The organism is Acinetobacter sp. LF10, assembly GCF_048585715.1.
Classification (GTDB): Bacteria; Pseudomonadota; Gammaproteobacteria; order Pseudomonadales; family Moraxellaceae; genus Acinetobacter.
On record NZ_CP184160.1, the window covers coordinates 3,169,927 to 3,227,597 of the forward strand.

51 protein-coding genes, 2 tRNA genes, 3 rRNA genes and 1 pseudogene (1 of these 57 running past the window's edge) are annotated in these 57,671 nt (G+C 38.1%); 25 read left to right on the forward strand and 32 right to left on the reverse strand.

Features of this window, described 5'->3' with window-relative positions; genetic code table 11:
* From ACN19N_RS15240 to tviB, 11 genes are all read right to left on the reverse strand, one after another.
* A protein-coding gene (locus ACN19N_RS15240) for a glycosyltransferase family 4 protein (RefSeq protein WP_420001690.1) crosses the window boundary here: on the reverse strand, nt 1-1,034 show its 5' portion. 184 nt of this gene lie to the left of the window's left edge; the window shows 1,034 of its 1,218 coding nt (coding positions 1-1,034); it begins with the start codon at nt 1,032-1,034; its stop codon lies beyond the left edge, outside the window.
* A 3-nt stretch (nt 1,035-1,037) separates the two neighbouring features.
* Nucleotides 1,038-2,168, reverse strand: coding sequence for a non-hydrolyzing UDP-N-acetylglucosamine 2-epimerase (gene wecB, locus ACN19N_RS15245; RefSeq protein WP_420001691.1), 1,131 nt, complete (start codon nt 2,166-2,168; stop codon nt 1,038-1,040).
* Nucleotides 2,169-2,181: 13 nt separating this feature from the next.
* On the reverse strand, nt 2,182-3,294 hold the full coding sequence (gene wbjC / locus ACN19N_RS15250; protein ID WP_420001692.1) for a UDP-2-acetamido-2,6-beta-L-arabino-hexul-4-ose reductase: 1,113 nt from the start codon (nt 3,292-3,294) through the stop codon (nt 2,182-2,184).
* Nucleotide 3,295: 1 nt separating this feature from the next.
* Nucleotides 3,296-4,333, reverse strand: coding sequence for a polysaccharide biosynthesis protein (locus tag ACN19N_RS15255; RefSeq protein ID WP_420001693.1), 1,038 nt, complete (start codon nt 4,331-4,333; stop codon nt 3,296-3,298).
* 3 nt (nt 4,334-4,336) lie between these two features.
* Nucleotides 4,337-5,467, reverse strand: coding sequence for a glycosyltransferase (locus ACN19N_RS15260; RefSeq protein WP_420001694.1), 1,131 nt, complete (start codon nt 5,465-5,467; stop codon nt 4,337-4,339).
* 74 nt (nt 5,468-5,541) lie between these two features.
* Complete coding sequence (locus tag ACN19N_RS15265; protein WP_420001695.1) at nt 5,542-6,621, reverse strand: glycosyltransferase family 4 protein; 1,080 nt, start codon at nt 6,619-6,621, stop codon at nt 5,542-5,544.
* Nucleotides 6,621-7,952: an O-antigen polymerase gene (locus tag ACN19N_RS15270; protein WP_420001696.1), complete on the reverse strand. Its 1,332-nt coding sequence runs from the start codon at nt 7,950-7,952 to the stop codon at nt 6,621-6,623. Before ACN19N_RS15270 ends, ACN19N_RS15265 begins: the two co-directional genes overlap by 1 nt.
* A complete protein-coding gene (locus ACN19N_RS15275) occupies nt 7,952-8,467 on the reverse strand; it encodes an acyltransferase (RefSeq protein ID WP_420001697.1) in 516 nt (171 codons plus the stop codon). Before ACN19N_RS15275 ends, ACN19N_RS15270 begins: the two co-directional genes overlap by 1 nt.
* Nucleotides 8,468-8,480: 13 nt before the next feature.
* Nucleotides 8,481-9,920: a lipopolysaccharide biosynthesis protein gene (locus ACN19N_RS15280; protein WP_420001698.1), complete on the reverse strand. Its 1,440-nt coding sequence runs from the start codon at nt 9,918-9,920 to the stop codon at nt 8,481-8,483.
* 16 nt (nt 9,921-9,936) lie between these two features.
* Nucleotides 9,937-10,962 (reverse strand): NAD-dependent epimerase/dehydratase family protein, encoded by a 1,026-nt coding sequence (locus tag ACN19N_RS15285; RefSeq protein WP_420001699.1) that lies wholly within the window; start codon nt 10,960-10,962, stop codon nt 9,937-9,939.
* Between the two features lie 20 nt (nt 10,963-10,982).
* Nucleotides 10,983-12,260 carry a Vi polysaccharide biosynthesis UDP-N-acetylglucosamine C-6 dehydrogenase TviB gene (gene tviB / locus ACN19N_RS15290; protein ID WP_420001700.1) on the reverse strand — a complete coding sequence of 426 codons (1,278 nt, stop codon included), beginning with the start codon at nt 12,258-12,260 and terminating at the stop codon, nt 10,983-10,985.
* A 345-nt stretch (nt 12,261-12,605) separates the two neighbouring features.
* Between tviB and ACN19N_RS15295 the strand changes: the two genes are divergently transcribed.
* The 5 genes from ACN19N_RS15295 (at nt 12,606) to ACN19N_RS15315 (ending at nt 17,958) form a co-directional block, all read left to right on the forward strand.
* The gene (locus tag ACN19N_RS15295; protein WP_420001701.1) at nt 12,606-13,706 is read left to right on the forward strand and encodes a polysaccharide biosynthesis/export family protein; all 1,101 of its coding nucleotides are present in this window, start codon (nt 12,606-12,608) and stop codon (nt 13,704-13,706) included.
* 2 nt (nt 13,707-13,708) lie between these two features.
* Complete coding sequence (locus ACN19N_RS15300) at nt 13,709-14,137, forward strand: low molecular weight protein-tyrosine-phosphatase (protein WP_005163585.1); 429 nt, start codon at nt 13,709-13,711, stop codon at nt 14,135-14,137.
* Nucleotides 14,138-14,153: 16 nt separating this feature from the next.
* Nucleotides 14,154-16,343: a polysaccharide biosynthesis tyrosine autokinase gene (locus ACN19N_RS15305; RefSeq protein ID WP_420001702.1), complete on the forward strand. Its 2,190-nt coding sequence runs from the start codon at nt 14,154-14,156 to the stop codon at nt 16,341-16,343.
* Between the two features lie 177 nt (nt 16,344-16,520).
* Nucleotides 16,521-17,228: an FKBP-type peptidyl-prolyl cis-trans isomerase gene (locus ACN19N_RS15310; protein WP_420001703.1), complete on the forward strand. Its 708-nt coding sequence runs from the start codon at nt 16,521-16,523 to the stop codon at nt 17,226-17,228.
* Nucleotides 17,229-17,274: 46 nt separating this feature from the next.
* Nucleotides 17,275-17,958, forward strand: coding sequence for an FKBP-type peptidyl-prolyl cis-trans isomerase (locus tag ACN19N_RS15315; protein ID WP_420001704.1), 684 nt, complete (start codon nt 17,275-17,277; stop codon nt 17,956-17,958).
* A gap of 33 nt (nt 17,959-17,991) precedes the next feature.
* Here ACN19N_RS15315 and murJ read toward each other — a convergent pair whose 3' ends face one another.
* Both murJ and ampD read right to left on the reverse strand, forming a co-directional pair.
* Complete coding sequence (gene murJ, locus ACN19N_RS15320; RefSeq protein WP_420001705.1) at nt 17,992-19,542, reverse strand: murein biosynthesis integral membrane protein MurJ; 1,551 nt, start codon at nt 19,540-19,542, stop codon at nt 17,992-17,994.
* A 62-nt stretch (nt 19,543-19,604) separates the two neighbouring features.
* Nucleotides 19,605-20,183 carry a 1,6-anhydro-N-acetylmuramyl-L-alanine amidase AmpD gene (gene ampD / locus ACN19N_RS15325; RefSeq protein ID WP_420001706.1) on the reverse strand — a complete coding sequence of 193 codons (579 nt, stop codon included), beginning with the start codon at nt 20,181-20,183 and terminating at the stop codon, nt 19,605-19,607.
* A gap of 145 nt (nt 20,184-20,328) precedes the next feature.
* Here ampD and nadC point away from each other — a divergent pair, with 145 nt between their 5' ends.
* Entirely contained in the window at nt 20,329-21,174 is an 846-nt protein-coding gene (nadC, locus tag ACN19N_RS15330) for a carboxylating nicotinate-nucleotide diphosphorylase (protein ID WP_269229173.1), read from the forward strand.
* A gap of 5 nt (nt 21,175-21,179) precedes the next feature.
* Here the strand turns inward: nadC and ACN19N_RS15335 are convergent, their stop codons facing one another.
* From ACN19N_RS15335 to ACN19N_RS15350, 4 genes are all read right to left on the reverse strand, one after another.
* Nucleotides 21,180-21,353 carry a hypothetical protein gene (locus ACN19N_RS15335; RefSeq protein ID WP_269229174.1) on the reverse strand — a complete coding sequence of 58 codons (174 nt, stop codon included), beginning with the start codon at nt 21,351-21,353 and terminating at the stop codon, nt 21,180-21,182.
* Nucleotides 21,354-21,663: 310 nt separating this feature from the next.
* Nucleotides 21,664-22,380: a ribonuclease PH gene (gene rph / locus ACN19N_RS15340; RefSeq protein WP_269229175.1), complete on the reverse strand. Its 717-nt coding sequence runs from the start codon at nt 22,378-22,380 to the stop codon at nt 21,664-21,666.
* A 124-nt stretch (nt 22,381-22,504) separates the two neighbouring features.
* Entirely contained in the window at nt 22,505-23,695 is a 1,191-nt protein-coding gene (locus tag ACN19N_RS15345) for a fatty acid desaturase family protein (protein ID WP_269229176.1), read from the reverse strand.
* 29 nt (nt 23,696-23,724) lie between these two features.
* Nucleotides 23,725-24,765: a ferredoxin reductase gene (locus ACN19N_RS15350; protein WP_269238811.1), complete on the reverse strand. Its 1,041-nt coding sequence runs from the start codon at nt 24,763-24,765 to the stop codon at nt 23,725-23,727.
* 311 nt (nt 24,766-25,076) lie between these two features.
* Between ACN19N_RS15350 and ACN19N_RS15355 the strand changes: the two genes are divergently transcribed.
* Nucleotides 25,077-25,727, forward strand: a complete 651-nt coding sequence (locus ACN19N_RS15355; RefSeq protein ID WP_018678343.1) for a TetR family transcriptional regulator — start codon at nt 25,077-25,079, stop codon at nt 25,725-25,727.
* Between the two features lie 107 nt (nt 25,728-25,834).
* A complete protein-coding gene (locus ACN19N_RS15360; protein WP_004665358.1) occupies nt 25,835-26,470 on the forward strand; it encodes a TetR/AcrR family transcriptional regulator in 636 nt (211 codons plus the stop codon).
* A gap of 48 nt (nt 26,471-26,518) precedes the next feature.
* Here ACN19N_RS15360 and ACN19N_RS15365 read toward each other — a convergent pair whose 3' ends face one another.
* A complete protein-coding gene (locus ACN19N_RS15365; RefSeq protein ID WP_005218967.1) occupies nt 26,519-27,139 on the reverse strand; it encodes a thiol:disulfide interchange protein DsbA/DsbL in 621 nt (206 codons plus the stop codon).
* A 178-nt stretch (nt 27,140-27,317) separates the two neighbouring features.
* Between ACN19N_RS15365 and ubiG the strand changes: the two genes are divergently transcribed.
* The 10 genes from ubiG to ACN19N_RS15415 all read left to right on the forward strand — a co-directional run bounded on the left by ubiG (nt 27,318) and on the right by ACN19N_RS15415 (nt 36,631).
* Nucleotides 27,318-28,031: a bifunctional 2-polyprenyl-6-hydroxyphenol methylase/3-demethylubiquinol 3-O-methyltransferase UbiG gene (gene ubiG, locus ACN19N_RS15370; RefSeq protein WP_004665360.1), complete on the forward strand. Its 714-nt coding sequence runs from the start codon at nt 27,318-27,320 to the stop codon at nt 28,029-28,031.
* On the forward strand, nt 28,031-28,729 hold the full coding sequence (locus ACN19N_RS15375) for an HAD family hydrolase (protein WP_420001707.1): 699 nt from the start codon (nt 28,031-28,033) through the stop codon (nt 28,727-28,729). Before ubiG ends, ACN19N_RS15375 begins: the two co-directional genes overlap by 1 nt.
* Before the next feature lie 31 nt (nt 28,730-28,760).
* Nucleotides 28,761-29,507 carry a YciK family oxidoreductase gene (locus ACN19N_RS15380; protein WP_269229182.1) on the forward strand — a complete coding sequence of 249 codons (747 nt, stop codon included), beginning with the start codon at nt 28,761-28,763 and terminating at the stop codon, nt 29,505-29,507.
* A 179-nt stretch (nt 29,508-29,686) separates the two neighbouring features.
* The gene (locus tag ACN19N_RS15385) at nt 29,687-30,070 is read left to right on the forward strand and encodes an RcnB family protein (RefSeq protein ID WP_250753703.1); all 384 of its coding nucleotides are present in this window, start codon (nt 29,687-29,689) and stop codon (nt 30,068-30,070) included.
* Nucleotides 30,071-30,181: 111 nt separating this feature from the next.
* Entirely contained in the window at nt 30,182-31,537 is a 1,356-nt protein-coding gene (gene argA, locus ACN19N_RS15390) for an amino-acid N-acetyltransferase (protein ID WP_420001708.1), read from the forward strand.
* A 310-nt stretch (nt 31,538-31,847) separates the two neighbouring features.
* On the forward strand, nt 31,848-32,840 hold the full coding sequence (locus ACN19N_RS15395) for a sulfonate ABC transporter substrate-binding protein (RefSeq protein WP_420001709.1): 993 nt from the start codon (nt 31,848-31,850) through the stop codon (nt 32,838-32,840).
* Nucleotides 32,841-32,981: 141 nt separating this feature from the next.
* A complete protein-coding gene (gene ssuD / locus ACN19N_RS15400; protein ID WP_420001710.1) occupies nt 32,982-34,157 on the forward strand; it encodes an FMNH2-dependent alkanesulfonate monooxygenase in 1,176 nt (391 codons plus the stop codon).
* Nucleotides 34,154-34,957: an aliphatic sulfonate ABC transporter permease SsuC gene (ssuC, locus tag ACN19N_RS15405; RefSeq protein ID WP_420001711.1), complete on the forward strand. Its 804-nt coding sequence runs from the start codon at nt 34,154-34,156 to the stop codon at nt 34,955-34,957. The genes ssuD and ssuC overlap by 4 nt, the downstream gene beginning before the upstream one ends.
* Before the next feature lie 13 nt (nt 34,958-34,970).
* Entirely contained in the window at nt 34,971-35,777 is an 807-nt protein-coding gene (locus ACN19N_RS15410; RefSeq protein ID WP_420001712.1) for an ATP-binding cassette domain-containing protein, read from the forward strand.
* A 242-nt stretch (nt 35,778-36,019) separates the two neighbouring features.
* Nucleotides 36,020-36,631 carry a TetR/AcrR family transcriptional regulator gene (locus ACN19N_RS15415; protein ID WP_420001713.1) on the forward strand — a complete coding sequence of 204 codons (612 nt, stop codon included), beginning with the start codon at nt 36,020-36,022 and terminating at the stop codon, nt 36,629-36,631.
* Between the two features lie 278 nt (nt 36,632-36,909).
* On the opposite strand, the gene ACN19N_RS15420 is transcribed toward ACN19N_RS15415, so the two are convergent.
* Entirely contained in the window at nt 36,910-37,443 is a 534-nt protein-coding gene (locus ACN19N_RS15420; RefSeq protein ID WP_269229190.1) for an SMI1/KNR4 family protein, read from the reverse strand.
* 169 nt (nt 37,444-37,612) lie between these two features.
* Here ACN19N_RS15420 and ACN19N_RS15425 point away from each other — a divergent pair, with 169 nt between their 5' ends.
* Nucleotides 37,613-37,996 (forward strand): hypothetical protein, encoded by a 384-nt coding sequence (locus ACN19N_RS15425; protein ID WP_420001714.1) that lies wholly within the window; start codon nt 37,613-37,615, stop codon nt 37,994-37,996.
* A 103-nt stretch (nt 37,997-38,099) separates the two neighbouring features.
* Here ACN19N_RS15425 and ACN19N_RS15430 read toward each other — a convergent pair whose 3' ends face one another.
* Both ACN19N_RS15430 and ACN19N_RS15435 read right to left on the reverse strand, forming a co-directional pair.
* Nucleotides 38,100-38,666, reverse strand: a complete 567-nt coding sequence (locus ACN19N_RS15430) for a 5'-nucleosidase (protein WP_293738117.1) — start codon at nt 38,664-38,666, stop codon at nt 38,100-38,102.
* Between the two features lie 62 nt (nt 38,667-38,728).
* Entirely contained in the window at nt 38,729-39,862 is a 1,134-nt protein-coding gene (locus tag ACN19N_RS15435; protein ID WP_420001715.1) for a TDT family transporter, read from the reverse strand.
* A gap of 207 nt (nt 39,863-40,069) precedes the next feature.
* Here ACN19N_RS15435 and ribF point away from each other — a divergent pair, with 207 nt between their 5' ends.
* The 5 genes from ribF to ACN19N_RS15460 all read left to right on the forward strand — a co-directional run bounded on the left by ribF (nt 40,070) and on the right by ACN19N_RS15460 (nt 45,762).
* Entirely contained in the window at nt 40,070-41,071 is a 1,002-nt protein-coding gene (ribF, locus tag ACN19N_RS15440) for a riboflavin biosynthesis protein RibF (protein ID WP_420001716.1), read from the forward strand.
* 60 nt (nt 41,072-41,131) lie between these two features.
* Nucleotides 41,132-44,104, forward strand: a complete 2,973-nt coding sequence (ileS, locus tag ACN19N_RS15445; RefSeq protein WP_420001717.1) for an isoleucine--tRNA ligase — start codon at nt 41,132-41,134, stop codon at nt 44,102-44,104.
* On the forward strand, nt 44,097-44,627 hold the full coding sequence (gene lspA, locus ACN19N_RS15450; RefSeq protein WP_004665388.1) for a signal peptidase II: 531 nt from the start codon (nt 44,097-44,099) through the stop codon (nt 44,625-44,627). Before ileS ends, lspA begins: the two co-directional genes overlap by 8 nt.
* A 1-nt stretch (nt 44,628) precedes the next feature.
* Nucleotides 44,629-45,111 carry an FKBP-type peptidyl-prolyl cis-trans isomerase gene (locus tag ACN19N_RS15455; protein ID WP_420001718.1) on the forward strand — a complete coding sequence of 161 codons (483 nt, stop codon included), beginning with the start codon at nt 44,629-44,631 and terminating at the stop codon, nt 45,109-45,111.
* Between the two features lie 108 nt (nt 45,112-45,219).
* Nucleotides 45,220-45,762, forward strand: a complete 543-nt coding sequence (locus tag ACN19N_RS15460) for an NADPH-dependent FMN reductase (RefSeq protein WP_420001719.1) — start codon at nt 45,220-45,222, stop codon at nt 45,760-45,762.
* A gap of 303 nt (nt 45,763-46,065) precedes the next feature.
* On the opposite strand, the gene ACN19N_RS15465 is transcribed toward ACN19N_RS15460, so the two are convergent.
* From ACN19N_RS15465 to ACN19N_RS15515, 11 genes are all read right to left on the reverse strand, one after another.
* Nucleotides 46,066-46,416, reverse strand: coding sequence for a HEPN domain-containing protein (locus tag ACN19N_RS15465; RefSeq protein WP_420001720.1), 351 nt, complete (start codon nt 46,414-46,416; stop codon nt 46,066-46,068).
* Nucleotides 46,417-46,488: 72 nt separating this feature from the next.
* The gene (locus ACN19N_RS15470; protein WP_420001721.1) at nt 46,489-46,713 is read right to left on the reverse strand and encodes a hypothetical protein; all 225 of its coding nucleotides are present in this window, start codon (nt 46,711-46,713) and stop codon (nt 46,489-46,491) included.
* A gap of 122 nt (nt 46,714-46,835) precedes the next feature.
* A 5S ribosomal RNA gene (rrf, locus tag ACN19N_RS15475) occupies nt 46,836-46,950 on the reverse strand.
* Between the two features lie 174 nt (nt 46,951-47,124).
* A 23S ribosomal RNA gene (locus tag ACN19N_RS15480) occupies nt 47,125-50,015 on the reverse strand.
* Nucleotides 50,016-50,382: 367 nt separating this feature from the next.
* A tRNA-Ala gene (locus tag ACN19N_RS15485) sits at nt 50,383-50,458 on the reverse strand.
* 36 nt (nt 50,459-50,494) lie between these two features.
* Nucleotides 50,495-50,571: transfer RNA gene (locus ACN19N_RS15490), tRNA-Ile, on the reverse strand.
* Between the two features lie 59 nt (nt 50,572-50,630).
* Nucleotides 50,631-52,168, reverse strand: a 16S ribosomal RNA gene (locus ACN19N_RS15495).
* The 16S, 23S and 5S rRNA genes sit together here with 2 tRNA genes alongside, the layout of an rRNA operon.
* 597 nt (nt 52,169-52,765) lie before the next feature.
* Nucleotides 52,766-53,320: a peptidylprolyl isomerase gene (locus tag ACN19N_RS15500; RefSeq protein WP_269229202.1), complete on the reverse strand. Its 555-nt coding sequence runs from the start codon at nt 53,318-53,320 to the stop codon at nt 52,766-52,768.
* Between the two features lie 135 nt (nt 53,321-53,455).
* Nucleotides 53,456-54,526, reverse strand: a complete 1,071-nt coding sequence (locus tag ACN19N_RS15505; RefSeq protein WP_269229203.1) for an alpha/beta hydrolase — start codon at nt 54,524-54,526, stop codon at nt 53,456-53,458.
* Between the two features lie 556 nt (nt 54,527-55,082).
* A complete protein-coding gene (locus tag ACN19N_RS15510) occupies nt 55,083-55,325 on the reverse strand; it encodes a hypothetical protein (protein WP_004660486.1) in 243 nt (80 codons plus the stop codon).
* Nucleotides 55,326-55,715: 390 nt separating this feature from the next.
* Complete coding sequence (locus tag ACN19N_RS15515; RefSeq protein WP_269229204.1) at nt 55,716-56,570, reverse strand: MBL fold metallo-hydrolase; 855 nt, start codon at nt 56,568-56,570, stop codon at nt 55,716-55,718.
* A gap of 108 nt (nt 56,571-56,678) precedes the next feature.
* Between ACN19N_RS15515 and ACN19N_RS15520 the strand changes: the two are divergent.
* A pseudogene (locus ACN19N_RS15520) lies at nt 56,679-57,637 on the forward strand (LysR family transcriptional regulator).
* The last annotated feature ends 34 nt before the right edge of the window (nt 57,638-57,671 follow it).

The window sequence follows — 57,671 nt, forward strand, 5'->3', positions numbered from 1 at the left end:
CCACATTGAGCTTCTTGTACAAGATCTGCTGCATCTCCAGATACAGCCATTAATAGTGGCTTGCCTATTGCCATATAGGCTTGCGTTTTAGATGGTACTGTAATTTCAAAAAGTGGATCGCGCTTAAGATGAACCAATAGCACATCTGCATAATCCAAGACGCCACCAACTTCAGACATTGGCAATCGAGGAATGAAAACTATATTTTCAATACTTTCATGAATTACCCTTTGTTTAAGTCGATCGGTTTCAGTTCCCGCACCCACAAAAACAAATTGTATTTTTGATTCTAATTTTAATTCTTTTGCAACATCCAAAATCGTATCTAATGATTGGGCTTTACCCATATTGCCAGCGAATATAATATTGAAACGATCCTTCAATAAATTCTGATAATCAACTTTGATTGGTTCTGCTTGTGTCAAACTGTTTTCATCACACCAATTGTAAATTACACTGACTTTATCTTCTGATACGCCTCTTTCAATTAATAACTTTTTAAATCCGGGGCATAAAACCACGATATGGTCAACATAAGAGTAAACTAAATGGCATACGCGGCCCACAATATTCAATATTTTCTGATTGTTGAGCATTCCCGTTGCTTTAAGCGTATCAGGCCACATATCCTGAATATCATATACAATAGGGATTCTTCTAAATAATTTAATGAAAATTGCAGCTAAGCCAACTGTTAACGGCGGATGATAAGCATAAATAACATCCGCTTTTTTAGTTGCAAAAATACCGAAAAGCAATGCCATAAAAGCAAAACTAATATAATTTAAAATCCTTTTTAACGCAGAGCTACCATGATCAGGAAATAATGCAACTCGTAAAACCGCAATTCCATCAATTTGTTCACGTTGGTACAATTTCAATTTATAACCATCATAAATTTTTCCTCCAGGATAGTTTGGAAACCCTGTTAGAACTTGTACTTGATGACCTTGTCGTTGTAGCTCCCTAGCAAATGCTAAACCTTTAAAAGTAGGTTCAGGATCAAACCATTGCGTTAAAAGAAGAATTTTCATTACTTAATATTTTTTCCATACCACGCGATTAACATAATCGGTATAGCTAATGATGATACGAACGACCTTATCACTTACATTTGGCATACTATAGTCTGCAACCAAGCGTAATAAACGCTCATCTCCACGTGCTTGAGATTCTAAAATCTCTAAACCTTGTAGAATCCGTTCATCTTTTAATCCCACCATCATCACAGCGGCTTCTTCCATGCCTTCTGGACGCTCATGTGCTTGACGTAAATTCAATGCAGGGAAATTCAAAATCGAAGATTCTTCATTGATTGTACCACTATCAGATAAAGCTGCTTTAGCTGAAAGCTGAAGTTTATTATAGTCACTGAAACCAAGCGGCTTTAATAATTGAACCAATGGATGAAACTCAATATTAAGTTGTTCAATACGCTTACGTGTTCTTGGATGCGTAGAAACGATGACAGGGAATTCATACTTTTCAGCGACTGCATTTAACATTTCCACAAGATCTAAGAAATTCTGATCAGAGTTAATATTTTCTTCGCGATGCGCACTCACAATAAAATACTGCTGTTCGTTCAAACCTAATCGTTCAAGAACATCTGATGCTTCAATCTTCGCCTTATAATGATTCAGTACTTCAAACATCGGACTACCTGTTTTGATGACTAAATCAGCAGGCAACCCTTCAGCCAACAAGTAATCTCGAGCAATCGTACTATAAGTCAAGTTGATATCAGCAGTATGATCTACAATTCGACGATTGATTTCTTCTGGAACACGCATATCAAAACAGCGATTACCTGCTTCCATATGGAATGTGGGAATTTTACGACGTTTGGCAGGCAGTACAGCCATACAACTATTAGTATCGCCAAGAACCAGCAATGCTTCTGGTTGTACTTCGTCCAAAATCTTATCAACGGTAATAATCACATTACCAATTGTTTCGGCACCTGTTCCACCTGCAGCATTTAAAAAGTGATCAGGTTTGCGGATCCCTAAATCTGTAAAGAAGATTTCATTCAATTCATAATCATAATTTTGACCTGTATGTACCAAAACATGATCAAAATATTGATCACATGCGGCCATCACTCGAGACAAACGAATAATTTCAGGACGCGTACCTACGACGGTCATTAACTTTAATTTTTTCACAACAATTCAACTCTTAATCTGTTATTGGCATTGCATAAGTATCAGGCTTACTACGATCAAAAATCTCATTTGCCCATAGCATCACGACCATTTCATCATCACCAATATTGGTAATGTCATGTGTCCACCCAGGTACTGTCTCAACAATCCTTGGCTCATCGCCATGTGTTTCGAGTTGGTAAAACTCACCTGAAACCACATGCTTAAATTTAAATAAAGCTTTTCCTTTAATCACAAGGAATTTTTCAGTCTTGGTATGATGATAATGCCCACCGCGAGTAATGCCTGGATGTGCAGTAAAATATGAGAACTGACCAGCATCAGGTGTCTTTAACATTTCAACAAAAACACCACGAGCATCGCCATATTTAGGCACACTGTAATCAAACTGTGTAGGTCTTAAAAAGCTTAAGTAAGTTGAATATAAAGCTCGCGTTAAACCTGTTCCGACTCGATCAGTAATTAACGTATCTCTCGATGCTTTAAAACCATTTAAAGTTTCAGCTAAATCACCTACAGTAATTTGATACTCAGGCTGGATTTGGAAAGTTTGGTCAACGGTAACTGAACCATTGATCATGTTCCAAAAGGTTTCAACAACATCATCAACATAGACTAATCGAATAAGAGCATTTGCATCATTGATTTGAAGTGGCAAATCATTTGCGACATTATGGCAAAATGTTGCAACAGCAGAATTATAGTTTGGACGCGACCACTTACCAAAGACGTTGGCTAAACGGCAAATGTAAACTGGATTTCCTTGTTCTGCATGCAATTTCTCAAGAGCTTGCTCACCACCAAGCTTACTTTTCCCATAAGCGTTATCCCGATCAGCTTGAATAGATGACGATAAGATAATCGGTGTTAATTTGTGTTCTGCTCTGAGTATTTGGGCTATTGTCTCTGTGAGCGTAACATTACCATCAATAAATTCACTTTCATTTAATGGGCGATTAACGCCTGCTAAATGAACAATCCAATCAGCAGCTAAAATAGAGTCTTTTAGTTCTTGCTCAGATGATTCCCGATGAATTTTTAAAACTTCAACTTCGGTTCTTTCAGATAAAAACTGAATCAAATTTTTAGCAATAAAACCATTTGAACCTGTTACCAAAACCTTCATATTAAGCCTCTGGATCTACATATTGCCCTTGTGTCAGTGCACGAATAAACTCTAACTTGAGTAGCAGTTTCTTCATGCCTTCTACATCTAATCGCTCGGTATTATGCGAATTATAATCTTCGAGTTCAGTAATTTTTAAATCACCATTCTCAACATATTTTTCATAATTAAGATCACGTTGATCTGCTGGTACACGGAAATACTCACCTTGATCAATTGCCACAGCCATTTCCTCACGGCTCAACAAAGCTTCAAATGCTTTCTCACCATGACGAGTTCCCATAATAGAAATCGGATACTCTTCAACATTTAATAGTTCTCGTAAAGCTTTTGCTAAAACCTCAATCGTTGCTGCTGGTGCTTTTTGAACAAAAATATCACCATTTTCACCATGCTCGAAAGCATATAAGACTAAATCGACAGCATCCTCTAACGTCATCATAAAACGAGTCATGTTCGGGTCAGTGATTGTTAACGGTTTATTTTGACGAATTTGATCAACAAATAAAGGAATCACAGAACCACGTGATGCCATTACATTTCCATATCGAGTACAGCTAATAACTGTATCTAAACCCTCTAAATTACGAGACTTAGCTACGATAACTTTTTCCATCATTGCTTTGGAAATGCCCATTGCATTGATTGGATAAACTGCTTTATCAGTACTCAAGCAGACAATTCTTTTAACATGATTTTGAATCGCCGCTTCAAGTACATTTTCTGTACCAATTACGTTTGTTTTAACAGCTTCCATTGGATGGAATTCACAAGAAGGGACTTGCTTTAACGCAGCAGCATGATAAATATAGTCCACACCACGAGTAGCATTTAAAATACTGTTATAATCTCGTACATCGCCAATATAGAATTTAAGCTTAGATGACTGGTATTTCTTACGCATATCATCTTGCTTTTTTTCATCTCGGCTAAAGATTCGAATTTCTTTTATATCAGTTTCTAAAAAACGCTTTAAAACTGCATTACCGAATGATCCAGTACCACCTGTGATTAATAATGTTTTACCTTGAAATAACATTTGTCAAACCTCAATATTCTGTTGAATAATTTTTAAATACTTGGATGCACGGTCTGCTGCAGAAGAAAAACTTAGAGCATGTATTTTTGCTTCATCAAGATTAAAAATATTTTTGCTATAATCACTAAAATAATCAAATATTTTGAATGCTATATCATGATAATCTTCAGGATTAAAATAAATCGCATAATCAGAGCAAATATCACGGATAAAGCTCCTATCTGAAGCAAATAAAGGTTTACCCATCACCATGGCTTCTAGTGGCGTAACGGAAAAACACTCCAATAAACTTGGGAAAATAACTCCATCCATTTGTTGGTAGAATGAGGGGCATTGATCAGGTGTCAAAGAACCAACAGTAGATACATATTGTTTAAAAAAAGAGTTTTTTACAGACCATTCCGATTCATTCAGAGTTACATAAAAACGGACTCTCAAATTATATTTCTTATCCAATAATTTAGCCACATATGGTAGAATATCAAGATTTTTATGAGGATAATCTCTTGTAACAATACCTAATAATATTTCAGAATTGTTACTTTCTCTAGGTATAAAAATTGATGACCATTTATTTTTATCAAGATATAAAGATGATATAGAGTTGTAAACAACTGAAATTTTATTATTATTAATACCTTTATATTTATTAAGGGATCTTTTTACATGTTCTAATTCAACTATATAATGGTCAGCTCTTAAGAAAAAAAGCCATTGAAGATAAAATTTTATTTTAAGAATATTTCTACTAAAGAATGGCATTTTTCTAGAAATAGGATTATCAAAATTGGTAATCCAAGATTGTGCAAAACCAACAATTTCTTTTTTTGCTTGACATCTAAAATAATTTGGACCAAAAACTGTAAAAACTAACTTATAGTTAGCTATTTTGCTATTCAAATCAGAAAAATAAGATCTTATTCCATAAGTATTAGCAACAACATAATCCCCAAATATATTTATGTCTACTTGGAGATATATAAGACCTTGATGTACTTCACTAGAAACCCAAATATGAATATTTTTAAACTCTTTATTAAATTTAGATAATTCGAATAAAAAAGATATAGCTACTTGAACTCCACCACCATTATGCAAATTAGATGCGTTTATAAGAATCAAATTATCATTCATAACTATATTTACACCAACTTAATTTAAATAGATTGAAAATATCCAACATTTTTCAGATATTATAATCTACTTTCTCATGACTCTAAATTGATTAAAAATTTTAAATAAATATCACCAACTGATTGCAAGTTATATTTACTCCTGACCATCATTGCATTATGAGCAATCATTTGACTCATTGTATTATCAGAAACTAACTTTGACATTGTATCAGAAAGAGCATCAACATCTCCTACTTTTATCAAAAAACCATTTACACCATTCACAATAATGTCTCTTGGACCAGCATCACAATCAAAACTAACACAAGGTAATCCTGCAGCCATAGCTTCAACAAGCGCATTAGGAAAACCCTCAGAAATGGAACTGAAAACAAATAATGAAGATTTTGCTAACCACTCATCTATATTATTTACTGCGCCCATTAGGATTACTCGATCATTTAAATCAAGAGCTTCTATTTGATTTTCTAAATCCTTACGCAATGGACCATCACCCAAGATAATTAAAGTCCAGTCCTTAATATTCGCTTGGTAAAAGGCGTCTATAAGATATTTTTGCCCTTTTTCAGGTACCAATCGACCAATGTTAAGAATAATATTTTGGCGTGGTATATATGGATAAAGTTGCACTTCTTTTAGTGGGTTGGGAATTACTTTTATATTTTTACTACCTGTTAAACTTTCCAAAGAGAGTTTAGATAAAGAAGTTTGTGCTATTATTCCCGTAGCATATTTATATGTTATTTTTTTAAAAAACCTAAATATAAAAGGTAAATTTAATAATGGATTAGATCTATCTGAAACAAAAATCCTAAGTTCTAAAAAAGCACTAGAAAGAATAGTAAAAATATTATATTTATCCATAAAACTTAAGGTGGCATCAGGTTTATGTCGTTTTAATAAATTTCTTAATTTAAAAAATACTATAAAAATAGATAAGATTTTTCCTAATTTACTAAAATTTTTAAAACCTAATCTATAAACATTTACCCCAGGATTTAATTTATAAAAATCATCTGCATCAGCCAATAGCACCACATACACTTGAATATTTTGCTCAAAGAAATAGTTTGCCAATTCAGAAATCACTCTTTCGGCACCACCTTGTTTCAAGGTAGGAATTATTAAAAAAACTTTTTTGGCTGCAATCACTACTTAATCACCTTTGGCTTAATAATACTAAAGCTTCTTAAAAAATAATAAATAATTAAACTCCATATTATAAACTTAAATGGCATAAACAATCCAGCTCTAGGCAAATACAATGCATAACTAGTTAATGAAAAATATATAATATTTGATGCAAAAGTATTATTCTCAATCAATTTTCTTCTAGAATATTCAACCAACAAACCAAAAAAATAAAATAAAAAAATACATCCTATTAGTCCAAAAGAAATATACACATCAGATATTAAATTTGTACCTACTCCCCACGATGCATTATTACCCAATGCAATCTCTGTAAAAAAAGTAGGAGAGGTCTTGATTTCAAAATCCACAGCACTATTTAATATACCTTGAAAGAAGGGAAATACTGCTATAATATCTGAGATCAAAGTACTACCAAAATTAACACCATTTTCATCAACATAATCTTTTCCTAAATAAAGAGTAAATGAACTACTTGACAAGTCAGAAGTAACATAATATAAATCCTCTAAATTCATATTAAGACCAGTTAATCCCCTTAAAAATATATTACTACCGGTAGAAATATCCGCAACCCTACCCACCCCAATAATATACATCAAAAAAGACCCAAGAAATAATATAGGAAAGATTACTAAAATATTTATTTTTTTAACATAAAATGAATACATCGATAGGATCAATATTAAAAGACTTAGAGCTGGCCCTCTATCTCCTACAGCCAAAAATAAAAATACGTAAATAAATGCAATAAAAAAATAAAGAACTTTTGAATGTTGATAATTGTAATTTTTAAAAAATGCTACAGAAGAAACAATAAAAAAACAAACTACTAACTGTAAAATATATAAGGACAATACGCTTTGAGCAGTAAAATTACCTGATAAAAACTCTTTACCCACAGCTATAATAAAAAAAATAACTAAAATACCTGTAATCTGAGTTATTTTTTTATGACTATAAAAATAATTATATTTTATTTTATTATTTAGTAATTTAGTATTAGCACCCAATATAATAAAACTTGATACTACCCAAGCTAATGCAGTTGACTTATTAATAACATTTTCATTAAAACCTAAGGTAAATATAGGAAAAAAATCAGGATCTATTGGATATAAGATTAGAGCATAAAAGAAATTTACAAAAAAATAAGAAAAATAAAATATAGAATAAAAATTTACATAATTACCATTACTTTTTTTAAAAATAAAATAAATAGCTTGAATCAAGAAACCCAAAGTTATAAATTGTATAAAGACACTATTATATATTTGTGGCGCCACAAAATAAGCAAAAAGTGCAGTGATAGAGAAAAAAATATTCATCATTATTTAATTAAAAATTTATCATCAGATAGAGACAACAGATACTTTTTCTTATCTAGAGCATTTAATGCTTTAGAATTAGTATTTTTAAGTATCATTTTTTGTTCAAATTCAGAAAAACTAGCTATTATTTTTGCAGGATTTCCAGCGACTACCAAATTATCTGGTATTGATTTAGTTATTACAGAGCCTGCTCCGATTACACAATTTTTTCCAATTGTGACGCCTGGCATAATTAGACAATTGTTCCCTATATATACATTATCTTTAATAACCACTTTACCAAATACATCTATATTAGGATATTTACCTCTTAGAACCCAAGCTCCACCGTGTGTAAATATTTTTGTACCACTTGTAATCTGCACATGATTTCCAATAGTAACCAAATATGGCTCCGATCCAAAACTTATATCTTGAATATCACAATCTTTACCTATTGTAGCTCCATTGAATACAGCAAGTTTTTGAACACTCCAAAAATATTTCCTATATAAATTAATTAAAAATTTTAACATTTTTATTTCTATCCTAAATTAAAAATTTCTTAATGTTTAAAAAATTACGTAAATCAATAATTTTAAAAACTTTAAGTAAAAGTGCATATAAAAAAATAATGATTAAAAAAGAAATTGCTGATCCTTCTTGCAAATATCCATATGCAATTATTCCATTATTTAAAAATAAGATTACAAAAATACAGATTAAACTTATCTTAAATATTACGATTAAATCATTTATATCTGGAATATTTAAAACTTTTCTAACAAAAAAATAATTAATTAAAAAACTAAATACACACACATATGCAAAACCATATAATAAGTTAACTATACTCGCAGTTAATACGCCATATACTATAGTTCCCATTTGCAGTGTTTTCTTTAAAATTTCTAATTGTAGAATTTTCTCTGTCCTATCGAAAACTTTAAATATATTTCTACTTAAAATTTCAAGTAAATAAAAAAAAGAAATAAATATTAAAAATTTTAAATAAATTGCAGAAAAAAGCCACTTTTCCCCATATAAAACTCTAATAATAATTTCTGCATAGTTAAAAATAACCATACAAACAAATGCAACTATAACTGCAAATAATTTAAATGTAGTTTGGTAAAATTCAATAAATTCTTTTATATTTCCTTTTAGTTTAGATAATGCTGAATACATAACATTTAATATAACACCTTGAGAAACTGAATTAGGAATATCTTGGAGTTTCTGAGCTTGATAAAAATAACCTGTTTGAATAATTGAAAAATACCTACCTAAAATCAAATGATAAATATTATTGAAGATAACATTCAGCAATGATGCTAAAGTGGTATTTATGCCAAATTTAAAAAAACTTTTGAACGATGAAGTGCTAAATTTATAAGTTTTTAATGTGCCTACAAAATACCACATAATTATAGCCAGAAATAAAGGTGTCAATATCTGTAACAATACAAGTGCCCAAATGCCTGCGCCTTTTAATGCATAAAATATAGCTATCCCCGATGACAAAAATATAGAAAAGAATTCATAAGTAACTTTAGATTGGAATCTCATCTCTCTTATTAACTTAGTATCTTGCACAATTCTAAATGCGTTAATTAGAATAACTAACGAAGAAATAATTAAAATATTTTTTAAATCATTATCATTATAAAAGTTTGAAATAAAACCAGCTAACAACATCAATACTAACATCATTATAAATGAAACAATAAGATTAAAGATGAAGATTGTTGAATAGTCATTATCAGTAACATGCTCCTTCCTGATTAATGCTCCAGATAATCCAGCCTCCGTTAATACTGACCCCACAATAATAAAGAACATGACAATACCCAATTGTCCAAACTCCTTAGGGGAAAGAAGGCGAGCTAAAATTATATTACTAATTAAACTAATAGAAAGATAACCAAAACGCCCAAATAGGGACCATAAAGAATTTATGAGTACCTGTTTTGATAATCCTTCCTTCATTTTAGTTCCTATCTATTTATATCAAAAAAAATTTATACCAAGGCATTGCCTTCTCAATACCATCAAAAACACTATACCGACATTCATAACTAAGATATTTTCTTATTTTACTTATATCAGCCTGTGAATGTCGTACATCACCAGCACGGAACTCTCGATATACTGGCTGTTTAGTATATTCCACGCCATTTTCATTTAAGGCAGCTTTAATGGCATTAAACAAATCATTCAGAGTGGTACGGTCTCCCACTGCTACATTATAGACTTGATTTTTAGCTTCCACATTTTCAGTTGTTGCAGCCAAAATATTAGCTTGTATTGCATTTTTTATATAACAAAAATCTCGACTGGTTTCACCATCACCATTAATAGTAACATCTTGATTTTGGATCATCGCCGAGGTCCATTTCGGAATCACTGCAGCATAAGCACCATTCGGATTTTGTCGTTTACCGAAGACATTAAAATAACGTAAGCCTATAGTTTGAAAACCATATGTCTTTGCAAACACATCTGCATAAAGCTCATTCACATACTTGGTAACAGCATACGGCGATAAAGGCTTACCAATATTTTCCTCTACTTTAGGTAGCGCAGGATGATCTCCATAAGTCGAGCTACTTGCTGCGTATGTAAAACTTTTTACATTGGCATCTCGAGCCGCAACCAACATATTCAAGAAACCTGTAATATTGGCACTATTTGTCATAATAGGATCTGCAATTGATCGTGGTACAGACCCTAAAGCGGCTTGATGTAATACATAGTCAACAGTAGCACATACTTTTTGACAATCTTCTAATAAACGAATATCACCTTCAAAAAAGGTAAAATTCTTCCATTGCTGTTCTGAGACTAAGCTTTGGACTTCATCTAAATTATGTTGAAACCCAGTCGCAAAATTATCTAAACCAATTACTTTTTGATTTAATAACAATAATGTTTCTAAAAGGTTGGATCCAATAAAACCAGCAACACCCGTAATCAACCATGTTTTAGGATTATTTTTTAATTCTTCACATACTTGAACAAATTGAGTCATAACGTACTCTCTCAAAAAAATTATAAACGAATATCAGATTCTTGCTGTGTGAGTACATATTTCAGATCATATAAGACATGCTCAGCTTTACCGAACTTTCGTATTTCTTCAGCCCCCATTTGTTTAAATTGCTCATGGGCAACAGCTAAAATTATGGCATCATACTCTGCTGATTTAGGGTTATTTATAGGCTGAATATTGTACTCATGTTCTGCTTCTGCTGAATCAACCCAAGGATCATAAACATCAACCTCTATGTGGTATTCTTCAAGCTCTTTCACAATATCAATAATCTTAGTATTTCTAATATCAGGGCAATTTTCTTTAAAACTTAATCCCAATAATAAAACTTTTGCTCCTTCAACTTGGATCTTCTTCTTAATCATTTTCTTAACAAGTTGAGTAACAACATAAGCCCCCATACTGTCATTTAATCGACGTCCAGCTAAAATAATTTCTGGATGATAGCCAATAGACTGGGCTTTATGCGTTAAATAATATGGATCAACACCGATACAGTGACCACCAACTAGACCTGGGCGAAACGGTAAAAAATTCCATTTTGTGCCTGCTGCCTTTAACACATCTTCAGTATCGATTCCCATTCGGTTGAAAATCAAAGCCAGTTCATTAATTAAAGCAATATTTACGTCTCGTTGAGTATTCTCAATTACCTTAGCAGCTTCAGCCACTTTAATAGTTGAAGCTTTATGCGTTCCAGCCTCAATAATTAAATTATAAATTTCATCAATAAACTCAGCTACCTCTGGAGTAGAGCCTGAGGTAATTTTCAAAATATTGGTTACCCTATGAAGCTTATCACCAGGGTTAATCCGCTCTGGGCTGTAACCTGCAAAAAAATCTGTATTAAATTCTAAACCTGATACCTTTTCTAGAACAGGAATACAAACTTCTTCTGTAGCACCGGGGTAAACCGTCGATTCATAAACGACGATATCACCTTTTTTCAGAATTTGCCCAATGCTTGTCGATGCTTTAATTAACGGCGTTAAATCCGGTTGCTTGTAATCATCAATAGGGGTTGGAACAGTGACAATGAAAAAGTTACATTCTTTTAATTTTTCTAAATCGCAAGTAAATGATAATTGAGCGGCTTGTTGTAATTCATTTGGAGAGACTTCAAGAGTATGGTCTTGCCCATTTTTTAGTTCTTCAATTCGTTTGCTCGAAATATCGAAGCCAACAACGCGCACCTTTTTTTTCCCAAACTCAACAGCTAACGGTAAACCCACATAGCCCAAACCAATAATTGCTATTTTTAATTCGGCAAGTCTCATAAAATTAGCCTTAATCCCTAAAATATATTTAAAAACTTAAATGAAAGACATAAAAACCATCAATTTTTCTGGACACAATATAGCAGAGTTTTGCTAGACACTATAACGAAATTGTATAACGTATTTTTCTTTTAAGCTGATTTACTCATAAATTTTACTAAAATGCAATATTATCAATAATTAACAAATCTGTTACTTTTTATGAGATAAACTTAGCATACAAAGCCAACGGATTTGTCGGTGATTTTTTAGGTTTTTTGAGCTAGAATAAGCAAAATTCTAAGTCTAAACACAGATGTTTGTGTCTAAGCTGATATAAATTTTATAAATATTCAAGGGTAAATTGTGAAGCATTATCAATTATTTTCCATCCTTGCAATTAGCTTAAGTGCTGTTGGATGTGCTGTCACTTCTGGTCTTCAAACGTACGACATTCCAAGTGAGGGAGTTTATAAGACTGATCTTGGGACAACTGTAAGTGTGATAAAAATTACACAAGATACTTTAGAGTCTATAAAACCAACCCAGTTAAACTACCAACAAAACTATACTTTTTTATTTAATCAACCACAGCGTGTTTATCGTTTAAGTCCTGGTGATGTTTTATCCATTCAACTTTGGGCATACCCTGAAATCACTCCACCTGTAAACAATCTGTCGAATGATCAATCGATTCAAGCCAATGGATACCCTATTGATTATAATGGATTCATCCAATTGCCCTTAGTCGGTCGATACAAGGCATCTGGTAAAACGTTAAGTCAATTAAATTCAGAATTACGAAATCAATTTGCTCATTATTTAAAAACCCCTGACGTAATTGTCAGAGTCTTAAACTATCAAGGGCAACGTTACTCTGTACAAGGAAGTGTAAGAAAAGGTGGTCAATTTTATTTAAATGACCAACCTATTAATTTATATACGGCTCTTGGTATGGCTGGTGGTGTATCTGAATTAGGTGATAATACTTATATACAATTAGTACGTAATGGTACTACTTATAATCTCAATACACTTGAATTAGAAAAAGCAGGCTATTCGCTACACAAACTTTTAATTCAACCAAACGATACAATTTACGTAAGTACTAAAGACAATCAGAAAATATATATTATGGGTGAGTCTGGTAAAAACCAAGCCCTGCCAATGCGCGATCAGGGCATGACTTTGAGCGATGCTCTAGGTGAAGGTTTAGGTTTGAATCCTTTATCAGCAAGTGCCAGCCGAATTTATGTATTACGCACTAATGCAAATGATCGACGAACTGAACTTTATCATTTGAATTTAATGAGCCTTGGTGACTTTGGTTTGGCAAATCAATTCCGTTTACGTAGTAACGATATTGTATATATTGATGCAACAGGTTTAACTCGCTGGCAACGTGTTATGAACCAGATTGTACCGTTCTCGAGTGCACTTTATAGCTTTGATCAGCTAGGTAAGTAATCATGCAGATTCGAAGTATTTTAGTGGTTTGCGTTGGTAATATTTGTCGTAGTCCTATGGCAGAATACCTACTAAAACAGGATTACCCTCAGCTAATGATAGATTCAGCTGGTATTTCTGGACTTTCAGGTCATCCTGCCGATGACAAAGCACAGCTATGTATGCAACATTTAGGTATTGATATAAGTGGGCATATCGCAAAAAAATTAAATGCTGAACATTTAAAAAAAGCGGATTTAATTCTCGTGATGAGCAAAAATCAGCAAGCTCATATTGAACAAACTTGGCCTTTTGCTAAAGGAAAAGTTTTCCGCTTAGGCCATTGGCAAAATAAAAATGTGCCAGACCCATATCAGCATGATCAGGCCTTTTTCGATGAGACATGTCAGCTTATTCAACAGTGTGTCACTGATTGGAAAAATTATATTTAACTTTTAGATTAAGATTATGAGCCAAAATACCAATACTGAAGACACAATTGACTTGAAAGAGCTTTTTTTCTCTCTTATTGCTCAATGGAAATTAATCGCTTTATTTATTATTCTTAGTCTTGTATGTGCACTTTTGTACCTTCGTGCAACACCTGATACCTATTCAGTTGATGCCTTAGTTCAAGTTGAAGACAGTAAAGGGGCTTCAGCTGCTTTATTGGGTGATTTATCACAAATGATTGACCAAAAATCACCCGCTCAGTCTGAAATCGAAATTCTAAAATCTCGTTTAGTTTTAGGATCAGTGATTCAAGCACTTCATCTTGATTTAAATATTTCAAGTACAGAAGATACTTTACGTCATCGTTTATTGAAAAAACCACATTACGCAACCGAATATAACCCTCAATCCGTCATCTTTAAAGATAATACCAAGCAGTTTGAAGTCCGAGATTTTCTAATACCAAATCAATTTATTGATAAAGGACTTACACTTACTTTCAAAAATCGGGACTTTTTCTTAGTCGATCCAAAAAATGATCAGGTTATATTTACTGGCATCATTAATCAATCAAACTCTATTCAGAATAAATATGGCGCATGGAAAGTAAGTGTTTTTACAAAAGATACTTTAACCAGTGCATACCGAATTCATAAGAAATCTTTACCCGCTGCTGTCAATGCTATTAGTTCAAATTATACCGTTGCGGAAAGAGGAAAAATGACTGGAATTCTTGGTTTAAGTTATCAAGGCCAAGATAAACAACATATTACTAACGTTTTAAATGCAATATTATCAGCTTATAGTGCCCAAAATGTAGCCCGCCGTTCTGCTGAAACTGCCCAAACGCTTAAGTTTCTAGATGAACAACTACCAGAGTTAAAGAAACAGCTTGATAATGCAGAACGTGAATTTAATAAATTTCGCCAAAAATATAATACTGTTGATGTCACCAAAGAGTCTGAGCTTTATCTTACTCAGAGCATCAACTTAGAAACAAAAAAAATAGAGTTGCAACAACAACAAGCAGATTTGGCAGCAAAATACACTGCTGAACATCCAGCGATGCGAGAAATTAATGCTCAAATTGCTGCAATTAATAAACAAATTGGTGATTTAAATAGTACATTAAAACAACTTCCAGACATCCAAAGACAATACTTGCAACTGTATCGTGAAGTTGAAGTAAAAACCCAACTTTACACTGCTTTATTGAATTCGTATCAACAACTTCGAATTGCCAAAGCAGGCGAAATTGGTAATGTTCGTATTGTAGATACTGCGGTTGAACCTGTTGAACCAATTAAGCCAAAGAAATTACAAGTACTTATTCTTGCTATTTTCTTTGGTGGATTCATTGGTACACTTATTGCTTTGTTACGTAATATGTTACGTACGGGTATCAAAGATAGTGGGCAAATTGAAAATGAATTCAATCTACCTGTTTATGCAACTGTACCTCGATCTCCCGTTCAAGAGACACGTATCCGTATTTTAAAGAAAAAGAAAACTATTCCTATCCTTGCAGTTAAACATAATGATGATATTGCAATAGAAAGCTTACGTAGTATTCGAACTGCGATTCATTTTGCACTCGTAAGTGCAAAAAACAATGTTATTGTTATTGCAGGCCCTTCTCCTGAGGTTGGTAAATCATTTATCTCAACCAATTTGGCGACTATCTTTGCGCAAAGCAATAAAAAAGTTCTCTTGATTGATGCAGATATGCGTCGTGGCTATATGCATAAATATTTTAATTTAGATGTAAAGCCTGGTTTATCTGAATTTTTAAGTCATCAAGCTGATCTAAACCAAGTAGTTCATACAACTGAAGTAGATGGCTTAAGTATTATTACACGGGGTAAAAGTCCAGCGAATCCATCGGAAATGTTAGGATCTGAACAGTTTGCGGTATTACTTAACCAATTAAGCCAAGAATATGATCATATTATCATTGATACACCACCTGTACTTGCTGTAACCGATGCAATTATCATTTCTCAATATGCGGGTGTGAACTTACTTGTAGCACGCTATGCTAAATCACAAATGAAAGAGCTTGAACTAAGTTTAAGTCGCTTTGAACAAGCGAATGTCAAAGTAAATGGCTTCATTTTAAATGATATTCAACGTGCTGGTGCTGGGTATGGGTATGGGTATGGGTACAATTATTCCTATGCTTACAAAGCAAATAAAGATGATTAAAAATCCATCATAACACTCATATCAAAAAGCCAGATCTCATAGTCTGGCTTTTTATTGATAAACACAGAAACTATATAAAAAATACACGCATTTTTTAGCTGAGTTATTCAATGCTTAAGCTTAGACATGCTAAGATCATGACCATATTTTTTATTAAAATCTTACTTCGGACATCTCATGAGTAAAGCTTTACCTGTCATTGCAGCAGTCGTTTTAGGTGGCGCAGCCCTTGTTCCTGTTTACTATGCTACTCAGCACCCGACGACTGAACTTGGATCAAAAGCGGATAAGAATGCAGCCCCTGTTGCAAAAATCAGTTATGCCTTAGGCTATGAAGTTGCAAAACAAACACCACCTGAATTGGAAACAGCTGCATTTATCAGAGGTTTCCGTGATGGGCATGCCAAAAAGCCTGCTGCATACACCGAAGAAGAATTACAAGCTGCTTATATGGAATTCCAAAAGGAACTTCAACAAAAACAACTTAATGAAACCAAAAAAGCTGAAACCACAAACAATAGTTTTTTAGCTGAGAATGCGAAAAAAGAAGGTGTAAAAACAACGGCTTCCGGTTTACAGTACAAAATTATTAAAGAAGGTACTGGCAAACAACCTGTTGCAACCTCTGTTGTGAAAGTTCACTACAAAGGTCAATTAACCGATGGTAAGGTCTTTGACAGTTCTTATGACCGCGGTGAGCCAATCGAATTTCCACTCAACCAAGTCATTCCCGGTTGGACAGAAGGTTTACAGTTAATGAAAGAAGGTGGCAAAGCAACGCTTTATATCCCTTCTCAACTTGCTTATGGAGAACAAGGTGTTCCTGGTTCTATTCCACCAAATAGCACATTAATTTTTGATGTCGAATTAATCGCTGTAAAATAATTGGTACCAAGGAGAGCATACGCTCTCCTTTATTTTGGAAGAAATAATGAAAAAACTAAGTTTGATTTTAATCGCCTCAATGATGAGCACAGCACATGCAGCACCCATTACTTTAAAAAGCCCACAAAAAGATCAGTTAGGATATAGTTACGGTTATTTAATTGGTAAGAGTTACGCAGAGACATTAAAAGATCTTGATATTGCAACAATCTCACAAGGTCTAGAAGAAGCGATACAAGGTAAGTCTGCATCGTTAACTGATGAAGAAATGATTAACCTATTAAGCCAATATAAAAAGCGTCTCGAAGCAAAACAACTGATAGAATTTCAGGAACTTGCTCAAAAAAATGAGCAAATTGGAAAAACGTTTTTAGCTGAAAATACAAAGAAAGCTGAGATTATAACCACCAAATCAGGTTTACAGTACCAAGTGATCCAAGAAGGCAAAGGCAAATCACCTAAAGCAACTTCAACAGTAAAAGTAAATTACGAAGGACGACTCTTAGACGATACGGTATTTGACAGTTCAATTGCACGAAATCATCCAGTTGAATTCAAGCTTAACCAAGTCATCGCAGGTTGGACTGAAGGTGTTCAAACCATGAAAGTGGGTGGTAAGAGTCGTTTCTTTATTCCAGCAAATTTAGCATATGGCGAAGTGGGTTCAGGCGATGTGATTGCGCCAAATAGCACACTCATTTTCGATATTGAATTACTAGAAGTAAAATAAGAAAAAACCTCCTGTACAGGAGGTTTTTTTATATTAATGCTTAAGTTGTCTTGGTCTAAAACCTGTAATCAATAATCCAATCACATAGGCCACCACACCAATTACACATAAACCAGCCACTTCAGCGATGCGTAACCATTGTGAAATATCGCCTTGATACCAACTTAAACCATACCAAAGCGCGACAATCATAGTGATGTTCGCAATTGCATATTGGAGCGCTAGTTTCTTCCAATGCGTTCCAAAACGATAGATATTGCGTTTGTGCAAATAAAAATACAGCATGCCTGCATTCACCAAAGCTGAGCCTGATGATGCTAAAGCTAAAGCCATATGTTCTGCATGCCAATCAATTAATTTAAAGAAACCGATAAAGACAACGTTTAAAATCGCATTCGCAGCCACTGCCATCAAACCGACACGAACAGGGGTTTTGGTGTCTTGCTGAGCGTAAAAACCAGGTGCAAATACTTTGATCAACATAAATGAAATCACCCCTGCACTCATACATTGCAAGGCTAATGCTGTCATTCGTGTATCTTCCAACGTAAATTCACCACGTTGGAACAAGGCTTGAATAATCGGTGTCGACAGCATAAATAATGCAATGCTCGAAGGAATACCAACAAGCATGATAATTTTAGCTGCCCAATCGATCATGCTCTTAAATTTAGCTTGGTCTTGTTCTGCATGACGTGCTGATAACGAAGGTAAAATCACTGTACCGATTGCTACGCCAATTAAACCCAATGGCAGCTCTGTCATACGTTCAGCACTATATAACCACGATACTGAACCATCTTGCATGAATGAAGCCCAAATTGTATTCAGCAATAAGTTGATCTGCGTGACTGATACACCAAATAAAGCAGGTAACATCAGTTTTAAAATACGGTTAACACCTTCATGTTTAAAATCAACTTTCGGGGGAATCAGTAAGTTCTTATTCCATAACTCAGGAATCTGAATCGCGAGCTGCAAAACACCTGCAACCACAACAGCCCATCCTAATGCCATAATCGGTTCAGCCATATACGGCGTTAGCCACCACGCCCCTGCAATCATTGCCAGATTCAGCAACACAGGTGAAAAGGCTGGCGATGCAAATGAACCATAACTATTTAAGATGCTACTCGCAAAAGCCGTTAATGACATGAACATCAGATAGGGAATCGTAAGACGAAACATATCAACCGCAAGGTCAAATTTCTCAGGATCGTTATGAAATCCGGGTGCGTAGATATAAATAATTGCAGGTGCAGCAACCATTGCGACAAACGTCAATAATGACATTGCTGTGAGTAGACAACCAAAAACTCGACTGATGAGAATCTGAACTTCGGCATGCGCACGACTGGTTTTATATTCGGTTAAAACAGGAATAAAGGCTTGAGAAAATGCCCCTTCCGCAAATAAACGCCGAAAAAAGTTGGGAATACGAAAGGCAACAACGAAAGTATCGAAGTCCTTGCCCGCACCAAATACATTGAGTAGCACAACATCACGCACTAATCCCAAAATTCGGGATAACATCGTCATTGCACTGACAATGACAGTCGATCGCCACAATGCCATCGCATTCACCTACGGCTTATCTTTTAAAAAGCGTTATTGTAATGAAAGTCAAAATAGATTTCGTTGTGAAATCATAAATTCGACGAAGTTTTTTTAGATAGTAATTGACGGAATAATTGCCAATCAAAATATAACCCAGGATCAGTTTTACGTTTTGGGGCGATATCAGAGTGACCTGCAATATGATTCTGAATTTTTGGATAGGCCTGTCGCAGTAGCGTTACGACTTCTACCAAAGCCTGATATTGTTCAATTTCAAAAGGCAAATCATCGCTGCCTTCTAATTCGATGCCAATCGAATAGTCATTACATTCTTTTTGAGCCAGATAACTGGAACGTCCTGCATGCCATGAACGGTCATTAAAGTTTACAAATTGAATGACCTCTCCTGTACGCAAGATCAGCAAATGTGCGGATACCTGCATCCCTTCAATGGTCTGAAAATATGGATGGATAGACCAATCTAATTTATTTTGAAAAAACTGCTGAATATAGCCTCCACCAAACTGTGAGGGTGGCAAACTAATATTATGAATAACAATTAGTTGAATATCCGTATCATCAGGACGAGTATTAAAATTAGGTGATGCAATCTGGGTCGCACCGATTAATTTTCCATCTTGCACTTGAGTAAATTTAGCCTGTTGCATTATGACCCGAATCAGCAATTTAATGTTTATCTACTGCATTCTGACATGCTTTATCACGAATAATCGAGATGAAATACTTATTTTTTATGAGGAGGGTGCTAATATATCGCACAAGTTTTTTGGTCATAAATATACTGGAACGGGTATGAGTATTCCTCAATCTTTGCTTGAACAATCTATTCAAATCAATATTCAACAAGCATTACAAGAAGATATTGGGGATGGTGATATTACCGCAATGCTTACCCCTGAAGAAGAGCAAGCAACCGCAACGATTATTACCCGTGAAGATATGGTTTTAGCTGGTCAGCCTTGGGTCAATGCGCTGATTCAAGCGTATGATGACTCCGTACAGATCACATGGCTTAAACAAGAAGGTGAGCATGTTGCTGCAAATGAGGCTTTTTTAAAACTCGCTGGTTCTGCGCGTAGTTTACTGACTGTGGAACGCCCTGCTTTAAACTTCATTCAAACTCTTTCTGCTGTGGCGACTAAAACTGCAAATTATGTGCAACAACTTGAGGGTTTAAATACCAAATTGCTTGATACACGTAAAACCTTACCCGGTCTACGTATTGCACAAAAATATGCAGTTGCTGTGGGTGGTGGACAGAACCATCGTTTAGGTCTATTTGATGCATTCTTAATTAAAGAAAACCATATCATGGCAGCTGGTGGTATTGCTCAAGCGATTAGCAAAGCACATGACATTGCACCAGGTAAACCTGTCGAAGTAGAAGTTGAGACTTGGGACGAGTTAAACCAAGCACTTGAAGCTGGTGCAGATATCGTGATGTTAGATAATTTTAGCCAGCAACAAATGATTGATGCGGTCAAGCATGTTGCGGGGCGTTGTAAATTAGAGGCTTCTGGTAATATTACAATTGAAAACTTGCGCGAAGTTGCAACCACAGGCGTCGACTATATTTCAATGGGCGTACTCACTAAAGATGTTCGCGCTGTAGACTTATCTATGCGTTTTAATGCTTAAATATTCTAAGCATCATCATCCGATGACTGTGTTTTAAGTTCATCAGAAGTCGAAATGTTTGTTGTTTCGACTTTCTCAGTCCACGCTGATTTAGCTTCAGCTGAATCAGTAGGTCGTGGATCTGCCGCCATTAGCACAAAAGTCACTGCAGTTAATAACACTAGAAAAACTTGTACCATGTTCCCCTTCCTTATTTATTCTTAATTTTTCTAGTCTATCAATCCAAAATGAGTCAAATAAATGGGTTATGTGACAAACTGCAAAGATTGTGTGATTTTATGTTGAGGAATAAATTGACCTGTTTATTTTTTGCTTGCTGTTACAGCCCTTGGCAACAGGTCAGTGTTGATCTGTTATGGTTGGACTTTTGACTTGGCTTATACTCATTTTCCTGGGTATTTATAGGTTTATGCTTCATTAGCATCTAAATTGATAAATAAAAAAAAGGCGGTCTAAACATACCAGACCGCCCGCACTATCAACTGGAGATTACCAACCGAGTGCCTGCTGTTGCTTCTGAATCAATTCTGCGATTCCTTTTTCTGCAAGCTCTAACATGGCATTAGACTGCTGGCGAGTGAACGGTTTCTCTTCTGCCGTTCCTTGAATTTCAATAAATTCGCCCGCTTGTGTCATCACCACATTCAAATCCGTTTGGCAATTTGAATCTTCTTCGTAACACAAATCGAGTAGAACTTCGTCTTGGTACATTCCTACTGAAATTGCTGCTACGAGACCTTTTAATGGGTCTTGTTTAATCTTTTTATTGCTCAGTAACACATTCATGGCATCAACTAAAGCCACAGCTGCACCTGTAATGGCTGCTGTGCGAGTACCGCCATCTGCTTGAATCACATCACAGTCAATCGTAATCGTGTTCTCACCCAACTTCTTCAAATCCACCATGGCACGAAGACTACGACCAATGAGACGTTGGATTTCTTGGGTACGTCCTGTTTGCTTACCGCGCGCTGCCTCACGGTCACTACGTGTATGTGTCGAACGTGGCAACATACCGTATTCAGCAGTCACCCAACCTTGCCCTTTACCTTTCAAGAAACGTGGAACTGAGTTATCAATACTTGCTGTACACAACACTTTGGTATGACCAAATTCAACCAAAACTGAACCTTCTGCGTAACGGGTATAGTTACGGGTGATTTTTACTTCACGTAACTGGTCTAATGCTCTTTGGTCAATACGCATAATGATTCCTTAAAACGATGGCACAAATATAATTGCACCATAGTATATCTCAATTACTCGTACTTTCCCTTTTACTTATTGGTGATGAGCATCGCTTGATGGCTCAAACGACGCTCAATCTTGATTAAGCAGCTTTACCAAACATACTTTTCACTGCGTCAACAAGGCTATGCTTGATCGCCCCCAAACGGTCAACCACATTGTCAGGCAAAGAATGAATCGCCAAACGTTTATATACACTCACAATTTGAGATCCAAACGGCGCTGTATTGTACTGTTGACCAAACTCTGCACAGACTTCACGTACTTTAGGTGCCATTTCTTGATAGCGGTTGGCAGGTACATCAGGGAACAAGTGATGTTCGATTTGATGACTCAAGTTACCACTCAAGAAGTGCATGATTTTACCGCCAGTAAAGTTTGCTGAACCACGAATCTGACGTAAGTACCATTCTGCTTTGGTTTCATTATCAATATTGTCAGTGATAATTTCAGAGTCTTCTGTGAAGTGACCACAATAAATCACGGTCGATGCCCAGTAGTTACGGATCAGATTGGCAACAAAGTTACCTGCTAATACTGGCAAGAACATTGGGCCCGCGATCAATGGGAACAATACATAATCTTTACCAAACTGACGCACCATCTTTTTACGTAGATTTTTAGATTCTACATACACTTCTTTCCAAGTTTTGGTGCCATCAAACAACACTTTTTCCATCTCTAAACGTTGCAAAGCCAATAGCCATTCAAAACCCGTTGATAATACAAAACCTGTTGGTACGTTGAATAAAAAGCGAGGTTCCCACTTTTGCTCACGACTCATGCGCATTACGCCATAACCGCTAATGTCATGATCCATGCCAACAACATTGGTATAGGTATGGTGCTTATAGTTATGGGTATATTTCCAATCTTCACCCGTACACACCGTATCCCAGTCGTAGGTTGCACCGTTCAAGGTTGGATCATTTAGCCAGTCAAACTGACCGTGCATCACATTGTGACCGAGTTCCATATTTTCAACGATTTTAGATACGCCTAGCATAACGGTACCCAATAACCAAACAGGTGGAATCCAACCACCAAACATCAACATGCCACGCGATGCAATTTCGGTGTAACGTACAAAGTTACGTACTTTATAAATATAATCAGAATCTTCTTTGCCAATTTTAGCCATGGTTTCAGTACGGATGGCATCAATCTTACGGCCAAACTCTTGTACTTCTTCTGGTGTTAATGCACGGCTTGTGTTACCACCAAATTTGATTGGAGGAATCGTTTTAGTCGGATTTACTGTCATCATGTTCATAATATTATTCTCTATCTGGTCAATATGAGTTAAAGGTCAATCTCAACAGGACTGACTGCTTCACTCACACACAACTTGATTTGCACATTGTTTTGGTTATCGATTTCACCTGTAAGTTGATTTTTCACTGCACCACTGACCTTGGTACAAACACAGGTATTACAAATCCCCATACGGCAACCAAAAGATGGTTTCAAACCCGCAGCTTCAGCGCTGGCTAACAAGTTGCCACGGCCTTCAAACTCTTGCATACTGCGACGGAAATTGACCGGTTGGATTTGGGCATCCACATCCATCGTCACTGGCAAGAAGCTTTCTTGTGTTAAACGGTCTAACCAACCACGCTTCGCCCAAATTTGACGTGTCGCTTTCATCAATCCTGGAGCAGCACACACATAGGTTTGACGTTGAACAGCATCGGCACACAAACGGTCCAAAGTTTCTTCATCAAAATAAGCAGGTTGTTCAGCACTATCGACAATAATGTGTAGGTCAAAGTGCGGATATTCTGTTGCCAGTGTTTCCAATTCAGTACGGAACGCTGGATCACGTGAGTAATAAATCAACGTCACAGGTTGATTCGAACGTGCTAATGCCTGTTTCGCAATCGGAATAATCGGCGTAATACCACTACCCGCAGATACCAAAAGAATCGGTTGTTTACCTTCTTCTGTATCAAAGTCTTTTAGCGTAAATTCGCCCATCGCCTGAGTAATTTCAATCACATCACCAGCACGTGCGCTGTTGGCTAAATAGTTAGATACTCGACCTTGTTTTTTGATACCTAATACCAATTTGTCGTGACTTGGTGAACTCACCAAGCTATACGCTCGTTGATGCTGCACACCATCAATACGAACCGTCACCATTACAAATTGACCTGGCTGATAGGTTGTAAATTTATTGTTACTGCTTAAAGTGACCTTGATCATTTCATCGGCAATAGGCTCAATCGCTTCGATTTTTGCCATAATGCGGCGCAAAGTCCACATCGGGTTAACCTTTGCAAGGATAAAATCAACAAAATCTTCTCTAACCCAATGTGGCTGATAACTTAACTGTGCGTTCATACGTTCCTCGTTTTGTATCTGGCTATTTATTTTGAGTGAACAAATGTTCGTGTAGTGAACATGTGTACACTATATTTATTTGTGCTCACTGAGTCAACACCTGTTCACTATTTTTTTGAATATTTTTTATTCATCCCTATAAACATTTAAATTTTCTTGAAAATTGATCACGATCTAGCATTTATTATTTTTAAAAAAAACGATTTATTTTGCTAAAACCACAAATGCATATGATTTAGCAATGGATAAAAGCTAAAAAAATCATGTTTTTTTTGCTAGACTCTAGCGTATGGTTTTAATGGATCTTATTCATGTCGATTAGAGATGAACGAAAACAACAGAGTCGTCAGGCTTTACTTGATGCAGCGCTCCACCTCAGTACTTCTGGACGTTCATTTAGTAGTATTAGTTTGCGTGAAGTTGCACGTGAAGTTGGCTTAGTCCCAACGGCATTTTATCGTCATTTCCAAGATATGGAGGCATTAGGGCAAGAACTGGTTGACCAAGTGTCTTTGCATTTAAAAAGCTTGATTCATCAATTGGGGCAAAGCTATTTAAAACATAGCGGATCTGCTAAAACACGGACAAGCATTGAATTGTTTGTACAGGCCGTCAATCACAGCCCACAACAATGGCAATTTATGATTGCAGAACGTTGGGGTGGCTCTGAAACCGTTCGTATCGCAATTGCGCGTGAAATTGAATTTTTGATTGAAGATCTTGCAATTGATTTGTGTAAACTCGATACCTTTAAACACATTCAAGAAGCCAAAGATTTACAAGTGTTATCCACGATTTTGATTAATATGTCATTTACATGGGCAATGACGTGGATCAACTTACCGAAACAATTTCCAATTGATCGTTTGTTAGAACAACAAAACTTATTTATTGACAATGCAGCGACTCAAGTCCGCTTACTTTTCCGAGGTATCTCGAACTGGGAACCACAAAACGCCTGATCTTATCAAAGCTAAAGTTTGATATATAAAAGCATTGCTTAGCGTTATGATTGATAAGACACTAATGCAAATGCCGTTTAGAACACTATGAGGAGCTTATAAGCATCATGAATCCTGATCGTCATACTCAGTTCTTAATTCGTAAAGAAAAAATTTTGCAGGTTGCGGAAAAACTTTTATTAGAAAATAACCAAGAAATGACCTTGGATGAACTGGTTGCCGAGCTAGATATTGCTAAAGGTACTTTATATAAACATTTCCGCAGTAAAAATGAATTACTGTTGGAACTGATTATTCAAAATGAAAAAGAAATTTTAAAAATTTCAGAAAAATATAACACTGATGTTAAAGAATATGCGCCTCGTTATATGCTTTATCATTTAACCTCACCAAGTCGCACGATTTTATTGCATCAGTTAGAAGAGCATCTGACGATGACCGAGTCCAAGCTCAAACATTTGTTCGATGAGCTTTATGCGATCCGTCAACAGCGTATTATTTCGCTCAAAGATATGACTGAAAAATATTTAAAATCACAGAATTATGATATGTCGATTCGTGATTATCTTTCCTATATTTGGTCTCTGACTTACGGCGCAGCTTTGCTATTGAATTCAAGCTATTACCAGCGTTCAATTGGTTCTCGTGAGAAGCTGATTAACCTGTATGTAAACCAAGCTCTGTCTTTACCGACACAAAAAGTTCAAATCGATTTAAAAGATTTACAAATCGATCAAAACTAAATAAAAAGGACTGCTACTGCAGTCCTTTTTTACTGTTCATCGTACGAACTATTTTGCTTTGCGTTCTTTTTCTAATAAGTAATCAACAACTTGTGTCACTTTGCCATCTTCACCTTGCACAACATACTTACCGTTTACAACAACGGCAGGTACGCCCGTAAGTTGATATTGCTGTGCCAATTTATTTGACTCAGCCACTTTTGCAGTAATTGGGAAAGAGTTAAACATACTGTTAAATTTCTGTTCAGGCACGCCATAACGGGCAAAGAATTTTGCTTGTGATGCTTGATCAAAAATTTGTTGTCCGCCGTCATGGATGGCATGGAATAATGGAATATGGGTTTTCTTACGTACTCCTAGTGCCTCAGACACATAGTAACCTCGAGCACCCTGCTCCCATACTTTATTCATAGCTGCTGGCGTACGGAGGAAATATACATCGCTTGGAATCTTCTTTAACCACGTTTGCATATGTGGTTCAAGCTTAAAGCAGTGCGGGCAACCGTACCAAAAGAATTCACGTACTTCAATTTTTCCCGCTGGCGCAGCTGTTTTACCCGGATTGGCAACCACGGTATAGTCTTTACCCGCTACAAAATCCGCAGCCATTGCATTCATTGAAAATGCCATGACCACTGCACTTAAACCACCTAATACTAACTTTTTCATTGAGTTTGCTTTTCCTCTAAGCATTTTTCGTAAGTTTATATGCTAAATATAAATCAAACACGACTAATTCGTTTTGCTTGTGTGAAGTTTTTTATTGGATTTATCGCTTTTTTTTCAAGAAGCGCTACACTAACAACAGATTAAACCGAAATAATCATCCTAATACAGAGGTATTTCCATGTCACAACTGAATGTTGACCCACAAGAAATCGCAAAATTTGAAGCATTGGCTGCCAAATGGTGGGATCAACATTCTGAGTTCCGCCCACTTCATCAAATCAATCCTTTACGTTTAAATTGGATTGACGAACGTGTTGGTGGTTTAGCAGGTAAGAAAGTGCTTGATGTTGGCTGTGGTGGCGGTATTTTGGCAGAAAGTATGGCTCGTCGTGGCGCTGATGTTTTAGGGATCGACATGGGCGAAGCCCCGCTTGCTGTAGGACGTTTACACGCACAGCAAGACAATGTGCAAAATATTGAATATCGTCAAATCCCAGTCGAGGAGTTAGCGCAACAACAAGCAGGACAATATGACGTAGTGACCTGTATGGAAATGATGGAACATGTTCCTGATCCAGCCTCAATTGTCAAAGCCTGTCAAACACTGGTTAAACCGGGTGGACACGTCTTCTTTTCGACCATTAATCGCAATCCAAAATCATATTTATTCGCAATTATTGGCGCAGAATATGTCCTACGTTTGTTACCAAAAGGTACGCATGATTATCATAAATTTATCCGTCCTTCAGAAATGGCGCATGATATTCGTAACGCAGGCTTGAGTCTAAAAGAAATGACGGGCTTACATTATAACCCTATCACTAAGCATTATTGGTTAGCACCCAACGTAGATGTGAATTATATGGTTCATACCACAAATACAGGTGTCTAATGAAAGCCGTTTTATTTGATCTTGATGGTACTTTGATCGACACTGCTGCTGATTTTATTCGCATCATTCAACAAATGTGCCGTGATGAACAGCGTCCTGTTGTTGATGCAGCAACCATTCGCACTCAAGTGTCTGAAGGCGCACGAGCAATGGTCAAATTGGTGTATCCAGAATTGGATGTGACCGATCCCATCTTTCTAGGTCATCGCCAGCGCTTTTTAGATGTATACGGTGACAATATTGTGGTGGATACGGATTTATTTGTTGGGATGTATCCTCTGCTCGAAGAACTTGAAGCAAACCAGATTCCTTGGGGAATTGTGACCAATAAACCACGTGGTTTAAGTGAATCATTATTGGCTGAATTAAATTTAACCGAACGCTGTGCAGTTTTGGTTTGTCCTGAAGATGTCACACATACCAAACCCGATCCTGAACCGATGTATTTAGCAGCTCAGCATCTCGGCATCGATGCAGAAAAAATTATTTATGTGGGTGATCATCCACGTGATATTGATGCAGGTCGAAATGCAGAGATGTATACCATTTTGGCAGCTTACGGGTATTTACCAATAGAATCTCGTGATGATCTGAACGCTTGGCAAGCAGATGCAATTATTCAAACTGTCCCTGAATTACACCAACTGCTCAAACAGAAAATCTCTGCATTATCAGAAAATCAGGGTATGATGAGCTAAATATTTAATATAACAACTAGGAGGCATAACAATGAAATATTCAGAATATCAACCTCGTCCAGATCTACTCAAAGATCGTATCATTCTCATCACGGGTGCAGGTGATGGAATTGGTCGAGCTGCTGCTCTTAGTTATGCCCTTCATGGTGCAACTGTGGTTTTGCATGGACGTAGCCTGAATAAACTTGAAGTCATTTATGATGAAATTGAAGGTTTAGGTGCACCACAGCCTGCAATATTGCCATTACAGCTTTCAACTGCATCCAGTCATGACTATGAGCTTCTTGTCGATACGCTTGAGCAACAATTTGGTCGCTTGGATGGAATTTTACATAATGCGGGCATGTTAGGTGATCGAGTTGAACTAGCGGATTACCCTGTTGATGTTTGGGATGATGTCATGGCCGTAAATTTACGTGCACCTTTCGCGTTAACTCAAACATTATTACCACTGCTTGAAAAATCTGAACATGCTTCAGTGGTATTTACCAGTTCGAGTGTAGGTCGTGAAGCTCGTGCTTTATGGGGAGCATACTCTGTTTCTAAAGTTGCAATCGAAGCAATGAGTAAGATTTTTGCAGCAGAAAACACCTATCCAAACATTCGTTTTAACTGCATTAATCCAGGCGGTACCCGTACAGCAATGCGGGCGAAGGCTTATCCTGAGGAAGATCCAAAAATTCTTCCAACGCCGGATAGCATTATGCCTGCTTATCTTTATTTGATGGGTGATGATAGTTTAGATATGAATGGGCAAAGTATTGACGCTCAATCTTAACTAATTGAATATAATAAATTTAAATGATATTAAATACGGGCTTCGATGATGCTTTTCTAGAGAAATTACTTAAGGATCTCCATCTTTTTAATGGAATAATGAATTGATCTTCACAGTTTCTCTGCATTTTTAAGGTACAGTTTTCACATGAGAGACATCCGAAGTCCATAAGGTGCATCATGAAAAAATTTTTCATTATCTTGGTTTTAGGTTCAACAACCCTATTGAGTAGTATGGGTAGTTTTGCAGGTCCACATTTTGATGGTGATGATGACTCACGCGGTGGTGGCTGGCAAGGTCGTAACTTTGACCGTCCAGATGATGAAAACCGTATGCGTGAACGTCGTATGCGTGAAGAACGTGGTGTCGAGCGTTTAAAACAACATCGCTGGCAAGCAGGTTACGTCATGCCGCAACATTATCGCGGAAACGGCTATAAAGTTGATTATAAAGATAATAATCTCCCACGTCCCGGTCGTAATGAGCAATGGTATAAAATCAATAATGATTTTATTTTAGTCAACTCTGATGATAATAGTATTATCCGCATCATGGGGTTCTAAACACGTTCTCAGACGATGACTGTACAAAGTTGAAGCGTTGTTTTAGGAATAGATTTATCTTTTTATTTTTTTCGTTAGAATCAGATAAATTGATGTATATCTGAGATGAACATGGCGAACCAAATGACTGAAACTTCACATAGTACAACGCAAGATTATGTGCATTGGTTTCGCCACTCAGCACCATATATTAATGCCCATCGTGATAAAACCTTTGTGCTTATGTTTGGCGGTGAAGCCGTCTTACACCAGAACTTTCAGCATATTATTCATGATATTGCCCTATTGCATTCTTTAGGGATTCGTTTGATTTTGGTGCATGGCGCACGCCCACAAATTAATCAAAATCTTCGTGAAAGCCAAATTGAAACGCCTTTTCATCAAAGTCGTCGTGTGACAACTCGTGCATCACTACGTAGTGTCATGAATGCAGTTGGATCGATTCGTTTAGAAATTGAAGCTCTTCTATCAATGGGCTTAGCAAATTCACCTATGTATGGTGCTCGCATTGATGTGGTTTCGGGTAACTTTGTAACGGCTAAACCCTATGGCATTCGGGATGGAGTTGATTTTCAGCTCACAGGTGAAGTCCGTTCAATTGATACCGATGCGATTCAACGCCACTTAGATAATCACAATATTGTGTTACTAGGACCTACAGGTTATTCAACCACTGGAGAAGTATTTAACTTATTGACGGAAGAAGTCGCGACCAAAACAGCAACTGCACTACAAGCCGATAAATTAATTTTCTTAGGTGAAAAACAAGGATTAATGAATGAGCAACAACAATTATTACGTGAATTAAGCTCGTATCAACTTGAGCCTTATATTCAACAATACCAAACACAATATCCAGAATTCGCCTTACACCTCAAACAAGCTCAACAAGCTTCATTGTCTGGGGTGCATCGTGTTCACCTCATTTCATATACTTATGATGGTGCTTTGATTGAAGAACTATTTACACGCGACGGGATTGGCACTTTAATCACAGATGCCCACTATGAAGAAGTACGTATTGCCAATATTCATGATGTTGGCGGTTTAATCAACTTATTACGTCCGCTCGAACAGGAAGGTATTTTAGTCTATCGTTCACGTGAACGTCTTGAAAGTGAAATAGAACAGTTCGCGGTGATTGAACGCGATGGCATGATCTTAGCCTGTGCAGCGCTCTATCCTATTCCTGCTGAATCAGGTGAAATCAAATCTGCTGAAATTGCCTGTGTCGCTGTCGATTCGAGTTATCGTAAATCGAATCGTGGTAGCCAAATTTTGCAATTTTTGGAAACCAAAGCGAAACAACAAGGTATTCAACAACTGTTTGTTCTCACGACCCGTACCGCACATTGGTTTTTAGAGCAGGGTTTCAGCCCAGCAAGTGTTGATGATTTACCGAATGCTCGACAAGCGCTGTACAATTATCAGCGTAATTCCTTAGTCTTCAAAAAAGTTTTGTTCTAATTATATTTGACCTGAAGATATCTTTATTTCTGATAAAGATATCTTTTGACCTCTTTCTTTTCTATTTTTATTCAGCTCATTAGAAAAATAAGCGCACTGTTTTTTTAAAAATAAAAAAATAAAACAAAAACTTATGTGCTAATTAAATTTCAATGCTTATTCATCTTCTCAATAACATTATCTATTTTTCTATTTTGCACTTTTCATCATAAGCAAAGCCCAATTATTTATTTTTTATGCATTAAAAAAAGTTTTAGCTTAATTGCTCAACTTATTTAGATCTTGTAATTTTCTGGGGAGCACAATCAACATGGCTATTTTTATCAATCGCTCATGGGCAACTTCAACCATCATCGCAGCAACTATTGCTGGCGTAATGGGCGTTGCAGGTTGTGCAAAAAAACCTGAGCAGCAAGCAACACCAAAACAAGAAACCACCACATTAAATATCGGCTTTCAAAAGTATGGCATTTTGCCGATTGTCAAAGCAAAAGGTGAATTAGAAAAGAATCTTGCTGCTCAGGGTGTCAATGTAAAATGGGTTGAATTTCCAGCCGGCCCCCAACTTTTAGAAGGCTTAAATGTAGGTAGTGTCGTATTTGGCGAGGCCGGTGAAGCGCCTCCGATCTTTGCTCAAGCAGCAAATCCTAACTTGGTCTATGTTGCAAATCAGCCACCAGCACCTACCGCAGAAGCATTAATCGTTCAAAAAGATTCACCAATACAATCTGTACAAGACCTGAAAGGTAAACGTATTGCATTGAACAAAGGCTCAAACGTTCATTATCTTTTATTGAAATTACTAGAAGCCAATAATTTAACTTTAAATGATATTCAGCCTGTTTATTTACCACCATCAGATGCTCGCGCAGCATTTGAAAAAGGCGCAGTCGATGCTTGGGTGATATGGGATCCATTCTTCGCAGCAGCAGAGCATCAAATCCATGCACGTGTGATCGCAAACGGCGAGCATTTGGTCAACAATCATCAATTCTATTTAGCTGATCGTAAGTTTGCGGAAGGACATCCCGAAGTTCTAAAAACACTGGTGACAACATTAAATCAAACCACAGATTGGGTAAAAACCCATCCTGATGATGCTGCAAAATTACTCGAAAAACCAACCGCACTTGAACTCGATGTTTTAAAAACTTCAATTTCTCGCATGGGTTTTGGCGTTCAGCCAATTTCTGAAAAAGTCGCAAAAGAACAGCAGTACGTCGCTGATGCCTTTTTTGCTCAGAAATTAATTCCAAAGCAATTGGTGATTGCAGATGCTGTATTAAAAAACCAAGTTCAATAATTGAGAGTCTACTTTAGGTAATTTCTCATCGGTTTTGGTTGTGATCAATCAAAGTACTTTATCCCCCATGCAGATTGCCATCTAAAACACGATGCAATCTGTCTCATTCACATGATCTCATTCTTCATAAGGAATATCGACATGAATATTTTCTGGTTCATCCCCACTCATGGTGACAGCCGTTACTTAGGCACCAGCAAGGGCGCACGTCAGGTCGATCATGCTTATATGAAACAAATCGCCGTTGCTGTTGACAACCTTGGTTATGCTGGCGTATTGATTCCAACGGGTCGTTCTTGTGAAGATCCATGGATCACAGCAGCCAGCCTCATTGATGCAACCAAACAATTAAAGTTTTTGGTGGCACTACGTCCCGGAATTACGACACCAGCATTGGCGGCACGCATGGCTGCTACCTTTGATCGCCTATCCAATGGTCGTATTTTACTCAATCTTGTAACAGGTGGTGATGAACAGGAACTCAAGGGCGATGGTCTATATGAAGATCACAGCACGCGTTATCAGACTGCCTCTGAATATGTCAAAATTTGGCGTGAAATTCTGACTCGCTCCCATACAGGTGAGTCGTTTACTTTTCATGGTGAACGACTCAGTGTCGATGAAGCAAAATTACTTTATCCACCTGTGCAAAAGCCCTATCCACCCCTTTGGTTTGGTGGATCATCCGCAGACGCGACTGAACTTGCAGCCGAACAAGTCGATACTTATTTAACTTGGGGTGAACCGCCTGCGGCAGTAAAAGAAAAAATAGACCATTTAAAAGCAAAAGCCGCAGCCAAAGGGCGCATCCTGAATTATGGTATCCGATTGCACGTGATTGTTCGTGAAACCAATGAACAAGCTTGGGCTGCCGCTGATGAACTCATTCAATATTTAGATGATGAGACTATTGCAGCAGCGCAGAAAAAATTTGCACAAATGGACTCGGTCGGGCAGCAACGTATGGCAGCTTTGCACGGCGGGCGTAAAGATCAATTAGAAGTCTCACCAAACTTATGGGCTGGTATCGGTTTAGTTCGTGGCGGTGCGGGTACGGCTTTAGTCGGCGATCCAGAAACTGTTGCTGCACGTATTCAAGAATATGCTAACTTGGGGATTGATACCTTTATTTTCTCTGGCTATCCACATTTGGAAGAATCGATCCGCTTTGCTGAATTAGTATTTCCACTTCTGCCACTCAAAACTCGTGAGAAACTGGCACAACCACATCTCACAGGTCCTTTTGGTGAAATCATTGCCAATAACTATGTGCCTGAGGTCAAAACACCAAAAGCGTTGGTTAAGGAGGAGGCATGAGTGCAACGCCATTTCTAAATAATGTTTCACGTGGAACACAAAAAATAGGCAAAGGTTTCCTGCCGTGGTTGTTTCCAATTTTATTGCTGCTGATTTGGCAAGCTGCTTCAAGTTCAGGTCTATTACAAAGCCGTGTGTTACCTGCCCCAACGGCTGTAGTGAGTGCTTTTTGGCACTTACTGATCAGTGGCGAACTTTGGCATCATGTCAAAGTCAGCGCAGGTCGTGCCCTGCTTGGTTTATTGGTGGGTGGCGGTTTAGGACTGGTTCTAGGACTACTGAATGGTTCATCACGGATTGCTTCCACCTTATTAGATACTACACTGCAAATGATCCGCAATATTCCTGCGCTAGCACTCATTCCGCTGGTGATTTTATGGTTTGGTATTGATGAAACAGCCAAACTCTTTTTAGTCGCGGTAGGTGTATTTTTTCCAATCTACATCAATACCTATCATGGTATTCGCTCGGTAGACCCTCAGTTGATTGAAATGGGTAAAAGTTACGGACTCAATCGCTGGCAATTGTATAAAGAGATCATTCTACCCGGCGCAATGCCTTCTATTTTAGTGGGACTTCGCTTTGCTTTAGGTTTGGTTTGGGTACTACTAATCGTGGCAGAAACGATTTCCGCTCAAGCAGGAATCGGTTATATGACCATGAATGCACGTGAGTTCTTGCAAACCGATATCGTTTTGGTCGGTATTTTACTTTACGCCATACTTGGAAAATTAGCAGATGTATTAGCGCGAGCACTAGAACGATCTTTATTACGTTGGCATGCAGGCTATCAAAAATAAAAAGGTCAACGATATGAGCAATCTAAATTTAAATTTCTATGAAAATCCCTTGATTCAACCCCTTGGTGAATCTGAAGCATCGACTACTGCAAGCCATAGCAATGGTGCAAATATTCTGATTGAACAACTGTATAAGTTTTATGGTGAAGTCAAAGTACTTGAGGACTTAGACTTAAACATTCAAGCAGGTGAATTTGTCGCCATAGTAGGTCGCAGTGGTTGTGGTAAAAGCACCTTACTTCGATTAATTGCCCAACTAGAAAAACCTAGCTATGGCGAGATTAAGTTTCAATCCGCAAGAAACTTTCGTGAAGGCATCACAAACGATGATATTCGTGTGATGTTTCAAGATCCACGCTTACTTCCGTGGAAAAATATTTTACACAACGTACAATTAGGTTTACCAAAAGATCAACACCTTCTTGCTGAGAATTTATTAGAAAAAGTAGGCTTAAAAGACAAATCCACACAGTGGCCAACTCAACTCTCTGGAGGTCAACGTCAACGTGCCGCATTAGCCAGAGCACTATCTCACACACCACGTATTTTATTACTGGATGAACCCTTAGGTGCACTAGATGCTCTAACGCGTTTAGAAATGCAAAGCTTGATTGAACGCCTTTGGAAAGAACAAGGCTTTACTGCAATTTTGGTCACACACGATGTCAGTGAAGCGGTACAATTGGCAGATAGCATTATTTTGCTAGATCAAGGACATATTGCACATCAATTTCAAGTGAATTTACCACGACCACGTAAGAAAACTATTGCATTTGCGCAGTTGGAACAACAAGTGTTAGATGCGGTTTTAGCAACTTAAAACCGCACCATGATCATAAAACCCACTGGATATGAATCAAAAAATGAGCTTGTTGATCAGCATTTAACACTGAATTGTTTACAAAATATGTAATTCATTTTTTAGATTTCAAGTATTATCAATTAGATCGCTTCAATTCATCTTAGAACTGCGTATTTTTCGACAAAAAAACTGTGTTATTGTGCACAAATCGGACAATTTATCTTACAATGTCAATGACATTTTTTGAATCAAGCTCGCAGATGGAACAGAAAAAAAGTACACAAAAGCGCAATCAACTGCTGAATGCTGCCCTCGATGTTTTTTCCGTCTATGGATTCAGTGGTGCTAGTCTGGATGAGATTGCCCAGCTCGCAAATATGCATAAATCCAATATTTTCTATTATTATGAAAATAAAGAGTCTCTTTACGTTGAAGTACTGACAACCGTACTGCAAAAATGGCTCGCTCCTTTACAAACCTTAGAATCAGAACTTGAGCCAACTGAAGCTCTGACTCACTATTTAATTCAAAAAATTGAAAGCTCACGTGATCAGCCAAAAGCTTCTCGTTTATTTGCCCTCGAAATTATTCAAGGTGCGCCGCATATTTTACCGATCTTAAAAGGGCCATTAAAAAAACTGTTTAAGCGTAAAACCAAGGTGATTCAAACTTGGCAAGAGCAAGGTAAATTGTCGGCAGAGATTGACCCTGAATTGTTGATTATCAATATTTGGGCAATTACGCAAAACTATGCGGATTTCGCAACCCAAATGGAAATGGTTACGGGCAAAACCTTGCGTAACCGTAGTATGTATCAACGTACTATCGAACACACTGTTCATTTGATGCTCTACGGCGTATTACCACGTTAAATTTTATTCCGTTAAAAGCCTTAATTTTAGCGATTGAAATACATTAAAAAAGCGACTTTGTTAGTCGCTTTTTTCTTGCCAAATGGTTAAGGTGATTATTCAACTAAGCTAATCAAAAATGTGGAACATTGATTAAGAAACATACATGGAAAATGAATAGTCACGAAAAAGCCGCTCCAGTGCGCTGAACTCTAGAATGGCTTACTTTAAGATATTGATGCTAAAGAGGAAACTTCAAACATTTCTCATAAGGCGTATTATGTTAATTTTAGAAATATTTAAAAATTATTTTCTTTCAACAATGCCATAAAAGAAGTGAAACTGTCTGCTAGCTTTATAGTTCTTAACTTATTTTCTGTTGGTGATATTTCGATAAGGTCATCATGATAAATTAGAGCAATATGTGGCTCATCCGTATTAAAGTTGTCTCTATAATCAAAAGCTATTTGGTCACCACCTGCACATTCTCCAAAAATCACCATATGTTTATCCATAAATTCATACATGTGTTCATCAGGCTGATTTAATTCAATAGCTTCATATTTTTTGATAGAATCCTCATACTTTTTACGATCTTCTTCATCCCAAACTTCTATTTCTTCGTACCCATAGCTATAAAAATATACGTCTCTATCTGTGATCTCATTGTTATGATCTTGAAACTCAAAATAGTTCTTTTCAGGTGTTAATCCATTGTGTTTACTGAGTAATTCAACATAAGATTTGGGGAATTTATACCCAATCGATTCAGCATAATTCTCAATAATTTTTTTATCAATTTGACCACGATCTCTGCTTGCATCAATATTCATTTAGTCCGCTCAATTAATTTTTTTATAGTATAAATTATGAATTAATATTTTATTTAACACAATGGGCGTTATATGAAATTTTTAAAAAGTATATTAGAAACGGGAGCTTAAGACACCTGTTTTCGATCTCGTATAAGGTGTATTATGTTAATTTTAGATAAATTTAAATATGTGGAAAATATATAAAGAACAAAGTTCTGATCTTGGATTTGCTATTGGGTGTCTATTTTCAGAAGCAATTAATTTAAATGAGTTTAGACAATGGATTGAGCTTTGTATCAACGATTTAGATCAAGATGAAATACCGCTTTATATGTTTGATCTTATAAATTTCGAAGACTCACTAGCGAAGATTCATTTAGTTATTGGCTTTGTGCCAGGCTCTGGGCTATCAAAAACAGAAAAAATAGCGTTAGAAGGCATCTCCTATCTAAGGGGAGTAGATATTTTTGACCCTATTTCTACGCAAGAACAATCCATTGAATATCTAAAAAATAATCCACATATATCCGAGAAATTTAAGCAAACTTTTCCTTTTATAAATTTTATTTAACATAATGAACATCATACAAATAAATAAAAATATTATTTAATTTCAACAACCTACCGATACGCAAAAGTCCACCCATACAAACTACAAGGCTAGACCTTTGCATTTAAAAATGCGCCTGATACAGCGCCAATAACTTTTGTGCCCCTAGTAATAAATTCTCTTCCCAATCTAAATGAGCCGTATCATTGGCGCCATCCGTTATGTATTTGACCGAGATTAAACGCACTCCCAGTTTTTGACACACTTTGGCTAAAGCATACGCTTCCATATCCACCAAATTACAGCTGACCTTTGGAAGACCTGTTTCAAAAGAATCACCTGTGCCACAAATGCCTTTGGGTAAGTGTTCAAAGTGTGGTTGAGTATAAATCTCCGCAGGAATCTCATCATCCATCGGTGTCACTCCCACGGCAAAACCCAGTGGAGACACATCCATATCACGTTGTACAAAAGTAATCACCTCAACCAGACTATGTGCATCGAAGTGCGAGCTGCCTGCACTACCTAAATTGATCAGCGTTTTGCATCCCGTCTTTTGAATCACCTCAAATGCCTTGAATGCTGCATTAATTTTGCCAATTCCACTGTAATGAACGTCAATACCTGCTTGCTCAAATAAACCTTTAGATTCATTCGGCAAAGCCATAATCAGAGCAACATCAGCATTCATAAAAAGACTCGTTCAAATCAAAATAGAGACACAAAAAAGGTGTGCTTCGGCACACCTTGATATTATTGCATCTTCTGCTGTAACGCGACCAAACAGGGAGAGAAAAATAATTGACCGCTATATGCCCCTGCCAGTGTTTTTTTCATTACCAATGTCCATAGACCAACCAACAACAGACTTAAAACCACCGCCACATACTGTAAGAACTCGATATGTAACTGATGCGCCAAGTTAAAGATCGCTAAAATAAACACACCGAATGGGAAAGTCAGTCCCCACCAACCTAAGTTAAATGGAATGCCAGTACGCATATGGCGCAGTGTGGTCAAAATCGCAATCCCAAACCACCATAAACCAAAACCTAATAGCACCAAACTTGCCACAATACCCAAGGCTGGAAGTAATGTCGCTAAGCCTTCAAAGCCCATCGCCTGCATAATACGTGGGGCTTGTTCACCCAATAATAATAACGCCAACGCACCTGTACCAATCGGTCCTAGACATAACCAGCTTGAAATCGCCACCTCTTTTTCAGGCAATTGATGCAGAGCTAAACGTAACATCAAAATGGTTAAGATTGCAAAAGCAGGTAATACTGAAATACCCCACAACACATAACCTGTGATCAAGATGGTTAATGCATGTTGATCGGCAGCTAAGTGCTGTAATAGTAGACCCGCAGAACTCGCAGCGACTTCACACGCTACGATCGGGAGTAACCATACCGCAGTCATCCGTTGTAATTGATGATCTTGGCAGCTAAACATACAGAATGGCACCACCCACGCAATCACCACCGCAAGAACAACATCGATATACCAAAGGTAAGTGGCAATTTGAACGGCAATATCACCATATAAATGCGTACCGAAACTGAGAAAACCATTGGCAATCGTGGCTAAGCCCATCGGAATAGCACCCAAAAATAGGCTCATATTGGGATGAGTAAAAATCTGCTTTGCTTCGCTGGGGAATAAAATCCAGCGTAAGATATACAGCACACTAAAAGTGCTAAATAACAAAATATTAAATTGCCATAATTTAGTCGCAAGCATAAATAACAGAGATGAAGCAAAAGGTAGCTGTGCTAAAATCATCGCCACTACACCCGTACCCATGGTTGCAGTAAACCAGTTTGGGGTAAAATGGCGAATCACATCTATCGTTTGTTCTAGCTGATAAAACGGCTTTTTCATCTCTTTCTCAATATCAAGCGACTATGTGACCATCTTAGAGCAACATTTAAATAAGAAAAATTGATTTATTTTAATTTAATTAATCAGCTTAATTTATATAAAACTTCTAAATATTGAAAAATTCCTGTGTAAAAACACAACAACAAGACGAAACGCTGAGAATATGGCAATATATAGCCTCTGCAAAATTCGCTGAATTTAACGCCCATGAAGTTGCTTCGTCTCAACGCATTATCGCCAGATTTTCAGTTACCACCGACTGCGGTAACGATTGGCAATTTTGATGGTGTCCATCTTGGCCATCAAGCGATGATTAGCCAGCTCAAAACATTGGCAGACGCCAAAGGCTTAAAAACATTAGTGATGATTTTCGAGCCACAACCGCTTGAATTTTTTAAAGGTTATGATGCTCCACCACGTATTAGCTCGCTTAGAGAAAAAGTAGAATATTTAACAGAGCTCGGTGTAGATTACATTGCTGTCGCAAGGTTTGATCAATATTTTAGAAGTTTGAATGCGACAGAATTTGCCGACCTACTCAAATTAAAACTCAATGCACAAAGCTTGGTGCTAGGCGATGATTTTCATTTTGGCAAAGACCGCCAAGGCAACAGCGAATTCTTGCGTGATTACGGCTTTGATGTCACTAATTTAAATACTGTGGCTTTAAATAATGAACGTGTCAGTTCAACCCGTATCCGTCAGGTTCTACAAGAAGGTGATTTGGCATTAGCGGCAAAATTGTTGGGTCGCCCTTATAGCATTACGGGCCGAGTGCAATATGGCGATCAGATTGGTCGTACCCTTGATTTTCCAACCATCAATGTTCGTTTAAACCGTCATAAACCGTGTTTAAACGGAATTTATGCGGTTGATGTCGTCTGTGAAAATGCCTCACTCACTGCAAAAACAAAACACACTGATCCTGCTTTGAACGGAATTGCAGGCTATCAAGCTGACAGTTTATTTGGTGCAGGTCATGTCGGAACACGTCCAGCCATCAAACAAGAGCATCCAGAGTGGCGATTAGAAGTACATTTTCCTGATGTTTCTGCTAATCTGTATGGCTTATTGATGCGGGTCACTTTCCTTCACTATCTACATGGTGAACTGAATTACCCTTCGCTTGAAGCACTCAAAGCTGGAATCGATGATGATGTGCAAAAATTACGAGACTATCGTGAACGCACACCAAAATTTCCTTTTTAAATTTAAATTTCATTTGTAATACATGTCAGTTTAGACTGATAAAACTGGAAGAAAACTTGCATGAGCGATAAGCAAACTCCTGAAAATGCAGTGGATTATAAAGCCACACTCAATTTGCCAGATACTGAATTTGCCATGAAAGCAAATTTGGCTGTGCGTGAAGCCAAATGGTTAGAAGAGTGGTATGCCGACAACATTTATCAGCAGATTCGTGAATCGCGTATTGGCAAGAAAAAATATGTTCTTCATGACGGCCCTCCATATGCCAATGGTCAAATCCATTTGGGTCATGCAGTTAATAAAGTCTTAAAAGATATCATTATTAAAAGCCGTATCATGGATGGCTTCGATGCGCCTTATGTACCAGGTTGGGACTGCCACGGTCTGCCAATCGAACTTAAAGTTGAAGAAAAAGTCGGTAAAGTAGGCGTTAAAGTCGATGCCTCCACTTTCCGTAAAGCGTGTCGTGAATATGCCTACACCCAAGTCGAATTACAGAAAAAAGACTTTGTGCGTATGGGTGTATTTGGTGACTGGGATAATCCATACCTCACCATGAACTTTAAGCAAGAAGCGGACATTGTTCGTTCGCTTGGCGCAATTGCAAAAGCAGGTCATATCGAACCGGGCTTAAAACCAGTGAACTGGTGTTTGGATTGTGGTTCTGCGCTGGCAGAAGCAGAAGTTGAATACGAAGATAAAAAATCAGATGCAATTGATGTGGGTTTCCCTGCAGATACATCTCAAGTCCTTAATATTTTTGGATTAAATTCAGATGCTAAATTGAAAAATTTAAGTACTCTTTATGTTATCTGGACAACTACACCTTGGACTTTACCTGCAAACTGTGCTATTTCAGTTCATCCAAGATTAGATTACTCTCTAATTAAGGTTTTTAATGAGGATGGAGAAAAACTTCTAGTCTTATCTTCTGCATTAGTTGAAAACTGTATGATTCAGTACGGTTTCAACGAAAATGAGTATGCAATTTTAGCTACCGTAAAAGGTGAGAAACTTGCCAACTTTATCGAACCAGAGGAATTAGAAGAACTAGTAAAAGAATTGAAAGAAGAATGTCCTAATATTGATGTATCTACATATTCTTTTGGTTGTGGTCTTGATAGTGTTTATGTAGAACATCCTTTCATCGACAGAAAGGTTTATATTATTGCTGCGCCTCATGTAACTGCTGATTCAGGTACTGGATTAGTACATACAGCCCCTGCTCATGGTGTCGATGACTTTAAAGCTTGGAACGTTTTAGTTAATGCTGGTGAAGTAACAAAAGACTTTCCTAACCCTGTTGGTGGTAATGGTGTTTATTTACCAGATTCACCTACATTTGCTAACGAGCATATCTATAAAGCAATTCCAAAAATTTTAGATTTGCTCAAAGATAAAAAACTTTTATTAGCTCATAAAAAGATTACACATAGCTACCCACACTGCTGGCGTCATAAAACTCCGATTATCTTCCGTGCGACACCTCAATGGTTTATCAGCATGGATGCTAAAGGTTTACGTCAGACAGCCTTGAATGCGATTGAAAATGACATCGAGTTTGTCCCAGATTGGGGTAAAAATCGTATTCAATCCATGATTGAAGGACGCCCTGACTGGTGTATCTCACGTCAACGGACTTGGGGTGTGCCAATCCCATTCTTTGTACACAAAGATACCAATGCTTTGCATCCTCGTACGCCTGAATTGATCGAAGAAGTAGCTAAACTGATCGAGCAAGAAGGGATTGATGGTTGGTATAACCGCGATGCGAGCGATTTTATTGGTACGGATGCTGAACAATACAATGCTGTACGCGATACGCTAGACGTTTGGTTTGACTCTGGTACAACACATTACGCAGTATTGCGTGAACGTGAAGAATTACAAGATCCAGCAGACTTATATCTTGAAGGTTCAGACCAACATCGTGGCTGGTTCCAATCTTCATTGTTAACTTCAATTGCGATTAATCAACGTGCGCCATATAAAGGTCTTCTCACCCACGGTTTCGTGGTAGATGAGAAAGGTCGTAAGATGTCTAAATCATTAGGCAACATCATCACCCCACAAGACATCATCAAAGATATGGGTGCAGATGGCTTACGCTTCTGGATCGCATCTGCTGACTATCGCTATGAAATGACCGCAGGTAAAGAAATCTTTAGCCGTGCGTCAGATGGTTATCGTCGTATTCGTAATACTTTACGTTTTTTATTGGCAAACTTAAATGGTTTCAAACCATCAACTGATGCTCTACCTGTAAATGAGTTGATTGCATTAGATCAATACATCTTACAACGTGCTGCTGATGTTCAAAAAACCATTCAGCAAGCCTATGAAGAGATGAATTTCCATATTGTCACCAACGCATTGACCAACTTCTGTATCAATGATTTAGGTGGCTTCTATCTCGACATCATCAAAGATCGTCAGTACACCACCAAAGCGGATTCTCAAGCACGCCGCTCTGCACAAACTGCGCTATATCATATCGTGCAAGCTTTTGTTCGTTGGATGTCACCGATCTTGAGCTTCACCGCGCAAGAAGCTTGGCCACTGATTCCTGAACAAATAGGTAAATATGTGTTTACCGCTGAATGGTATGACATCCCAACTGCATCAACAGCAAACTTACTGTCTGAAGCAGATTGGCAAACATTGATTAGCGTAAAATCAGCAGTAAATAAACAGATTGAAGCAGCACGTAACGCTAAACTCATCGGCAGTAACTTATCTGCAAAAGTTGAACTTTGGGCAGATGAAGCATTACAAACATTGTTAAACCAATTGGCTGATGAACTACGTTTTGTCTTGATTACTTCTCAAGTCATCGTTCACCCTTATGCTGAACAAGGTGAAAACACGGATCTTGCAGGATTACGTGTCCAAGTCTCCGCAGCAGATGGTGAAAAATGTGTACGTTGCTGGCATGTATTGCCAGATGTAAATACACACGTTGGTCATACTGGATTATGCGCTCGTTGTATCGTCAACGTCACTGGCAGTGGCGAAGTGAGAAAGTATGCCTAATACACAAGCAAAAAAAGGCTTGTTTCAATTTTATCCGCACAATTTACTTTGGCTCGGGCTATCAGTCCTTGCCATTGTTTTGGATCAATGGACTAAATGGATTGCGAGCTCACATTTAAATTATGCAGATCCCGTTCCAGTACTGCCTTTTTTGAATTGGACTTTACTCCATAATCATGGTGCAGCCTTCAGCTTTTTATCTGATGCGGGTGGTTGGCAACGTTATTTATTTACCTCTTTGGCGGGTGTGGTATCCATCATTTTTATTTTTTGGTTGATGCGTATGCCAAAGAAAATGATTGTATTACCAATGGCGATTGCGTTAATTCTTGGTGGTGCAATTGGCAATTTAATTGACCGTGTTAGCTTAGGTTATGTGGTCGATTTCATCCACGTTTATTATCAAAATAACCACTTTCCTGCGTTCAATCTTGCGGATAGTGCCATTACTTTAGGTACTATTTTACTACTGATTGATACCTTCTTCCTTGAGAAGAAACGTAACCCAAACATGGAAAATTAAGATGACTGAAATTATCCAACCCAACGAAGAAATTCGTATTCAAGATGGCTCAAAAGTCGACTTACATTTTTCCGTTTCAATTGAAAATGGTGTTGAAATTGATAACACCCGTGGGCGTGATGAGCCTGTCACTTTAGTGATCGGTGATGGTAATTTACTTCCGCACTTCGAAAAAGCACTTTTTGGCTTACGCGCAGGCGATCGTCGTACAGTTCACTTGCCACCTGAGGATGCGTTTGGTCCTTGGAATCCTGAAAATATCCAAATCTTCGATACCGTTAAATTTGAACAACGCCCTATCGTTGGTCATATGATTGAATTTGAAGATAAAGCCAAAGCGACCTTGTTTGGAATTGTAAAATCAGTCAATGATGACAGCACAGAGATTGATTTTAACCATCCTCTTGCTGGTAAAAATATTACCTTTGAAGTAGAAATTTTCAGAGTCACCCCTGCTGGTCAGCAAGGCATCACATTGATGTAACAAAAAAGCTCTCAAATGAGAGCTTTTTTTTACGCTAAAGAAAAGTATAAGATCATTTAAAGACATTCATTTTTAAAAATCAAAGCAATAACACATAGGAATTTCAATATGCTCATTTATATTATTGTTGGTAGTGTTCGCGAAGGCCGGACTGCAATTAAAGTGGCCAATTGGGTACAACAAGCAACGACTGAACTTGCATTAAAAGATATTCAAACCGAAATCGTCGATCTTAAAGAGTGGGGCTTACCTTTATTTGCAGGCTCTCACCCACCAGTGACAGGCATCTATGATCAACCTAAACAACAGCAGTGGGCAGATAAAATTGCTGTTGCTGAAGCGTTTATCTTCATTAGCCCTGAATATAACCATGGCTATAGTCCAGCACTGAAAAATGCCTTAGATTATGTCGGTAAAGAATGGCAAGGTAAACCCGCCGCTTTTATCGGCTATGGTTCAACCAATGGCTCCCGTTCAATTAGCCAAATTCGCCAAGTGACCTCTAGCTTAGGCCTTGTTGATCCAGATGCTGTGATTGAAATTCGCGATATCTTTAAACGCAATAAAGATGAGAACTTTGAAGCCAATGAGTTTGAAGTGAAGGGATTAACAGCGCTGATTAGCAAACTACAGAAATATAATATCGCCTAATTGTACGTCTATGCGTACATTAATCAGGGAGATTGACGTCTGTTCCACTTCCGAGTTAATCGCTAATATATCAATCATAGAGAGGCAGGAAGTCTCATTGAGAATAAGAACAGACACAGGACGTGGTCGTTAATAGGATATCAACGACATAAACTGAATATGAAGAAGCCCCGTCAGGATGATGGGGCTTCTTTTTATGTATTATTTTTATAGGTGATTTAAAGACTTTTAAGATACGCAATCACGTACATATGTCTGCCCTGCGACCTCACTCTGACCTTTATCACAGGTTGAGGTAACTGCTTATTTTGGAGCTTTTCTCCATGGTTGCACAGTTGATCCCACAGTCGTATGGAGAAAAGTACACATCTCAGAATCTATTGCTAAACACGTTTGATAGATTAACTGACAATATGTATTTAACTCTGTAATTGTTACATAATCTGTAAATCGACCATTATGAGCTATATTACCTCTAAGAGTTACAAAATCATCTATATCATTTTTGCCATTCGGCCATTTAGATATAACATCTGAAAAACCTAAATAATTTTTAAATAAAATTTCCAACTTCGCTGCTTTTGGGGTATTTAACGCTTTAACTTCATTACAACAAGCTGCATCATAAACTGATCTCCATCCCAAACCTGACATTTCAATGGCTTCAAATCATGTCTAGCTTCTTTAACATGTTTAGCCAAATGTTTTTGAACATCAATTGGCAAATTAAAGGGGGCTATCTAATTTGTTTGCCAAATATCTAGCCGATTCTATAATCAAAGATTCATTATATAACTCCCAACATGCACATAACATTACTACGCCACTGCGTGTTAAATGACCTAGTGCTCGCTTTCCTCTATGATTGGGGCTAATTTCATTATGAGATTCAATCAATCTATAAACATCTATCATATTCACTCTAAAATGTTTAAAAGCTTGTGATGGCATATTTAATTCTCCTTATGATAATACCTTTTATTAATTCAATCGGTTTTTATTCTACTTCTCTTTCTTTAGTCAATAAAAAAACACCCCCCAACCGTTAGGTTGGGGGGTGTTTATTATTTAAAAGCTGGCGATGACTTACTCTCACATGGCAAACGCCACACTACCATCAGCGCTAAGAGGTTTCACTTCTGAGTTCGGGAAGGGATCAGGTGGTTCACTCTTGCTATTGTCGCCAGCAAACTGTTTATGGATACTTGCTTTGGTCTTATCTATGCCAAGGCTTTTTCCAAATGAGTTATTAACGGATTAGATATTGAGTCTAACTTTGTGTTCAGCATTTTAACTAGTTTTCACACTAAATCAAGTTATGTATTGAATTTATCTTGAATACAACAACTGTTTGGGTGTTGTATAGTCAAGCCTCACGAGCAATTAGTATTGGTCAGCTTCACACGTCACCGTGCTTCCACACCCAACCTATCAACGTCCTAGTCTCGAACGGCTCTTTAGAGGAATAAATTCCTAGGGAAATCTTATCTTGAGGTAGGCTTCCCGCTTAGATGCTTTCAGCGGTTATCCCTTCCGAACATAGCTACCCGGCGATGCGACTGGCGTCACAACCGGTACACCAGAGGTTCGTCCACTCTGGTCCTCTCGTACTAGGAGCAGATCCTCTCAAATTTCCAGCGCCCACGGTAGATAGGGACCGAACTGTCTCACGACGTTCTAAACCCAGCTCGCGTACCTCTTTAAATGGCGAACAGCCATACCCTTGGGACCTGCTTCAGCCCCAGGATGAGATGAGCCGACATCGAGGTGCCAAACACCGCCGTCGATATGAACTCTTGGGCGGTATCAGCCTGTTATCCCCAGAGTACCTTTTATCCGTTGAGCGATGGCCCTTCCATACAGAACCACCGGATCACTAAGACCTACTTTCGTACCTGCTCGACTTGTGGGTCTCGCAGTTAAGCGCGCTTTTGCCTTTATACTCTACGCGTGATTTCCGACCACGCTGAGCGCACCTTCGTACTCCTCCGTTACTCTTTAGGAGGAGACCGCCCCAGTCAAACTACCCACCAGACATGGTCCTCGCCCCGGATTACGGGGCAGAGTTAGAACCTCAACATTACCAGGGTGGTATTTCAAGGACGGCTCCATTGGAACTAGCGTTCCAACTTCAAAGCCTCCCACCTATCCTACACAAGTAAGGTCAAAGTTCAATGTCAAGCTGCAGTAAAGGTTCACGGGGTCTTTCCGTCTAGCCGCGGGTACACTGCATCTTCACAGCGATTTCGATTTCACTGAGCCTCTGCTGGAGACAGCGCCGCCATCATTATGCCATTCGTGCAGGTCGGAACTTACCCGACAAGGAATTTCGCTACCTTAGGACCGTTATAGTTACGGCCGCCGTTTACTGGGGCTTCGATCAAGAGCTTCGCTTACGCTAACCCCATCAATTAACCTTCCAGCACCGGGCAGGCATCACACCCTATACGTCCACTTTCGTGTTTGCAGAGTGCTATGTTTTTAATAAACAGTTGCAGCGGCCTGGTTTCTGTGGCTGCCAATAGCTCAGGGAGCAAGTCCCATCACCGTCAGCAGCGTACCTTCTCCCGAAGTTACGGTACCATTTTGCCTAGTTCCTTCAGCAGAGTTCTCTCAAGCGCTTTGGTCTACTCGACCTGACCACCTGTGTCGGTTTCGGGTACGATTCCTGTGTAACTGAAGCTTAGAGACTTTTCCTGGAAGCATGGTATCAGCCACTTCACTGTACAAGTACAGCTTGCTATCAGTTCTCAGCATAGAGTACCCCGGATTTGCCTAAGATACATGCCTACAACCTTCCACCTGGACAACCAACGCCAGGCTGACTTAACCTTCTCCGTCCTCTCATCGCATTACACAGAAGTATTGGAATATTAACCAATTTCCCATCGACTACGCCTCTCGGCCTCGCCTTAGGGGTCGACTCACCCAGCCCCGATTAACGTTGGACTGGAACCCTTGGTCTTTCAGCGAACGGGTTTTTCACCCGTTTTGTCGTTACTCACGTCAGCATTCGCACTTCTGATACCTCCAGCATACTTCTCAATACACCTTCATCGGCTTACAGAACGCTCCCCTACCACTTGACTAATGTCAAATCCGCAGCTTCGGCACATAGTTTTAGCCCCGTTACATCTTCCGCGCAGGCCGACTCGACTAGTGAGCTATTACGCTTTCTTTAAAGGGTGGCTGCTTCTAAGCCAACCTCCTAGCTGTCTATGCCTTCCCACATCGTTTCCCACTTAACTATGATTTTGGGGCCTTAGCTGGCGGTCTGGATTGTTTTCCTCTTGACTACGGACGTTAGCACCCGCAGTCTGTCTCCCGGATAGTACTCATTGGTATTCGGAGTTTGCATCGGTTTGGTAAGTCGGGATGACCCCCTAGCCGAAACAGTGCTCTACCCCCAATGGTATTCGTCCGAGGCGCTACCTAAATAGCTTTCGGGGAGAACCAGCTATCACCAGGCTTGATTAGCCTTTCACCCCTATCCACAAGTCATCCCCTGGCTTTTCAACGACAGTGGGTTCGGTCCTCCAGTTAGTGTTACCCAACCTTCAACCTGCTCATGGATAGATCGCCTGGTTTCGGGTCTATACCCAGCAACTAAACGCCCTATTAAGACTCGATTTCTCTACGGCTCCCCTATTCGGTTAACCTTGCTACTGAATATAAGTCGCTGACCCATTATACAAAAGGTACGCAGTCACCGAACTAGTCGGCTCCCACTGCTTGTATGCATGCGGTTTCAGGATCTATTTCACTCCCCTCACAGGGGTTCTTTTCGCCTTTCCCTCACGGTACTGGTTCACTATCGGTCAGTCAGGAGTATTTAGCCTTGGAGGATGGTCCCCCCATATTCAGACAAGGTTTCACGTGCCTCGCCCTACTCGTCATCATTGTGTGTGCCCTTTCGTGTACGGGAATATCACCCTCTACGTTCGCACTTCCCAGAGCGTTCCACTAAAACACACACAACTTAATGGGCTGCTCCCCGTTCGCTCGCCGCTACTAAGGGAATCTCAATTGATTTCTTTTCCTAAGGGTACTGAGATGTTTCACTTCCCCTCGTTCGCTTCATAAGCCTATGTATTCAGCTTATGATACCCGCCTTATAGCGGGTGGGTTCCCCCATTCAGAAATCTCCGGATCAAAGGATATTTGCCGCCTCCCCGGAGCTTATCGCAGGCTATTACGTCTTTCATCGCCTCTGACTGCCAAGGCATCCACCACATGCACTTAATTACTTGACTATACAACCCCAAACAGTCGTTAACACATACAAGTCAGTGTTAGCGTTGCAAACTTAATTGCTACTATTCGTTGTCTGTGAACTTAATCACCATACAGCTTCAATCTAAATTCATATACCAAAACGCTTGATTCAGTGTTTTTGCTAGTTCTCAGATTAAATATTAATTTAACAATTACTTGTTATCTTCCTATTTAATCGAGTTTGAACAATTTATTTCAGACTCAAATTCTAATCTGTTAATGATTAACTACAGCCTCGTCAGCTTGCAGTAAACTGTGATAAATCACAGAGATTAATAAACCAGTCAAATTAGACTGTATTCACTAAACTCTATAATCTTCTTAGCTTGTACTCTGTAAAGTACATGGTGGAGACTAGGAGAGTCGAACTCCTGACCTCCTGCGTGCAAAGCAGGCGCTCTACCAACTAAGCTAAGTCCCCAGCTTATCACTTAATGAACGATATATCTTTCAGATTTGGTGGGTCTGACAAGACTTGAACTTGTGACCCCACGCTTATCAAGCGTGTGCTCTAACCAACTGAGCTACAGACCCTCAGATACATCTTCGAAGAACAACTTGTTGTGGATTCTTACCGATCGTCAATCTTTCGTTAAGGAGGTGATCCAGCCGCAGGTTCCCCTACGGCTACCTTGTTACGACTTCACCCCAGTCATCGGCCACACCGTGGTAAGCGTCCTCCTTACGGTTAGACTACCTACTTCTGGTGCAACAAACTCCCATGGTGTGACGGGCGGTGTGTACAAGGCCCGGGAACGTATTCACCGCGGCATTCTGATCCGCGATTACTAGCGATTCCGACTTCATGGAGTCGAGTTGCAGACTCCAATCCGGACTACGATCGGCTTTTTGAGATTAGCATCCTATCGCTAGGTAGCAACCCTTTGTACCGACCATTGTAGCACGTGTGTAGCCCTGGCCGTAAGGGCCATGATGACTTGACGTCGTCCCCGCCTTCCTCCAGTTTGTCACTGGCAGTATCCTTAAAGTTCCCGACATTACTCGCTGGCAAATAAGGAAAAGGGTTGCGCTCGTTGCGGGACTTAACCCAACATCTCACGACACGAGCTGACGACAGCCATGCAGCACCTGTATCTAGATTCCCGAAGGCACCAATCCATCTCTGGAAAGTTTCTAGTATGTCAAGGCCAGGTAAGGTTCTTCGCGTTGCATCGAATTAAACCACATGCTCCACCGCTTGTGCGGGCCCCCGTCAATTCATTTGAGTTTTAGTCTTGCGACCGTACTCCCCAGGCGGTCTACTTATCGCGTTAGCTGCGCCACTAAAGCCTCAAAGGCCCCAACGGCTAGTAGACATCGTTTACGGCATGGACTACCAGGGTATCTAATCCTGTTTGCTCCCCATGCTTTCGTACCTCAGCGTCAGTATTAGGCCAGATGGCTGCCTTCGCCATCGGTATTCCTCCAGATCTCTACGCATTTCACCGCTACACCTGGAATTCTACCATCCTCTCCCATACTCTAGCTGACCAGTATCGAATGCAATTCCTAAGTTAAGCTCAGGGATTTCACATCCGACTTAATCAGCCGCCTACGCACGCTTTACGCCCAGTAAATCCGATTAACGCTCGCACCCTCTGTATTACCGCGGCTGCTGGCACAGAGTTAGCCGGTGCTTATTCTGCGAGTAACGTCCACTATCCAGTAGTATTAATACTAGTAGCCTCCTCCTCGCTTAAAGTGCTTTACAACCAAAAGGCCTTCTTCACACACGCGGCATGGCTGGATCAGGCTTCCGCCCATTGTCCAATATTCCCCACTGCTGCCTCCCGTAGGAGTCTGGGCCGTGTCTCAGTCCCAGTGTGGCGGATCATCCTCTCAGACCCGCTACAGATCGTCGCCTTGGTAGGCCTTTACCCCACCAACTAGCTAATCCGACTTAGGCTCATCATTTAGCGCAAGGTCCGAAGATCCCCTGCTTTCTCCCGTAGGACGTATGCGGTATTAGCATTCCTTTCGGAATGTTGTCCCCCACTAAATGGCAGATTCCTAAGCATTACTCACCCGTCCGCCGCTAAGATAAGGTGCAAGCACCTCATCTCCGCTCGACTTGCATGTGTTAAGCCTGCCGCCAGCGTTCAATCTGAGCCATGATCAAACTCTTCAGTTTAAAATCATTAGTAGCTTATGGCTACAAATCTTGGCTCATCAATTTTCTGACTAAAAATTCGCTCAAATAAACTTCGAGAAATTTCTACCATTCAATCAATGAAATATTTTCGATTGATCAACCAGTAAAAATCCACACAAGTTGTTCTTCTATTCTCTTAATGATCTTCTCGATGATTCGTCATCATCAAGCTAGGTCGGCTATGTTACTCTAATTTAAACTAAAGTCAACAGGTAATTTCGATATTTTTTAAACCTACCAATCAATCCAAGAATCTAACCCTTCTAGCCAAATCCTTGTTTCTCAACAAGTTTTTATCTGCATCACCGCCGATGGATGTGCATTCTACAGCATTTCACTACCAACGCAACACCTTTTAAAAATTAAATGATTCGGTTGTTTTTTTTTTAAACTTTAACTTACCTAATTTACTGATTTATATAATTTAAAATTTATTTAATTGCTTAATAGACAGCTTTAACAAGCTAAATATTTGTAATTTAATGACTTAATTCAAAATATGGATGTAATTCCACCTAATTTTGGTGATCAAATAAATTAAAGCAGAAATATTTTTAAATATTTCTGCTTTAATTTTTACTTCTTGTTCTTTATCTGAACACTAATGATTTTAATCGGCTGTTTAGGGACATTTTGGTGCATTCCATAATTACCTGTAGGAACACCAACAATCTTATCAACAATATCCATTCCTTTCGTTACTTTACCAAATACAGCATAACCAGCATCCATTTGTGAACGATTTAGGAAAGTGTTGTCAGCAACGTTAATAAAAAATTGACTCGTAGCAGAGTTAGGATCACTAGTACGTGCCATTGCTAAAGTCCCGCGTGTATTTTTCAAACCATTATTTGCTTCATTACTAATAGGTGCTTTAGTTACCTTCTCAATCATATTGGCATCCATCCCCCCTCCTTGAATCATAAATCCTGGGATGACTCGATGAAAAATAGTTCCAGCATAAAACTTACTTTTTACATAGCTTTCAAAATTTTTTGCTGATACAGGTGCTTTATCGTTAAAAAGTTCAATTTCAATATTTCCCATACTGGTTTTCATATCAACCATTGTATTGGCAAATAAATGGCTGCTTATTAATAGTAGACTGGTTGTCATCAACAACTTTTTCATGATTGCTTTTCTCTGATTTTAACGAGTGATTTGTTGTACTCTACAATATTAGTTTTACAAATTTATTTTTGCTATTTCTATTTGTTATCTACAAATAAAAAACCTATGTTCCACGTGAAACATAGGTTAATTAATTTAATTGTATTTATCCCAAAACTTTCTGAAGTTTTTAGCGATTTCGATTGTATTGCGTTTAGCTTTACTCGAAATCGGGGTGAGATTAATAAATCCATGCGTTTGATCTGGATAATCGACATAATGCACTTTAACACCATTTTGTCTTAGTTTATGGCTATAAATCTCACCTTCATCATGTAATAAATCATGCCCAGCTGTTACCACAAATGCTGGAGCTAGTTTTTTCAGACTTCCGTACGTTGGTGAAATTAATGGATCATCTAACGCAACTTGATGCTGTGTTGAATAATATTTAGTAACGTAATCTACATCTTTACTGGTTAACACCAGACCCTGACCATAGGCATAAAAAGAAGGATGTCTACTTTTAAAATCTACAACAGGATAAAACAGCAACTGAGCTTGTGGTGCATATGATTTACCAACCGCATGCTGTGCAACTACAGTACTAATATTTCCTCCTGCACTATCTCCAGCAACAGCGATACGATTTTTATAAATTTTTAGCTGACGACGATTTTGATACACCCATGCTAATGCGTCATCACAAGATTTAATGAGTAATTGCGGAGATACTTCTGGTGCAAGCGGATAATCGATACTCAGAACTTGTACTTTTGCGTACTTGGCAATGAGGCGACAGGCTTCATCATGCGTATCTAAACCACCAACGACAAAACCACCACCGTGATAGAACACGATCATCGGTAATTTTTTATTAGGTGCAGGATGATAATGTCTTGCGAAAACAGTGCCACTCTGTAAAGGCAGACGTATATCTTCTACCGATTCTACGGAAGTCGATTTATTTAAAATCGCTAACATTTGTGTATCAAATTGACGGCGAGACTCGATCGGATCATCTCCAATAAAACCAACACGCCCTTGTTTAATTTGAACTGCCATTAAGCATTTTGTAAAAGCATCCAAATCTGGATATTGATATGGGTAGCCTAAAACTTTCGCCAATGATTCTTGTACAATCTTAGGCAGCTTATCCAGCGCTCGTGCAGCAGGACCTTGTCCTTTATCTAAAATCGTTTGAATTTTTTGAGGTAATGCTGACACGTTCTTCCCCTTTTTCGCTCTGTCCATAGTTCTTGTTCATATCGACTATATGCTGTTATAAAGTCGTAGATCAAGATAAAGAATTCAAAATCATGCTGTAACCTAAATGGCTTATCTTAAAAAGTCATTAACCATTTTGCTAATCACTACTTGCCTTTTATGCCAATAGACAAGCTCAAGCACAGATAAAAGAGGTATTTTCTGATTTTTTAATATTTCTAATCAAAACACATTTAATAAAAAACCCAGCTTTTGTTCAGATCTTTCATTGTTCAATCTATTCATTAGTTTGATCTTATTTATCGAATAGACAATCATGAACATTCAAATCAATTTATGTTCTTATAATTTGTTCATTTATTCATATTTACTTTAGAAAAGACGAGCACAAAAATTTAATTGCCCAAAAACTAAAAACGAGAATCAAAGGTTTGACTCTCGTTTTTCAATTCTTAAATCATGAATCAGGTTTAACACATCATATATAGCAGTATATGTAAAGATTAGGGATTGGCATCAGTATCCTAATCTATCGTGCTATGAACCTAAATCCAATTTATTGTCCTGATGCATCTGTACCAGCAGATCCAGAAACAGAACCTGAAACACCAGCTGAAGCTCCATTCGGTTGAACATCAACAGATGTACCTGCTTGCACGCCTACTCCGCCTTGTACATTTGCTGGACTTGCACTCGTTTGAGCCGAACCAGAAGCATCCAAGCCTGCTTGTGTCGAACAACCTACGGCTGTGAATGCAACACCTGATACAACCATTGAAATTAAGGCTAACTTTTTCATTGTATATTTCCTTTCATTATGACGAAAAGCAAAGTTATCTTTGCGTTGCCTATCATTCACAATTTTTTTATGTATCGTGATGTGGATTAGTTGCCGTTTGTTATTTATGCAGCATGTTTTTGCAATTTTTATTAAACCAATTCAATGCAGGATTCACCCTTTTTTATTATTTTAAAAGTTCAATTAAATGATTCTCTATTCAAAAGTTTTACTTCTATTCGCATCATGATTGCATCAGAAAAGCATGATCATCTTCATTTTTTATAATTTATAAAAACATTATCAAACCCTACTACAAACTTACATTGTAATTTACCTCTAAAAATTCGGAGTTTAGAAAAATAAAAACCGTGACTTCTCATCACGGTTCTTCAATTCATTTATTAGGTTTTAAGGCCACTGCATCTCGCCTTTAACCACTTTAGCACCCAACTCTAGGCTGCTTGACTCGCCTAAGGTTGGATATTGTTTTTGCATAATTGCAATTAATTCAGCTGAATTTTTACTGGCTTTTACCGCTTTCTCATATTGCTTTAAATAGTCGATTGAAAAATTCACTGCATCAAGACCTTCAGCCGCGCCTGCTTTCATATGCGCAGGTACAACCACTTGAGGATTTAAAGCTTTGATATTTTCCAAAGTCTGCACCACTTCTGCACGATCTTTCGCTGTTGCGGTATCCGCAGTCCAAAGATGAATACCTGATGACACTGGAATACCCCCAACAACCGCTTTGGTACTCGGAATCCATAAATAAGTCAGTTCTTTCTTACCTTTGATTTCGATATTTTCATTTTCGAGTTTTAAGGTTTTAGCCATATACGCTTGCGGAATAATAATTTTGCTCGGTGCATTGGCTCCCATTTTCGGTCCCCAATACGCGACTTTCAACGCTTGCGTATCTTGAATATGTTTTACCGTCTCTGGTGTCGCAATAATTTGCACATTAGGAAAATACTGTTTAAATACATCTAAACCAAAATAGAAATCTGGGTCGCCATAGCTGACAAAAATGGTTTTTAAGGTTTTACCGCTATCTAAAATATCGGCCGCAATACGTAATGCTTCTGATTTAGAGAATTGCGCATTCACCAATAATACTTCTTTATCACCTTCAATTAAGGTCGAAGTCACACCAAAGTGTTCAGGTTGAGCCAAAAAGTTCTGGATTTTTAAGTCTTGTGCAAAAGCAGTTGATGTTGCCGCCAAAGTAGATAAAGCAATGATGTAGGGTTTGGTATTCATGTTATCGTCTCCAATCTGATAAGAGACACTTTAAATTGCAATTCTTGCTGAATAAACACTCTAAATTAAGATAAAATGTTGCATAAATTGCAACAATAAGAATTTTATATGGATACTTTAAAAGCCATTCAAGTTTTTGTCTGTATTGCGCAGCAAGGCAATCTGAGCAAAGCTGCTGAACATCTCGATTATTCTAAAGCGATGGTCTCCCGTTATTTAGATCATCTTGAACATACTTTCTCGACTCGACTTTTCCAACGTAACACGCGCAAAGTTTCACTCACCCCTGCGGGTGAAAAAGCGTTGGTCTATTGTGAGAATATTTTACAGCAACAACAATTGCTTGAAGGTTTGGCTGCCCCTGAACAGCACAGTGGTACGATTCGTTTCACCTGTGGCTTGTTTCTGTTCCAACTGGGTGTGAATGAATGTATAAAACAATTTAAGCAACGTTACCCACAGATTCATTTTGATGTGTATTTAACTGAAGATACCGTCGATCTCATGGATGCTCAGGTTGATCTAGCATTACGTATTACCCAGAAAGTTGCAGATGGGCTGATTGCCCGACCAGTTTGTCAGATCGAATCTATCTTTTGTGCACATCCACATTATTTACAAGATCACACTCTCCTATCGCATCCCAGCCAGTTAATCCAACATGATTGCATTGCTCATCATACCCATAATCAATACTGGACCTTGTTTGATACAGATCAGCAACCGCAAAACTATCCTTTAAATGTTACGTTTAAAAGTAATGATGTGATTGCGCTTTATCAAATGTGCCTTAAAGCCCAAGGGATTGCCATGTTGCCAACATTACTGGTGCGTAAAGATATTGCACAACAGCATTTACATCAGGTGTTTACCGACTTTTCGGCACCCGATCTGACCTTGTCCTTAGTCTATGCATCTAGACAACATTTACCGAAAATCACCCAAGAATTTATTGCTTTTGTTATCGAAAACTTAAATTTTTACTTAAATCAGCAAAATTAAAAGATTTAAATCGACCTGAACGCTTGAATTTTGTCGCCTTGCCCATACTTCATCCCTATCTATGAATGACCAAGATGTGGCAGTTCGGGTTTAACCCTA

Coding starts and splice junctions, on each gene's coding strand:
- ubiG (WP_004665360.1), top strand. CDS start 27,318: ATGTCACAACTGAATGTTGACCCACAAGAAATCGCAAAATTTGAAGCA.
- rph (WP_269229175.1), bottom strand. CDS start 22,380: ATGCGTATTGACCAAAGAGCATTAGACCAGTTACGTGAAGTAAAAATC.
- ACN19N_RS15460 (WP_420001719.1), top strand. CDS start 45,220: ATGCTCATTTATATTATTGTTGGTAGTGTTCGCGAAGGCCGGACTGCA.
- ACN19N_RS15350 (WP_269238811.1), bottom strand. CDS start 24,765: ATGAACGCACAGTTAAGTTATCAGCCACATTGGGTTAGAGAAGATTTT.
- ACN19N_RS15275 (WP_420001697.1), bottom strand. CDS start 8,467: ATGTTAAAATTTTTAATTAATTTATATAGGAAATATTTTTGGAGTGTT.
- ACN19N_RS15360 (WP_004665358.1), top strand. CDS start 25,835: ATGAATCCTGATCGTCATACTCAGTTCTTAATTCGTAAAGAAAAAATT.
- ACN19N_RS15380 (WP_269229182.1), top strand. CDS start 28,761: ATGAAATATTCAGAATATCAACCTCGTCCAGATCTACTCAAAGATCGT.
- ACN19N_RS15345 (WP_269229176.1), bottom strand. CDS start 23,695: ATGAACATGATGACAGTAAATCCGACTAAAACGATTCCTCCAATCAAA.
- argA (WP_420001708.1), top strand. CDS start 30,182: ATGGCGAACCAAATGACTGAAACTTCACATAGTACAACGCAAGATTAT.
- ACN19N_RS15335 (WP_269229174.1), bottom strand. CDS start 21,353: ATGGTACAAGTTTTTCTAGTGTTATTAACTGCAGTGACTTTTGTGCTA.
- ssuC (WP_420001711.1), top strand. CDS start 34,154: ATGAGTGCAACGCCATTTCTAAATAATGTTTCACGTGGAACACAAAAA.
- ACN19N_RS15430 (WP_293738117.1), bottom strand. CDS start 38,666: ATGAATGCTGATGTTGCTCTGATTATGGCTTTGCCGAATGAATCTAAA.
- ACN19N_RS15385 (WP_250753703.1), top strand. CDS start 29,687: ATGAAAAAATTTTTCATTATCTTGGTTTTAGGTTCAACAACCCTATTG.
- ACN19N_RS15255 (WP_420001693.1), bottom strand. CDS start 4,333: ATGTTATTTCAAGGTAAAACATTATTAATCACAGGTGGTACTGGATCA.
- ACN19N_RS15515 (WP_269229204.1), bottom strand. CDS start 56,570: ATGAATACCAAACCCTACATCATTGCTTTATCTACTTTGGCGGCAACA.
- ACN19N_RS15365 (WP_005218967.1), bottom strand. CDS start 27,139: ATGAAAAAGTTAGTATTAGGTGGTTTAAGTGCAGTGGTCATGGCATTT.
- ACN19N_RS15435 (WP_420001715.1), bottom strand. CDS start 39,862: ATGAAAAAGCCGTTTTATCAGCTAGAACAAACGATAGATGTGATTCGC.
- ACN19N_RS15280 (WP_420001698.1), bottom strand. CDS start 9,920: ATGAAGGAAGGATTATCAAAACAGGTACTCATAAATTCTTTATGGTCC.
- ribF (WP_420001716.1), top strand. CDS start 40,070: ATGAAGTTGCTTCGTCTCAACGCATTATCGCCAGATTTTCAGTTACCA.
- ACN19N_RS15375 (WP_420001707.1), top strand. CDS start 28,031: ATGAAAGCCGTTTTATTTGATCTTGATGGTACTTTGATCGACACTGCT.
- ACN19N_RS15420 (WP_269229190.1), bottom strand. CDS start 37,443: ATGAATATTGATGCAAGCAGAGATCGTGGTCAAATTGATAAAAAAATT.
- nadC (WP_269229173.1), top strand. CDS start 20,329: ATGAGTATTCCTCAATCTTTGCTTGAACAATCTATTCAAATCAATATT.
- lspA (WP_004665388.1), top strand. CDS start 44,097: ATGCCTAATACACAAGCAAAAAAAGGCTTGTTTCAATTTTATCCGCAC.
- ampD (WP_420001706.1), bottom strand. CDS start 20,183: ATGCAACAGGCTAAATTTACTCAAGTGCAAGATGGAAAATTAATCGGT.
- ACN19N_RS15260 (WP_420001694.1), bottom strand. CDS start 5,467: ATGAATGATAATTTGATTCTTATAAACGCATCTAATTTGCATAATGGT.
- ACN19N_RS15315 (WP_420001704.1), top strand. CDS start 17,275: ATGAAAAAACTAAGTTTGATTTTAATCGCCTCAATGATGAGCACAGCA.
- ACN19N_RS15455 (WP_420001718.1), top strand. CDS start 44,629: ATGACTGAAATTATCCAACCCAACGAAGAAATTCGTATTCAAGATGGC.
- ACN19N_RS15300 (WP_005163585.1), top strand. CDS start 13,709: ATGCAGATTCGAAGTATTTTAGTGGTTTGCGTTGGTAATATTTGTCGT.
- ACN19N_RS15500 (WP_269229202.1), bottom strand. CDS start 53,320: ATGAAAAAGTTGTTGATGACAACCAGTCTACTATTAATAAGCAGCCAT.
- ACN19N_RS15305 (WP_420001702.1), top strand. CDS start 14,154: ATGAGCCAAAATACCAATACTGAAGACACAATTGACTTGAAAGAGCTT.
- ileS (WP_420001717.1), top strand. CDS start 41,132: ATGAGCGATAAGCAAACTCCTGAAAATGCAGTGGATTATAAAGCCACA.
- ACN19N_RS15310 (WP_420001703.1), top strand. CDS start 16,521: ATGAGTAAAGCTTTACCTGTCATTGCAGCAGTCGTTTTAGGTGGCGCA.
- ACN19N_RS15355 (WP_018678343.1), top strand. CDS start 25,077: ATGTCGATTAGAGATGAACGAAAACAACAGAGTCGTCAGGCTTTACTT.
- wbjC (WP_420001692.1), bottom strand. CDS start 3,294: ATGAAGGTTTTGGTAACAGGTTCAAATGGTTTTATTGCTAAAAATTTG.
- ACN19N_RS15415 (WP_420001713.1), top strand. CDS start 36,020: ATGGAACAGAAAAAAAGTACACAAAAGCGCAATCAACTGCTGAATGCT.
- ACN19N_RS15410 (WP_420001712.1), top strand. CDS start 34,971: ATGAGCAATCTAAATTTAAATTTCTATGAAAATCCCTTGATTCAACCC.
- ACN19N_RS15470 (WP_420001721.1), bottom strand. CDS start 46,713: ATGCCATCACAAGCTTTTAAACATTTTAGAGTGAATATGATAGATGTT.
- ACN19N_RS15465 (WP_420001720.1), bottom strand. CDS start 46,416: ATGTCAGGTTTGGGATGGAGATCAGTTTATGATGCAGCTTGTTGTAAT.
- ACN19N_RS15270 (WP_420001696.1), bottom strand. CDS start 7,952: ATGATGAATATTTTTTTCTCTATCACTGCACTTTTTGCTTATTTTGTG.
- tviB (WP_420001700.1), bottom strand. CDS start 12,260: ATGAGACTTGCCGAATTAAAAATAGCAATTATTGGTTTGGGCTATGTG.
- ACN19N_RS15285 (WP_420001699.1), bottom strand. CDS start 10,962: ATGACTCAATTTGTTCAAGTATGTGAAGAATTAAAAAATAATCCTAAA.
- ACN19N_RS15395 (WP_420001709.1), top strand. CDS start 31,848: ATGGCTATTTTTATCAATCGCTCATGGGCAACTTCAACCATCATCGCA.
- ssuD (WP_420001710.1), top strand. CDS start 32,982: ATGAATATTTTCTGGTTCATCCCCACTCATGGTGACAGCCGTTACTTA.
- ACN19N_RS15510 (WP_004660486.1), bottom strand. CDS start 55,325: ATGAAAAAGTTAGCCTTAATTTCAATGGTTGTATCAGGTGTTGCATTC.
- ACN19N_RS15425 (WP_420001714.1), top strand. CDS start 37,613: ATGTGGAAAATATATAAAGAACAAAGTTCTGATCTTGGATTTGCTATT.